Origin of the sequence: Bradyrhizobium sp. sGM-13 (assembly GCF_018398875.1) — a bacterium.
Lineage (GTDB): Bacteria > Pseudomonadota > Alphaproteobacteria > Rhizobiales > Xanthobacteraceae > Bradyrhizobium.
Map to the genome: position 1 here is coordinate 1 of NZ_JAGWDK010000017.1, position 56,064 is coordinate 56,064.

The window sequence follows — 56,064 nt, forward strand, 5'->3', positions numbered from 1 at the left end:
CAGGCGCGCCATGGCCGTCCAGCAGATACACACGCGTGTTGGCAATCGGACGGCCAATGGGGATAGTAGCCCCATCAAAATCAGCCGGGCAACTCCAGGCTGTAACGTCGATAGCAGCTTCCGTGGGGCCATATAGATTGTGCAGACCAGTCCAAGGCAATACGCGCCGAACCTTGTGCACAAGGGAGGCAGGAAGCGCCTCGCCACTGCACAGGAGACGCTGCAGCGAGCTGCAGCGATCAACACCCCTCGTGTCCATAAAGCTTACCAGCATGGATGGTACAAAGTGTGCAGTGGTAATGCGCTGGCTGATTATAAGGTTTACAAGCGCATCGGGGTCTTTGTGTGCAGACGGAGGTGCCAGCACCAGGGTCGCCCCTTCAAGCAACGTCCAGAAGAATTCCCAAGCCGAGACATCGAAGCCAAATGGCGTCTTCTGCAAGACGACATCAGTCGCATTGAGAGCGTAGGCTTTCTGCATCCAGACCAGGCGATTGATAATACCCCGATGCTCATTCTTTGCCCCTTTGGGGGTTCCGGTTGAGCCGGAGGTGTAGATCACATAGGCGAGATGGCGCGAGGTGAGGCCGAGGGCGCGCGGCTCGGGATCAGAGGCGGGCAGCTCGGCCCAGGCCGGGGTGTCTGTCGTAAGATCGACCACGCTCACATCGGCGAGCGCCTCGGTGCCGAGCGCGGCGCGGCCGGCCGCATCGCAAAGCAGCAGCTGCGGCGCGGCATCGCCCAGCACCTGGCGCAGCCGCTGAGACGGATAGGCCGGATCCAGCGGCAGATAGGCGCCGCCCGCCTTCAGGATCGCCAAGAGCCCCACCACCATCGCCGGGCTGCGCTCCAGGCAGATCGCCACCGGCTGATCCGGCCTGACCCCGAGCGCGATCAGATGATGCGCCAGCCGGTTGGCCCGCGCATTGAGCTCGCCATAGCTCAGGCGCTCGTCCTCATGGACGAGGGCGACCGCTTCGGGTGCGCGCCAGACCTGTTGCTCGAACAGTTCATGGATGCACCGCTCCGACGGATAGGCCGTCGCCGTCCGGTTCAACTCCTCCAGCAGATAGCTGCGTTCGTCGGCCGGCAGGATGTTGATGCGGCCGACCGGCTGCCCGGCATCGGCCATCACACCATACAACAAAGTTTGCAAATGCTGCGTCATACGGTCGATCTGCTTCGGCTCTAGCCGACTTGCATCAAAATGCCATCGAAGGCTCCCATCCAGAGCGGAAACCTCAAACGTCAGCAAATCGCCGCATAGGGCTGCCCCAGCACTTTGGCTCGTCGTCAGATCGCCAGCGCCGCTGTCTGTGGTGATTGTGATGCCAATCGGCCAGGGCTGGTGCGACTGTAGCGCCTCCACACCCCGCAATGCCGGGCAGCGCGCGATAAGATCCCGGGCAAAGCTACCGTGTTCCCTCAGCTGAGCGCATTCGGCCGCGACCGCTTTGCGCACTTCTTCAAAATCATGTGCAAGGTCGACGGTAATTTCCATCGGCACGACAGAGGCAATAAGCACCTCCACCGCTTTAGAGCCAGCTAGCGGTCCATCCGATACAGGCGTCCAGCCCAATTGAAGCTCTGTTTCTCCTGTGATGCGGGCGAGATAGATCAGACATGCCGTTACCAAATATTCCGTGCGATCATGTGGCGACAACTTAGCCAAAGCTCTTGCAATGAACCACGAACTCGACTGCCATCTGGGCGGCGCCTCAGCCACGGACAACGACAAAGGAAGCTGCAATATTCTAAGCTGCTCTAGCCGCTGTACCCAAAACTCCTCTGAAGGCGCCAGCAATTCATGGCTCGCAGTTATGCTCCGCGCCTCATCTTCGCTCAAAATAGGAAGGCGACCACCTTCATCCAGATTGGAGTGCCTGGCGAGGGCTTGCGCGTCCAGCACCTGACCATCGGAGCTGCCAAAGCAAACATCGACATCCTCTGTACCCGTCGCCACCCGCCAGTGGCTGGAGTGGACCTCAAGCAGGGAACCTGCTGGGAGGCCCGAGCGTTGAGGCAGCACCTCCAAGCGGCTGACTGTGACAACTTCATCGCCTACGAAAGCCTTGGACAGCCCCAATGGATTGGGATGATATGGCCCAAAGTTTAAGGCACGCGTCATCGCTGACAGATCTTGCGCGGGCCGATCCCATCGCAGACAGCCTGCCGCATCTGGGCGTCGACGTCTCGGAAAGTAGCTCCGGCTCACCAGTGCCTGCGGATAGGCAGTAAGCTCTCCCTTCGCTAAGCCAGTTAAAAGCTCACGGAAGCCCTCTATCGCGACTTCATAGCATTTGAGGTTCAGGGTCAGTGCCGTATCGGTGGGCGCAATCAGCACTTGGCGCTGAACCACGACGTCTCCTGTATCAACGCCATCATCGATCCGATGCCATGTGATGGCGTATTCGGTCTCCTGCGCCAGCAGCGCCCAGGACGTCGCGCGCGTTCCCGCATATCGTGGCAATGGACCGTCGTGGTAATTAAAAGCACCTCGACGAACCCGCCCCAATACATCCGCTGGCAATATGAACGGATTGGCAACGGAGAAAACCAAATCTACCGGCGCGGCCTTCAAAAAAGAAGAGAGCTCTTCAACGCTTGCTACAGACGGGATGTTCGAGCGAACAGCCCAATCGCGGAATACGCCGTCGGCACACAACGCTGCACCAATGACGTGGCCCATCTCAATTGCCAGCTGCGCGCATCTGATAGCGAGCGTACCACTGCCGACAACGACGGTAGAGGAGATCGATCGCGCTTCAGGTAGCCTGTCCTGATCGCCTGGTTGGCAGGCGCTCCCGCGCGCCGGAGATGCCCGATATGTCATCTTCACCGCTCCTGCAGTCCATCCATCAAGCTGGGCAGTTCCCACCACGTGCGTCGCGCCACGTAGCGACTCAAATCAGCCACACTGGTTCGAATTTGCTCGGGATAACCGCGCCCACAGTCGCTTGCGCAATATGGGTGTATTGACGGTGCCGAAACTCTTGCGCGCAGCCCAGATCTTCCCAATGTCGCCGGCAGGCCCCCACGCCTCCAGATATCGTCTCCGGCAGAATCGCAGCTGCCGCCTTAGCCTGATCTGAGTTTCCGGTGAGCGTGATCATCGGACGACTTCTCCTCAGTCAATGCGCCTTTATAGAGGAGACTACGCATGTATCGTGCCAAAGGAGAAATCGTTCTCTGTCAGTATGCTAACCCTAACACTGCTATGTCACTCATCCGACATTGTCGGACATCTAACGTACTTGCGTTATCCACTCCGATCCGATTCGCCAGCTCCGCTCGCAGCCACAAATGGCATCTGGACGAAGTCGTTATCTCGATTCCCGGCGAACAACATTGGTTCTGGCGCGCTGTCGACCAGAATGGCCTCGTTCTCGACGTCTTGATCAAGCGCCGACGAGATTCGCGCGCTGCGCAGCGGCTCATGAAGAAGCTCTTGAAATCCACCGACACGTCGCCGCGCGTGATGATGATCAGCGACAAGCTCCGTTCGGTGCTGCAGGGGCGAAGATGGCCTTTCACGTCCGCAGCACAAATCTCTCAACAATCGGGTCCGAGAATTCTCATCAGCCGGCCTGGCGACGCGATCGGATCATGACGCGTTCAAATCGTCCCGTCAGCCTCAACGGTTCCGTCAGTTCACGATCGGGTCGCGAACTTTCCCACATCCCCTATCCCGGATCCGTCACTGTCGACTTCCGTCGAGCTTCGCGCGAGCCAGCCTTTGCGACTTGCCGTGAGACTCCACGACAAACGCTATCGCCGAATCAATCGTCGATTTGAAGAGAATGCGCGGCAGCAAGGCTGCAGGCAAAAAAGAAGCCCTCTGTCTCCGATCGCGATCGAGGTGGTGCGTCGGACCGGTGCGGCGCGCTGGCGGGTTTACGGTTGGCGATGACGCTTGGGACAGAGAGGCGCATTGCTGCCGTGCGAAGCCTCGCAGTCGACATCCTTGCCGCTGGTTGTGGAAGGCCGTCGGAGGAGCGTCACGATCCGGCGATCAAGGTCGAGATTGCGATCGGCGACGTCGTCGTACGGATGGGGAACAGCTATCTCGAGTGATCCGCCGCGGTGCGGGCATCACGATGATTGCAGCGGGCGCCAAACTGAAGATTTAGTCGTCCGTTAACAAGCGGGGTTGAGAGCGAACCGAGATTGCGAAGGCGCGCAAAAGGACGATCAGGATGAAGTGCAAGAGCTTACTGAGCCAGGCGAGGATGCGACGGAATATACTATGGGGTGACCGGCAGAGGCGTGAGAGTATTGATGCTGGTCATGAGCAATGGAGCACCCCATGCAAAAGGCAAACGATCTCGGCCGGTCTTCCACGGTCCTTGAACAGAATAGTACGCTGATCGCGGTCATGAGCCTCTCAAGCTGGCTGGTCGCTGAAATCGTCCTCGGGCTGGATCGTCATCTGTTGAAGAAGCTTGGCGCCGACGAAGAAGACGCGCTGCTCCGGTTGCTACACCGCTGGCGCGAGGAGGCGGCAAACTTTGGGCACGCGATTACACGCATAGCGGTCGCCTTTGAAGGCAGTCGCGATGGTTTTGGCCGGCGAGCGTGATTCATTGGCTCCGACGAGATTCGGAGACGGTGCGTGCGCGTTGCCTCGACAATCGAACGGGCGAGTTGTTCAGCTACGTCGACCTGGAGTCGCGGGTGCGGCGCGATCATCCGCTGCGAGCGATCCGGAGGATGGTGAACGAGCCGCTGTCAGAGCTGGAGCGCGAGTTTGCCGCGCTCTATTCGCCGATTGGGCGGCCGTCGATCCCGCCGAAGAAGCTGCTGCGGGCGATGCTGTTGCAGGCGTTTTATTCGATCCGCTCGGAGCGGCTCCTGATGGAGCGGCTGGAATACGACCTGCTGTTCCGCTGGTTCGTCGGCATCGGCGTCGACGACGCAGCCTGGGACCGTTCGGTGTTCTCGAAGAACCGCGACCGGCTGCTGGAAGGCGACATCGCGGCGAAGTTCTTGGCGGCGGTGCTGGCGCAGCCTATGGTGAAGAGGTTCTATCGAGTGATGACTTCTCGGTCGATGGTACGCTGATCGAGGCCTGGGCCTCGATGAAGAGTATCAAGCCGAAGGACGGCTCCGGCGAACCGCCGGCGCAAGGCGGCGGCCGCAATGCCGATGCGGACTTTCCACGGCCAGAAACGCTCGAACGACACCCATGCTTCGACTACCGATCCAGACGCCAGGCTGTATCGCAAGGGCAAAGGCAAGGAGACGAAGCTGTGCTTCATTGGGCACGGGCGATGGAGAACCGCCACGGTCTGCTGGTCGACGCCTGCCTGACGCAGGCCGACGGGCATGCCGAGCGGGTGGCCGCGCTGCACATGATCGAGCCTCGTGCTGACCGACCGACAGCGATCACGCTTGGCGCCGACAAAGCCTACGACGTGGAAGACTTCGTCAACGAGCTGCGCTCGATGAACGTGACGCCGCATGTGGCACAGAACACCAGCGGCCGCCGCTCTACGATTGACGGGCGAACGACCCGGCACGGCGGCTATGCTGTCAGCCAGCGCATCCGAAGCGGATCGAGGAGGCATTCGGCTGGATCAAGACGATCCCGGGGCAACAGAAGACCCGGTTCCGTGGCCGTGACCGCGTCGCATGGGCCTTTACCTTCGCTGCCACCGACTACAATCTGGTGCGGTTGCCCAAGCGGATCGCGGAGACCGGCTGATGGCCAAGGTGCCCGGCTTCGCCAAGGCCTTTGCAGGCCGCTGGCGCATCGTCGAGATGGACGTCTGGACAACGAGTACCTCGATCTTCTCGAGGAAGCGCATCTCACCTTCCAGGGCAAGTCCAATGGCGAAATCGCGTTTGGGGCTCTCAAGAGCTTCTTGGACGTGCGCTACGGCACCCGCGACGGATCGGCGTGCGCGGAGTTCTCATGGGAAGGGCACGACGAGAACGATCCGTCCTGCGGTCGCGGATGGCTATGATCGCCACTGCAGACAGGCTCCTCGGCCACTTCTACATCCACAATGGCGACGATTCTGCCTTCATTCTTGGCGGAATAGAACCCGGCGTCTGCTGCGACCAGGCGCGGCGTGCGGCCGAGCTTGGCTTGGTGGATTTCGATGGCCGGAACCAACAGGTCCGAATCACTCGGCCGCCGATCGTAGACTTCGTAGTCGATCACGATTTGGCTTTCGGCCTCCTGCAGCTTGACCATCTTGCCGAACTCGTTGGGCTTGCCGGCCTTACCCTTTCGAATGATCTCCGTCGAGGGCTCGAACACGCTGAAGAGCTTGTCCTCTGCCCGTGTGTTGCCGCGGAAGATGCCCTTGGCCGATTCCATCGTCATGGTAGGACCCGTCGAGCACGACAGTGCGCACGTTCGGATTTTGGCACCCGGTACGTAATATATGCTGCAAGAAATCGACGAGTTCTTTGGAATAGGAATGCCCGCCATCGGTGATGACCCGCAATCTTTCGGTCATCACCCCGCGGTCATGCGTGCGAGGTTCCTCACGGTGATAAATGCCGGCGTCGGTCGTGCTGCGCCGTGATAGCCCCGCAAGATCACGGGTTCGACAGCCTCAGTAAGCTTCTCGATGTACTACTCGATGCGGGCGGTGGGCCCCCTTTTTGAGCACGCGTAATCGATCGGCATCATCACAGCACACATCGTGGAAAGTACCAGGCTTTTTCGCATACCGGGCTTGAGGCGTTTGAGCGTCGGGACAGTTACGATGCAGCTATCGAGTTCAATGGCGGCCGGTGCCGATAGGACGATTTTGGAGCTCCTGTTGCCGCTGAGTGAAAAGGGCGGCACAACCGATCGATTTCGGAAGCGACCCGAGTGGCCGGCTCTAGCAAACCGCCGCCGCTCGGCGGCGTTCAGACACTTTACGGCCGCCCGGTAGTCCGCAGACGCTTAGCGCTTGCATTGTCTATCTCTCACCCTCCCCTGAAACAAAATAGCCGATGGTGTTCCAGCACGAGCTGTCTAAAAGATGAAATCCGAAGAGAACGTTGTGCGTGATATTCAATGTGCTCCCTTCAAGGTCTGTCTGGTTATGGCCGCCATCTATCAAGCCGCTCGCAACCAGCGAACTTTCTGCCGCATATCGCCGCGGCACCTTACTGGACCGCGCAGGAAAGTATGGGAGCTGTTACGCATTCTCGCCTTTCGGCGGATAGCCCCTTGCATTTTCTTCGCCGCTTCACCACGCTGGCAGGTGAAGTGCAGCGATGCCAAGTCTCGCGGCAGCCCAAGAGCTTGACTCTGATGTGCCGAAGCCGCGCGCTCCACTGTGCTTCGCCGAGATTGCTGACTGTAGCGATTCAACCGGGAGGCCGACGGGGGGGTAGATTTCGCCCGGAGTCATCAGCCGCCAAGCGAGATCCGACATCTCGTTGCGGGCCTTACGCGGCTCCGTCGTGAGTTGAGGCAGATTGTCCGCAGGCAGCCCCTGCCCCACGGCAATGGGAGCTTGCTATGCTTTATCGTAAAACCGCTTCAGCAGGACCACGCCTACACCTTTTTGAAGTTCCCCTATCTGCCGTAACGCTGCATCGCTTTCTGGGCCGCGCGGAAGCCGCCTTGCTGACGCTAGGATGCTGATTAGCAGTTGGAGCAGTTCCTCAATGGTGGCCGCCTCATCGCCCTTTTGAAGCCCGTCACTCATGCGAGCAGTCTCCTCCATCGCCTTCCAATCTTCTGGAAGCGGGACTTCTCGACAAAAAAACATCGGTCGAGGGTTTAAAGCTGCCGGTACAGTGAGGCCGCAGACCGAAGAGTTGGAACAGGCGATGAACGGTGCTTTTGGCAATTTCCGTCTCTTTAGATGGGCGCACGCTCCAATGGATTGCGGCTTTGGGCTTGCGAGCAAGTGTCTTGCTGATCAGCTCGGCCACAGCCTCATCCTCAACCGTGCGGGGGTCCGCCGGTACGCATCTCATCGTAGATGATCCTCAATGCGATTTGCGATAAAGCGATTGGGCCGTTTGCCGATCGTATGGGGCCGACCACCAAGCCGCGTCGCCAAGACGACGTGCTCGGCTCGCGTTGGCAGGCCAGCACGATCTCTGTTCGCAGCGTCAGCGCCGCGGCAGCGAGCGCGACCGTGTTATGGCCGTGAGCTGCGTGTCTTCGTCGCTGGAAATCGTCAGCATCGCCTTCGCCTGTCCGGTGCGCATCGATATCTCCTTCATCGGATACGCGGAACCCATGCAATAACCATGCTACGAACTTGCGGGACAGAACGCTAGCAGCGAGGCGGGTCACGGTTCTCTTCATCCATTGGCCGGGGAATGACCTGGGCAAACATCAACCGCGATGTTCTCGTGACGGGAACTTCGATCACTCGCGGAGAGCTGCAAACGATGCGCCGGCGGTATTGTCGACCAGCCCCCCGTAACTCGATCTGAATCTACGTGCATCGGGCGGTCGGCTATCGCCGGAGCAGCTCGGGAATGAAAGGTGCCACCACATCGAGATCGGGGGTGCCGCGATGGTGCCGGATTTGGTGTGTGCCTTGCTTCACGAGAGAAAACACACGCGTAGCCGCCAGCATGCCTTTGGATCGACGCTGCAGGTTGTCAGATCTCCGACATCTCCGTCTTGAACCTGACGTGCCTGATGTTGAAAGATGGAAGGTCATCTGATGACTATCGCCTCTCGTGCTGAGCCGAACGGACGCCTGACGATCATACGCCACTGTGCCGTTGGCCCCGAGCTAGGCGCTCGACCTCAGGTATCGTTAGGCGCTGCTTCTTCGCGCGCGCTGGCCATCGGGGCTAGCCAGCTATCTGGTCGAATTATCGGCCCAATTTGGTGACCGTCGCGCCGGGTTTTCCCGATCCCTTTGGCGCTCTTGCCGCCAGGTAGTCGTTCGCGGCTCGTTTTCGCGGCTGGCACGGTGCTTGCTGGAGATCACTTGCTAAATGCGAGGTTTGCCTATGAAACCCGGTGACGTCACCTGCGCACCCAAGCGCTTCGTATCTTCTTGGAAGGACGAGATCGTATCCGCGATAGTAGAGAAGTTTCACCAAACCAATGATCGAAGGCAGTCTCGATGAGACTCTTCGAAGTTGAACCTGCCGGATCGTCGATCCTCAATCAAGCTAATGCTGCACCGAGGCAAGGGGCACCGGCGAGTTTCAGGCGTATCCCATCGAAAATGGTACGGATCAGCCGCGATCCGTGCGTGGCCGCTTTTGCCTCGCACGAACAGCGCACCAACGGGCCGATTGCCGCGGATTTTGATGATTAGCAATCTAGCGTTCACCCATTCCGGCTCGCAGCTGAATGTGTTTGTTTGGTGAAGAAACCGCAAAGGCTGGAACATCCATGAGCGAAACGACCTTGATCGATAATGTCATTCCGCGTACCGATATCGTCAAACGCGCAGCGCGCATCGGCGCCGAAATCAGAAATATCAAGCTCTCGAGCGATTTGCCGGACCAGACGATCGCTGCACTCAACAGCTTGCTGCTCGACCACAAGGTGATCTTCTTCCGCGACCAAGGTCATCTCGATGACGCCGAGCAGGAGCGATTTGCTGCCCGTTTCGGGAAGCTGGTGCCGCATCCGATGCTCGGCGTTGCCAAGGGAACGGCATCGCTCCTCGAGCTTGACTCCGCGCGCGGCGGTGGCCGGGCCGATGTGTGGCACGCCGATGGGACCTTCGCCGATTCCTATCCCAAGATTTTGGTGCTGCGGGCCGTTGTGATCCCACTATTCGGCGGCGATACGGTCTGGTCGAACGCCGCGGCCGCCTATCTCGACCTGCCGCCACCGCTGCAACGGCTTGCAGACGAGCTCTGGGCCGTTCACAGCAACGTCTTCGACTATGCCGGAATGGCCCGAGTCCGCGAGGTCGATAAGAAGCATTTTGACGAGGTCTTCACCAGAACCAACTTCGAGACTGAGCATCCCGTGGTGCGTGTCCACCCCGAGACCGGAGAGCGGACGCTAGTGCTCGGCGCTTTGGTACAGCGTTTTCTTGGCATCCCCAAATATGACGGCCAAAAGCTGTTGGATATATTCCAGTCTCATATCACCGCGCCTGAAAACACCGTGCGCTGGAACTGGAGGGAGGGCGATGTCGCGATCTGGGATAACCGCGCCACACACCATTACGCGGTCAATGATTACGGCGACCAGCATCGCGTCGTTCGTCGCGCCACCATCGAGGGTGACGTGCCCGTCAGCATTGATGGCAGGTGCAGTGTAACGCGCGTAAGGTCACCAAGCAGCGGCCCAATGAAGACCGCCTAACGCGTTCGCAAATTCACGGAGATCCTACCGTTATAGACTATGCTCCCGCGTTCGTTGCTTGTGCAAGTTGAGGTCAAACGGCCAGCGCGGGGCTGACGAAGATCTGGTTTTCGCGAGCCTCATCGAAAGCGGGGTCGGCGCTGCAGTAGACGTACAGCCCTTCGCCGCCACGGCCTGTAGGCCACGAGGTGTGCGCGACGGCCGAGGTAATCAACGTCGAGGGAAAACGAGTTGACTTCAAGGTGCCGGCAAGCGACGGGATAGAGGAGATCGGCAGCGGCACCTATCAACGGGTGGTGATCGATCTTCGTTCGTCCAACGAGTGCCTTAAAAATGAGGAGCTCCTAACGCAACGGTCGGCCTGACATTGCGGCCAGCTTGTGATACAATGCATGCCGGATCTGCTCGTGAGGAAGCAGTAGCGCCTTGCGATGGGAAAAGGAGAATAATCGGGTGCGACCAGAAGGCGAGCATAGCGTGGCTTCTCACTGGCAGTATCAGGTTAGGTTCGATGTGAATGATTCCGCCACGGCGGAATCGGTAGGCCGAAAACTTCGTGTTCCGGCACTGGCACCGCTGTTCGATATCCTCGCCAAGCATCGCGCTGCGCCGAAATGCCAGTTCGATGCCTTTGCGGAGTATGTCGCCGCAGCAGAAGAGCACGGCGTCGAAAACTATCCGCTCTACAGTGGACAAAGGCGACGATTGAGAATCCAGCGAAGAAGGAAAAGTATTTGAAATCCTTTGCACTCTACGTAGACGACCGGGAGATCTATGCCAAGGAGATTGCCGACGCGCTGGAGGCGGACTTGCAACCGCTCACCACTAGCGGGCTCATCACGCGAATATCGAAGTACGATACCAACCCCGCCAACAATCCTCAGCCGCGGCAGGGCCCCCGCGATTAGGGCTGGGAGCGAGCTGAACGCCGGCTATTGGCCCCAAGCCGAAGACCATCCTAAGGACGCGCGGTCCACTTTCTGAGGGATTGTGTTGCACAAGTCGATTTTCGCCGATGACCAAAATTCTGCGGGCCGTGGGCGCGACTTTCGTATACAAAATGTGAGGGACCTCACGGCCTCACGCAAAATTCACAGGCAACTTCGATACCACGATTGAGGTCATACGAATCAGCGATCGCTCGCTGCTTAGTGCTTTCGCGAAAAATCTTGAGCCCTGCAACTTTCGACTTTTGCAACACTATCTGGGGTGAATCGGACAGGGTTGGCGCTGGCCTTCGACCGATGCTTATGGGCCCAACTCGAACGTGTCAGCCTCGCGGGGCGGATCCGACGATTGTGATCAGAAGAGCGCTGGGGTCGAACCTCAATCAGCCGCATAGAACGCTTCCCGAATGGGATTCGAGATCGCGCCGGAGCCAATAATCGCCGTCTTGGTCATGAACCGCTCGGTGACAAACGATTCCAGGCTGTTTCCCGTCACTTTCTCGATCACGGCCCTCAGCACGTCCGTCGTAAGCGAGTATTCCCAGCCTGTACCAGGCTGATAACAAGCGGAACGGAGGCGAGACGCTGCATTGCTTCGACGCAACGAAGGGGGCGCCCAAAATGCCAGAATTGACAAATGGAGGCTCTGTCCAAACTTTCGACCGCTCCGTCGCACAGAGAGGTCATTGCCGGCTACTACAATGTCGGCAATTTCGGCAGCGCCGATCGGATGGACTACAGTAATCTTATCCACCAAGGTTCCGCCGCGTCGTGCTCGCGTTTGGCAGCTTGGCGATGAAGTGTTCGGCGTCATGCAGCGTTTGGGACTGCTCCTTAGCTGGAGGGTTAGCGGTTGCGCAGTACGACATCGCTCTCCCCCACTCGTCAGCGCAGAGGTTTACCTACTAGACTAGCAGGCTGCGGAAAAAGTATCGCGGATCGGCTGCGATTGTGATTCCTTTGTCCTGTTGAATCGGGGCAGAGGACAGCCGATGCGCGGAGAAGATGAGGCGTCAGAGGGCCTTTTTTCGTACGTGAGCTGCTCGGCGCGGGTTCCCAAAGATCACCCGCTGCGGGCCATTAGGCGGCTTGTCGATGGGGCACGTGAGGCGCTCTCAGGCGATTTCGCGAAGCTTGGCCAGCCTTCGATTCCGCCAGAGAAGCTGTTGCGGGCGCTGCTTTTACAAGCGTTCTACTCGGTGCGCTCAGAGCGCCAGTTGATGGAGCAACTCGATTACAATCTGTTGTTTCGCTGGTTCGTCGGGCTGTCGATGGACGCGCCGATCTGGGACGTGACGGTATTCACCAAGAACCGGAAGCGGCTTCTGGAAGGGGATGTCGCGGCGAAGTTCTTCGGCGCGGTGTTGGACCAGGCTGAGGTGAAGCAGCTCCTGTCGAACGATCACTTCTCGGTCGATGGCACGCTTATCGAGGCGTGGGCATCAATGAAGAGCTTCCGACGCAAGGACGGCAAGGACAAGCCGCCGGATCCAGGCCGCAATGGCGAGCGCGGCTTCCACAAGGAGAAGCGCTCCAACGAGACGCATGGATCAACCACCGATCCGGACGCCAGGCTCTATCGCAAAGGTGATGGCCAAGGCGCCAAGCTCTCCTTCATGGGGCATTGGCCAGCCGTCCGCACATCGCAGGATCGCGCGGCACCGCTCAGATAGCGACCGCGCAACACGGTGACGACGGACTTGTCTCTCCAAGTACGTCCGCTCCTGCGCACTCAGCACCAACGGCTCGATCGGCCGGCCTCTCACAGCTGCATTCGCCACAAGCGCTCTCGTCTACAGAGAGATTCGAGCTATCATTATAATGTGACGAACTTGCGTTCCAGATGACTAGAAGGGTTGCAGTACCACCGCTCGAAGCAGCTTCTCTGGTGCGATCGATGGCCGCCCGAAGTCCACGTAAAGCGCCGTGAAAGCCTTCGACACTCAACGCCGCGTTTGCTATTACCCGGATCGTTCGCAGCGGATGATCACCGCGGAGGCGGGCTTCCAAATCCACATAGCTGAATAGCAATCCATACTGCTCGTCAGAGCGGCGCATCTCCATTTCCCGATTCAATCACTCCAGAGAATTATGCCAAACGCCTGCCCGCTAGTGACTTCTTCAACAACCTGTTAGAGCTATCGCGACGTTCGAGAAACGGCCCGCTCGCAAGCCTTCCTGTCCGGACGCCCTGGGAGACTGGCCAGCGTTCGGCGAAAATGCTCTGGCCAAGGCCGTGCAACGGCAACTTGAGGCGTGGGCCGATCTCTGCAAAACCGGCCTTCAAGTAGAAGGCCAAGCTGCGGTTGCGGCTCCACGTCGGCTGCCTCGGCGCCCCCAGTTCAAGCTGACCCCAGCCTTTTACCGTCCCCAGGCTCACGGCAGCCTCAATGAGGCGCATCGCGATCCCAGACGATCGCTGGTCCGGCACCACGTAGAGTTCGGTAATGATGCCGTAGGTTCCGCGCGCAAAAAGGGCCGCGCTTTCCGACAACATGATGATGCCCACAGGACGAGCCTCCGCGAAAGCAAGAAACCCATAGACGCGCTCTTTTATGAGGAGGTCGACAGCAAGCTGGGTATCTAGTCCGGCCTGCACTTGGCCGCCCTCAAGTTCGGCAAGTAGGGCAGCAACCATGTGGGTTACCGTTGTGACGTCATCGACAGACACTTCGCGCGTGGTCACCATGTCACGTCCTCGTCCAAGCTCAAGCAACATGCCAGCTAGTTCAGTAGCGGCGCCGGAGGCTGCTGCAGCACCCAGCCCGAGGCTGATACACCCTCTGGTTGAAATTAATATGACGCCTTAGTTCACAATGAGGTGATAAGATGTTCGTGTCGCTCCTGGCCAAAAATATCACAGAAAATCGAAAGATAACCTGTCGACCACATCGTCATGGTCGTCTGGAGCGCTCTCTTCTTTGGACCTGCGTGCCGCCCCCACATCGGGGCCCTCGTGTTCGTGCTAGGACGTCGCAGGAGCGCGGCTGACCGTTTGCGAGCAGCCCCGCGCATGTCGATCTATTCTCCCCCTTCGTGAACAGCTCGAGCGGCTGGCCGACCAGCGGCATCTGGGCAGCGTCAACAAAAGGACGCACACAAGTCATTAACAAGCTCTGCGCGTAATGGAATCACGATGTCGAAGATGTTGTTGCGCATCATGAGCTCCCTGACCGGCATCATTGCTTGATAATCAATCCTCTCAAAGAATTCTCGAATGCGCGAGTCTAAGATGAACCATTTTTCGTTGAGAGGAGATACTCAATTTTTCTTAATTTCGCAGCAGACGCATTGTTTGTTGCCGTGCGGTGACGAACAGCGTGCACGAACTCGTTACCTAACGAATTCGTACAATTCTGCTCCCTGCGTGCGCGATTGCAAGCGAGCGGCTCTCCTGTTCCTCTAACGACAATTGTCTCCATTCTGTCGAAGCGATTTGCGGCCACCTATCGCATGGTCGCTGAAAGCTCTCTCAAATTGTCGCCAGTCCGCGCTTCGCGGCATCATCTATCGTCCACTTGAATCACTTGCGTTTGCGACTTCGTCCGTTTGTTGAAATATTCTTCTAACGCCCGCCGACATCCACAACACGCGCGTCCTGTTGTGCTCAGTCGCCTCGCGAATAATAGAGACATCGCGTTCCGAAATATTATGAATAGACGGCATCGAACAAAAAATATCTCGGTTCGCGCGGGAGCAAGGTCTTCGGCCGTCCTCTGGCGGCCAAATGGTGCAGAAATTCAGCGATTTCCGCCCCTATTGCGCAGGATCAATTAGCCGTAGCCCGAGCGATGCCAATTGATCGGGACGGACTGATACAGCAGGTTTGCGGAAATGCTTGCAGACGGGGAGCCCGCATCTGTTCATCATCTCATGCTCGATACTGTGGTCGTCGGGCGGTCAGCCTGGCCCTTTTCCAGACCTCACGCGATGTCCGGGCTGGAGCCCGGAATGCGTATGATTGTGTTGAAAAAGTCCTTGTTCGCTGATGACTGAAAATTCTCAGGACCGCTGGTGCGTCTATCTCGCTGTGAGATGAGGGACCACATCAATTACCCAAAAACGATCGCTGGCGCTCGTATTGATTCTGCAAAGCCTTGCAGCGGCTGAAATTGCCAATGCGCGACACTTGCGAGATTTTCGGAGCCCCGCGATTTTCGAGTTTTTCAACACAATCCGTATCAAAGCGGAAGTCTGCGGACCACTCCGGATTTATAGGTTCACGTCCCTGATCCTGCTTGGTCGTTGGGATCTACGGATCGAGAACGTTTGCCATTTCTTCGATATGGGCATCGATCCGGCTGAGGACCTGGGCAGGCACAACATCGCGTTCTGGAAGAACCGACCACTTGTCGCGCACGGTCGCCGCCGTCTCGGCTACGGCTGTCACCACTGCCCCTTCCGGAAGACGACTTCGATTTGCGAAGTTGCGCCAGCGCTTTGGAGTAAGCGCCTTGAACGACTTTTCGCCGGCAAGGCTCAGCGCCATACCGTCCTTTGGGATGTAAGGAACTGTTGAAAGCACGTCGTAGACAGGCGACAGCGTTGGTGTCCGTCCGTCTCCGGGATACAGCAGCGACCAATTCTTGAGATGCATATCACCGTTCCCGGTGACCGCGGTGAGTGCAAGGCGCCGAACAAATTCGATGGCTGAATCAAAGGAGACGCCGCTGTTCAGCGCTGCTGCGATATTATGATAGGCTGCGCCAATGTATTTCTCCGACGGATAGCGGCCAAAGACCTGTGCGAAGTCTTCCATATGGACGCGCGCTCCGTCCGCGCCGCGGTCGAAGCGACGGACAAGCAGCACCTTGCCCGTGGACATGGTGTTGAACTCTTCCGGAATGCCGGCGAACTCCTTCTTGTCGACGAGTTCGCGTGCCGGCACTTCCATCCCCAGCGCTTCCGCCAAGGCGAGAACTGCGAATTCGTTTTCCGAAAGCCCGATGTGAGTGAGCGAGGGAAATTTCGCGATATATTGCCCTTGCTCGCCGTCTACGGCGAGTGTGATCCCACCTTCCTTTCCTGTGTTCTTCATGACGGAAAGCTTCATCTGCACACCGGCAAGCGAAAATCGCGCCTTTTTATTGCCCTCCGCTTCTGGACCAGTTGGAATGGGGATACCATCACTCGGCAAAGCGCATACCGCTCCTGGCAGGTTGATCCCCAGCGCAGCCAAGAGATCGAAGTCGTTTCCTGGTCTTACTGACGCCGCGTGGTGCTTTTCCATCGCCTCGCGCAGTTTCTCTTCGGGCAGCAGGTTCGCAAAGAACGGTGGCAGCGCGCCGCGTATGGGTTTTGGATCCCGGCGGAGGCTGCCGTCCGCTGAGCGAAGCGACAGGCTGAAGATTGGCGGGTTGTTTAAGTTCCGGTAAGCGGGCAAAAGGTTGAACGCATTGTAGTCGCCCGGCGTCCGCACGAGCGTGCCGACTGGAAGATCGTTCAACGAGATATCGAGCGACTGGATGCGCTCTGCCGCGAGAACGGTCGGACTCATGCGCCTTCCTCCTCTTCAACGTCTGACGTGAATGCGGGGCGATCATCATCGTCGGCGGCGGGCTGCAGCATCGACTGAATAGCGGGCACCATCGCCTGCGGGATCAACATCATTTCCATGCCAAGGGCGCGGGCGACGTTGACGAGCGTCGTTGCACGGGCGGCAGCGGCACCGGTTTCAATGTCCCGATAGCGTGGTCTGCTGATGTTCGCCCGAAGGGCGATTTGCTCCTGGGACAAGCCAGCGGCCATGCGCGCCTTTCTAAAGTGCATGCCAAGATCCTTGAGCAAGGGGTCTGGGGCGGAGGTCATGATATGTTCCCGGATCATTTGCCAGTGGGTGATACGTAAACAGATCATTTCGATCGGTCAAGATGAAACGTAAACGAATCTTTCGGGTTGGAAATGATCCGTAAACGTATCTATCGAACAGTTTGGCTTGGGACGGTCAGTTCCCGCAGGTGCTGGCGCTCGGAAGGCGGGTGAAACGAGCCGGCCTCGGTCAATGGCCCGATCTGCCATACTCGCCGCATGCTGCTGCCGCTGATGATCCGGCCCAGCAGGACTAGCGACCCTCAGGGAACACCGTCGTGCGGTCATGGAATTCCGGTGCCCTGAGGTGGCGCTGTCGTCGCTTGACCCGGGCCTCCGCGGGAAGGACCTGAGGTGCCACTACCACTTCGGCTCATCGCACAGGTCACTTGCCCCGCGCCCGGTCGATCTGCTGTTGCACCCAGCCATCAAATTCAGAAAGCGCTTCGGTGATAGCGTCATCCAAATAATCCATCTGCCGGTTGAGATCATCATGCGCCGCGGCTGCGCGCAGCCAATTCGTCTCCGTTCCGATGAGATTCGCCTTCTGCCGCCACTTAACAATGGGCACAGTCGAGTACCGTCGCTTCCACGTCGCCATGAGACGCGTTTTATGGCCCTGCATGAACGGCGCGTCCCATGGAATCCAAATGTTCTCGCCACCCTTCTTCCGAAGCGCGGAATTATGATCGTATGCAAATTGGAGATTTTCCAGCATCGCAGCCGGCGGTGTCTCCCATCAAGATCACGACTGATGTAATTGAAGTGCTTTTCGATGCGTCCGATCCGCTGCATCAGTTCGGTCTTGAGCGACATTCCCAACGTGGCGCAATCCGACGTGATACAGTTCATTACGATAGGCATGCGCTATCGCAATGAAGCGTCTTTCATCCTCCGTGATTGCATCGACATGCCTCATTACGGCCAGCTTCGGCTCGAAGTAATTACCCGTCGCCTCGCGACGCATCTTGGGACTAAGCGGAGTCTTATCTTTTCCGGCGCCGTGGGCAGCGTATTGCACGATCGGTGAATGAGCAATTCCGTGGCGTTATCGATCAGGATCAGCGCGAAGCGGCTGTGGATCGGCTGATCGACGGCAATCTCCGCAACCGCCATGTCCAACTGTTCGATGATAGTCGAAAAGAATTTCACAGGCTCTCGACCCTCGTATCCGTTGGCGCTGTGCGATAGGCGACACTACCGCTTTCCAAAACGACGCCTCAAAAGTACGAGACATTGCTGCATCGTTTGCTCCTCCTTGATGTAGACGCTTGGCGAGGCCAGTCCCGGCAGGTCCGGATCGCTGACTGTCATATAGAGACAAAGCTTGTCGGGGCGTGGAAACAGCTGGGACGCTTCCCGCTCCAACTCATCGACCCATTTCGCCGTCTTCGCAAACTCCGCCGCGAAATTGTGCAGCAGGCGTGTCGCGTTTTCGAGAAGTCCGGCGGATTGTGCTGCGGCTTCGCGCGGTGTCATCCCGTTGAGGCTTGAGTGCGGCGTCTCTATCCAATTCGAATGTGCTCGCCGATCGGTGCGTTTGACAGGGGCATGATCGTGTTCAACCGCTCCAAACGCTTCAGCCGTTCGGCTTCTTCTGCTTCAACATTGCGCTGCGCGGCTCGTGCTTCGTGAGTGGCACGCATTGCCTGAATCGCACCGCGGACCGGCAAGCCAAGATCTTCGGCTTCCTCCTCGCGTTGATCTTTGAGAACCGCACGCGTGGTCGCGAGGGCTTTTTTCAACGTTCGCCGCCCGGCAGCCCCTCTATGGCGATTTGCTTCAAGGATCGCTCGCCATCCGAACTGTGCTCCGACCGACAAGACGTCGAAGCCCTGTCATGGATCAATCAGGTCGAGCGCTGGTTCGCTGAACTCACCAGAAAGCAGATCCAGCGAGGTGTCCACACCTCCGTCAGGCAGCTCGAGGCCGACAGCCGTACCTTCATCGACCAGCACAACAAATATCAGAAGCCCTTCAAATGGACCAAGTCGGCGTACCAGATTTTGGCTTCCGTCAAACGCTTCTGCCACAAAGCCCAGGAGACTTTATGTGGCGAACTTTAGAGTCACGTGACTAGCCTTGAGGACTTAGAAGAATATCGAGGTAGACACCAACAAATTCAGAGCATGTCCCGTTTGGCGCGTGTGTGTAATGCTCGTCGGGTTGTTGATGTATGCCAGTCCTACACTTGCATATATCCCGGGTGCCAGATGCGCGGTATAGGTGCCCAAGATCGCTGTGCTGTCGCGATGCACGAGATTCCCTTTAGCCAAGGCAGCGTCCACTGCAAAGTTGCTCCAGACGGTGTTAGTGGCAACAATAGCAATCTGATCACTGGGCCGGCTGTCAAACAGTCCCTTCGCATAGAGACGAAGCTCGTAATATTGGCTGACTTTATTTAGGTCAGGTGGAGCGTACATTCGTACATTACAGAGAAACCACCATAGATACCACGATATGCCGAGCCCTGGACATCAGACTGCCAGAGTTGCCTGTCCGCTGCGACGTAGTAGACGCTGTTCGCGTCGGCTCTCGATTGCTGCGGATACTGCAAGTTCTTGTAGGTGCTGTTATTGAAACCGGCGCCCGCCCGCAACCAGGTCTCGGGTAAGCCCGGAGCAGCTTTGTTCTTGTAGCCAATTTCATCAAGCAAAAGAATGCCCGCGTTGGCCGTGCTCCAGCTTAAGCCGGTGGGATTTTCGGTGATCTGCGCATACTGACCGTCTGGACTGATTGAGCGCTGGATTGAGACCTTGTCATATAGGTGATCATCAAAATTGTACTTCACGTTGAGAGCTGGCGTAGGCGCGGCATTGTTGCTCATGCCAGCTTGATACAAAATATTCGACGAGGGGGCCAAAACGCTTGCTCCTGCGTTCCCTCCGACCAATGTGCCTGCGAACTCATTTACATTTCTGAGGTAACCCATTTTAAGTTCGAGTTTCCTGTCGAAAAACGTCTGGTAATAGGCCAATGTATTGAGACCCACTCTATCTGGCCCTCCGGGTTTCCATGTCCAGTACTGCTGCTCGGCTCCCACGACGATCTGACCATCGGGAATTCCAAAGCGGCTGAGATCGTAGGTCACAATCATGAAATTTACGGTACTAAATGTCGAATTCTGGCCCATATATAGCTGATTGGCGGTGGTGGCACTGGCTGCATTTGGCAGTTGATTGTCTACGAGACTGATTACTGTCCCGCCAACGTAGCCGATCCCGACCTCTGCCAGCGCGGATCTAACGCCGCCTTTATCGTGATCTATCGTATCGGCAGGACCAGGGATATTGAGCCACATACCTTTTTCGCGGAGGTTCTCGAACTTTGCGAATGGGTCGATCTCCTTTTGAGTTCTGTTTTTAGCAATTTCATCCGCACTGTCTCGCTTTGCGGAAGGCAAACTGGCAGTTTGTGCTAGCGCCGGAGTTACCGACCGGAAGCGTTGCTCGTTTGAGCCGGCGGCCTCGGAATTTTGTGACCGAATCGGACTCCCTCTCAATTCTTCTTTTAGCAACCTCATCTGGAATGTCGCGTTTTGGCTTAGGCCCATGGCAGTCTGTGCCAGCGCCGAACTGCCGACGAGGCTCGCTGCCAGGGAGAGTGCGATAACAAGCCCTCTTTGCTTCGTACTTGATCGAAAGCTGAAAACGCGTGCCGCAGCCGTCGCCAGGACAAAGTAACCATGCATAGTGAACTCCGCGTCCGTATTGCTAGTCTTGAATGGATTGCGCTCCGGCCTGATTGGCTCGGAGCTGACCCCCAACCTTCTAATGTCTGAAGGCTCCGGGGCTGATGCTTGGCTGCAATCGGCCCGTCTATCTCAGCGATACCCGCTGAGCCTTCCCGACCTCGTCACCGGCCGGCACGCTATTGGCTTGATCGGAACGCCACGTGTCGAGCACGCCATACCGCGGCCAAGCTAATCGACTGTTCCAACGCAGTTCTGTTGCGCTGCCTCGGTGTCGACGGCGGCCGGCTTTATTCGGTGCCTTCGCTCGGCGAGATAGTGGCGACGGGCGGACGGCGCCTCGGTGTCCTCGCCACCAATACACTGCGAACGATCCGCCTCTTCCACCAGAAGCATGAGGATTTCGGCCGTGCAGCATTCTGATCGGAGAAGACGTCTTCTTCGAGAAGATAGTAGTCATCAGAAAGCAGGGCTCGCGCGCCAAGGACGACGCGTTGGCTCCATGATGCTTCACTGGCATCGCGGTAGCCGAGAGACGAGGGCAACTGACAGGCCCGAAGCCGAGAGACCGTTGAAACCTGTGCGCTCGGCGATCGCGCCAGAAGGTCCATCATGGGCTTGCATAAGAAAGGAGAAATCGCGGTTGGAGCCGATTTGATGGCCGCAGATGCGTTGGCACATCCATCAGGGCCGTTGGAGCGGCCAGTTCTATATTGCATCCCAGTTCCTTGACGTGTGACCCGCGCGACCTTCATTAACCGCCGATTGCCACGTGTCCGTCATCTCCTCCAACTGCTAACGTTAGTAGTTGACTGGATCGCAAGCCGTTGCCTGTCGATGCAGGGATCGTGGCTGTTTCGCTGCTCGGGGTGAGGCCCCTCGGCGACTAGACGAACTCTGGCGACGCTGGCATCGGTCCAGTGGAAATCGGGCGTCGGTCACTCGTGAGCGCTGCAGCCGCTCAGTTCTTTACGCGCCCATCTCTCGGCGGAAACGCAGTTAAACCGCGATTTGTTGATCTGCATCATTAGCGTCGTTCTCAAGCGACGGCTTTTAGGGATTGCCCGGATCGGCCCAGGGAAGAAGTTGGCCGAGTTCATCGTTCGGGTGACCATTGACCATCATCCTCAGGATGTCGGTGACGTAGGCGAGAGGACCGACGTCATTGATCTTGCAGATTTATGCCGACCGCCGGACTCGCCGAACGGTTTGTTTTCCCCAAGATTTTTATGTGCAATTGGGCTCGACATAGTTGGCGTTGTGCTCCGTATTCGACTGCGCAGGCCAGGATAGCTTGAAGAGTAATTGGGCATGAGCCGACTATTCCGGCGCGTGAAGAGTGGACCCACGGGCAGCTCGTAGAGCTCTAAGTGACGCGTCTCGTCAAGGGATGGACTTGCGGGCCACGGCAAGTGGCGATGACTAGCTCGATACGAGCCTGAAAGATAATTCAGGAAATAACGACTGGCTCGCATTCGGTGCCGGCAAATGGAAGATTGCTCGCAGGCTTTTTCTGAATGCGAGGAAATGCTGCGCCATGGCCGATGAAGACGAGAACTATTGCTTTGCGGTGGCGCTATGATGTAGGAGCCGGCCATGCGCAAAAAGTGTTACATCGAACCGATCATAGGACTGGATGACCAATCGATGAGGGCAACGTTGCGGATAACGATTTGTCGATGGTCGCGGCTCGCTGCAGCTCTTGACCATCGTGTCATAGCGCGTCAACGAGAAAAGCCAACACAGACCCGGACATCGAGCGAGGGATGATGGAGATGATGGATCAAACGGCCGGTTCGGACTTGCCGCCGGTATTGCACACGTCGTCGAGACGCGTTTCGTGGCTTTTACTACTCGTGGTTGTCCTCGTTGGCCTGTGCGCTGCAGGAGCCTATTTTTGGACCAACGTCGGACAATTTGTCGAGACGGTGGCGGCCGCCCGTGAAGTCGCCACAATGCCAGGCTTGTCACCGGAGGACCGGGCGGCCCTGTCGGAGATTCAGTCGGGACAACAGAAGGCTAGCGACGAGCTCGCCGAACTCAACCGCAGCATCAGTGCCCAGCTGGCCGATTTAACACGAATCTCAGATCAAATCGCAGCGCTGACTTTACGAATCGACTCATTGCAGAATCCGGCACCCACGGCTTCTCCTCCTCATGTTCCTCGTCCGACGCCTGGCCATGCCGTGTCAGAGCCGGCCAAGACACTCGTGCGCTCGCCGAAACCACAAGGGCCGGTTTCCGTCGGGGGCGCGCCACTGGTCTCGGGACCGAAGCCGGACGAGCCTTGATGACATCCCAGAGTGCTACAGGCTAGTCCAGCCCGCCAGCTGCTCGACGCGGTTGATCGTTTCTTGCAAAGCTGGGCCTGCCGGGCGATTACGGTGCCCAAAGCATACGGCAGTGCCGGGGTCTCCAACGTGACGCTCGCCGAGCGGCGTCGCCATCGTTGCCGCAGCCGACAGCAGTCTGGATCAGATTCCACAGAACTATTTCTACATGGTCGAGGCGCCGTCCTGTTAGCGACGAGCGGTGATGCTTTTGGATCCGCTCACGCTGCTTGTTGTGCTAATAGGGTGAACGGTTGAGATAAGCGTCGAATGCGGCAGCAACAGCGCGAATCACAAAGCGGTGCTCCTGCCTCACGCGGATGAAACCCTTTTCGATGTCGACTACCCCGTCCTCGGCGAGCATCGACAAGCGTTCAGCTGAATCGAGAAAAGGGATCGCATAAACTCCGTGGGCGGCACAGATTGCCGGCACGTCGGCCTCCAGATCGCACATCAGCCGCTCGATGATCGCGGCTCGGACGCGGTCTTTATCGGTGAGACGGTAGCCTTTTGACGTCGCCAGACGGCCAGCTCTGATGTGCCGGCTGTAGGAGCCTGTTGCAACATCGTTCTGGACGTAACCGTCGCCGAGACGGCCGATGGCCGACGTGCCGAAGCCGATCAGGGTTTTGCAGGTGTCGGCCGAATAACCGAAGGAGTTACGCCGCAGGCGACCGGCTTTCTGCGCCATTGCGAGCTCATCGTCCGGCAAGGCGAAATGGTCGAGCCCGATTTGGTGATAGCCGGCGGCGACAAGCGTATCGGCCACGGCCGCGGCCTGTTCGGCGCGGGCAGCGTTGTCCGGCAGCGCTGCCTCATCGATCAGGCGCTGACGTTTCATATACGAAGGAACGTGCGCGTAGCCGAAAACCGCAAGCCGGTCCGGGCGCATGGCCACCGCCGTCGTCGCGCTCTCGACGCAGTACTGCACCGTCTGATTTGGGAGACCGAAAATGAGGTCGAAGTTGATGCGGCTTATTCCGTGCTGGCGCAGATTTTCGACGGCAGCGGCCGTCTGCGCCTTACTCTGGACCCGGTTGATCGCTTTTTGAACAATGGGATCGAAGCTCTGCACGCCGAGGCTCGCGCGGTTCACGCCGGCTGCTCCTAAGGCTTCGGCCGTCTCGACCGTGAACGTGCGCGGTCGATCTCGACGGCGATCGCAGCCGTTTTCCTGAACGCGAAGCGGCGGCGCAGGAGTTCCATCAGGGCCAGGAACTCCGCTGGCTCGATGACGGTCGGCGTTCCGCCGCCGAAGTGCACGTCGCTCACGGGCAGCGCTTGCGGCGCTTGCTCCGCGACCAACCGGATCTCCTCGCGCAGCACCGACAAATAATTGAGGATCGGCGCAACCCGGCGAGTGATGGCCGTAGGGAAGCCGCAATACCAACAGATCGACCGGCAGAACGGAATGTGGAGATAGAGCGACACGGAGTCGTCAGCCGGCAGGCGCCTCAGCCATTTCTCACAATCCTGTGCGCCGACAGCCGGGGAGAACTCCGGTACAGTTGGATAGATGGTGTACCAAGGCAGGCGGGCATCGCAATACTTTTTCAGGATTGAGGCCTGCAACGGTTACTATCCCACGCTTATGTCAGCATCACCCTAACCGCTGCGCTCCCCTGTGTCTTTGCGCCATATCAATCGGTCCGCTTTAGCCGCGAAATCTGCGTTCCGTCGATGTCCATGCTAAGGAGACCGGTTAGCATGATAGCGGGAGCGATAGCCACTCCCTGACACTCATTTAATGTTTGTGAGAAGAAGGAATTTATCACACAACTGATGTTGAGAGCAGGGCTTGATGTCGAGGATCGACGTGCGCGCCGTTCCGCTTCGAGTCCCATCCCGCATGTTCGGTTTGATTGATGCGCTCGAGGCGAACGAGTGCTTCATGAGGATCGCAGGGCGATCTCGTCAAAGCAACAACGAAATGGCATAAGTGCGATTGCGCTCAACAGATCCGGGGCAATTGTTCGCCCGACAGCCAATCGACAATTCGCCCGCCACCAAAGCTGGTTGACATCTGCACAAACTGATGATTGTCGGCTACGGCCTCGCCGATATCAGCCGCATCGCACCCGAGCGGATGCGCCTTCATGGCTGCAAGCACGGCATCGGCCATGTCAGGCGCCACGATGGCAACGAGCTTGCCCTCGTTGGCGACATGTAGCGGATCAAGCCCAAGGAGTTCGCAGGCGGCGGCAACCGCCGGCTTCACCGGAATGGCCTCTTCCTGCAGATGGAACCCGAGGCCCGACTGATGCGCAATCTCGTTGAGCATCGCCGCAAGACCGCCGCGCGTGGGGTCGCGCATCACCCGGATGCTGCTGCCACCGGCCGCAACCATTAGGGCTACGAGATCATGCAGCGCTGCGGAATCCGAGACGATCTCGGTCTCGAAAGCGAGATTCTGGCGCCTCGACATGATCGCCGTACCATGGTCGCCGAGACTGCCGGAGACCAGCACGCGGTCGCCGACCCTTGCCTTCTCGGCGGAGAGATCGAGCCCATCGGCTAAAACCCCGACCCCCGTCGTCGAGATGAACAGGCCGTCCGCCTTCCCGCGCTCGACGACCTTGGTGTCGCCCGTGATGATGTAAACGCCGGCGGCGCGCGCGGCCTCGCCCATCGAATCCGCAATCGTCTTCAAATCCGAAAAGCGGAAGCCCTCCTCGATGATGAAACTTGCCGACAGATAGAGCGGACGCGCGCCGCCCATCGCGACATCATTGATCGTGCCGTGCACCGCGAGCGATCCGATATTGCCGCCGGGAAAGAACAGCGGCGAAATCACATAGCCATCGGTCGTCATCACCATCCTGCCGGCGCCAACATCGAAGGCCGCCTGATCGTTGCCGCGGGCGAGCCATTCATTGCCGAAGGCTTCGTGAAACAGGCCGGAGATCAGCTGCGCCATGGCGCGTCCCCCGGCGCCATGGGACAGGTCGACCCGTCCGTTCTTGATGTCGAGCTTGCGTTGATAGGCTCTCATCACGCCCGCCTCAACCGATAATCGCGAAACCGTCCATACGTCCATTGCGCGGCACAGGCGCCTTCCGATGAGACCATGCAGGATCCTATCGGGATTTCCGGCGTGCAGACGGTTCCGAACAGCTTGCAGTCAACCGGCCTCTTCACGCCGCGCAGGATGGCCCCGCACTCGCACGCCGGATTATCGGCGACGCGCACTTCGTGCATCGTGAAACGCATCTCGGCGTCGAACTGAGCGTAAGCCTGCTTTAGCTTTAGTCCGCTATGGGGTACGAGCCCGAGCCCGCGCCATTCGAACTGGTCACGCAATTCGAAGATATCCGACACCTCTTCCTGGGCGCGCCGATTGCCTTTCCGCGTCACCGCACGGCTGTATTGGTTCTCCACCTCATGTCGGCCTTCGTTCACCTGCCGCACCAGCATCAGGATCGCCTGCATCATGTCGAGCGGTTCAAATCCCGCGATCACGATCGGCTTGCCGAATTGTTCTGCGAGGACCTCGTAAGGTTCCGTGCCGATGATGGTGCTGACATGCGCAGGCCCGACGAAGCCATCGATTTCGACCCGCCCGATATTGCGGATATCGGGACTCTCGAGAATGCTGTGCATCGCCGAGGGAGTCAGCACGTGGTTGCAGAACACGCTGAAACTCTTCAGCCATTTCTTCTCGGCAAGCCGGATCATCACCGCCGTCGGCGGCGTCGTGGTCTCAAATCCAATGGCAAAAAAGACCACCTCTCGATTCGGCGCCTGTTCGGCGATCCGGATCGCATCGAGCGTCGAGTAGACCATCCGAATGTCGGCGCCGAACGCCTTGGCGCTCAGCAGGGATTTTCCCTGCGAGCCGGGCACGCGCATCAGGTCGCCATAGACACAGAGAGTGACCTCCGGCTGCTCGGCGAGCCTGATCGCCATGTCGATCCGGCTGGCGGGGAGAACACAGACGGGACAACCCGGCCCGTGGATCATGCGAACATTCGCAGGCAGCATATCCTCCAGGCCATAGCGGGAAATTGCATGCGTGTGTCCGCCGCAGAATTCCATGAACCGATATTTCCTTTGCGAATCGGCTTCGGCGCCAATCACACGCGCTAGCCCCCGCGCGATGGTCTTGTCGCGAAATTCGTCGGCATATTTCATGACTGGAGGTCCTGCCCCACGCTGCCCAGCTCCTGTAGGAGCTGCAGCGTGCGCTTGGCTTCCGCCGGGTCAATTCTAGCCAGGGCATAACCGACATGGACAAGGACGTAGTCCCCCACCGCGAGATCGTCGATGAACGCGATCGATATCTCCTTGCTGATGCCGTCGATGGACACGATGGCCATGTCATCAGCAAGAATTTTCGCGACCTCAGCTGGTACTGAGAGACACATATTAGGCTGTTCCTTCCAGGGCTGACGGCCGTTCTGCAATCTGCAGAGCGGCTATCCAGGCTTGTCCGAGGCTCAATCCACCGTCATTGGGCGGAACCTGCCGTGGCAGCAGCGGAGTGAGGCCGGCCGCAATGCAGCCGCGCTCGATTTCATCCGCGAGTACCGCGTTCAGGAAGCAGCCGCCGCTCAGAACGACGGCGGTAACGCCAGTTGTCCGCGCCGCGCGCGCGACCCAGTCAACGCAGGCAGCGGCAAACGTACCATGAAACAGCCCCGCTCCCTCCGTGGCGCCGACGTTGTCTGCAATCAAACGCGCAAACAGCGGGCGAAAGGACAGCACGTCGCCATCGATTATCCAGCCCGCTTCAAGCACCGCAGTCCGCCGCACACGCGCCTCGAGCTTCATCGCGGCTTCGCCCTCATAGCTCTGCAAAGTCGCGATCCCCAGCAGCGCCGCCGCTGCGTCGAACAGTCGGCCCGCGCTGGTCGTGGTCGCCACGCCGGGCTGATCGAGCATTGACGGCAGACGCTCGGCCTGAGGCTGTGCTGCAAAGCGCGGCCTGATTTCGTTTTCCCGTCCCAGCAAGTGAAATATTGCGCTCGCCATGCGCCAAGGCTCGCGGGCTGCGCGATCTCCGCCAGGCATTTGCAACGGCGCGAAATGCCCGATCCGTCGAAACCCGGCGCCTTCGCACAACAAGAGTTCGCCACCCCAGTTGCCGCCGTCGGAGCCATAACCATAGCCGTCGAGGAGAAGGGCGAGCGTAGGCCCCGCAAGGCCATGCTCCGCGATGACGGCCGCAGCGTGCGCGTGGTGATGCTGAACAGCGACCAGCGCGCGGCCGCTTGCTTCCGCAAAGCGGGTGGCCGCCATGTTGGGATGCAGATCATGGGCAATGACGACAGGATCGATGTCGAGGGTCGATGTGAGGTGCCGGATCGTCTCCTCGAAGAAGCGGATGCCTTCAGCCGTATCGAGATCGCCGATGTGCTGGGAGACGAAGGCCTCACTGCCCCGTGTGACCGTGATGGTCGATTTCAACGCGCCGCCGACGGCGAGGACGGGCGGCACAGACCTCGCAAGCCGGATCGGTTCGGGAACATAGCCGCGGGCGCGACGAATGAATTGGCGCCGCCCCGCCACCACCGCCACTACCGAATCATCGGCGCGCGTCAGAATATCGCGATCATGGGTCACAATAAGATCGGCGATGCCCGCGAGCCGCCGCAGCGCCTCCGCGTTGTCGATCGGGAGCGGTTCGCCGCCGGGATTAGCACTGGTGCTGACAATGACCGGACCTTCAGCCCCATGCCATGCACCTGTCGAACGAAGCGCATGGAAGATAAGGTGATGCAACGGGGCCGCCGGCAGCATCACGCCGACCCGCGACAGGCCAGGGGCTATCGCCGGCGCTAGATTGTTGCGCGACGGCAGGAGGACGATCGGACGGGCGACAGATTCGAGCAGTGGGAGCTCGGCGGCATTCGCCTCCGCAATCTCGCTGACCTGCTCTACGGAACCAACCATGACCGCGAACGGCTTCTGGTCGCGCTGCTTCCTCCTGCGCAAACGCTGCACGGCGTCATGGTTGCGAGCGTCGCAAAGCAGCTGGTACCCGCCAACCCCCTTTATTGCGACGATTTGGCCGCCATCGATCCCCGCGGCAATGTCGTTGATCCCATGACTGAGCCGAGGACCGCATGTCGGACATGCAATCGCTTCCGCATGAAACCGGCGGCTCGCCGGATCGGCATATTCGCCCGCGCAGGCGGCACACATCGCAAACTCCCCCATCGCCGTGTTGCGGCGATCGTAGGGAAGGCGTTCGGCGATGGTATAGCGCGGGCCGCAATGAGAGCAGTTGATGAAGGGATAGAGGTAATGGCGGCTGTTCGGGTCGAACAACTCATCGAGACATTGCTGGCATGTCGCGGCATCGGCGACGATCCGCGTCGAGCCCCTCCCGTGTTCGCTGGCGCGGATTGAGAAGTCTTTCGCCGCAAGCGCATCAATCTCCTGAACGGAGATGTGGTCGATCCGCGCCAATGGAGGGCTTTCGAGTGGCAAAGCGGCCACAAACTCGCACGTAAGGTCGCCCTCAACCTCGATGATCACGCCATCAGGATCGTTGGCGACGAACCCGGCCAACCTATAACGGGTAGCGAGACCATAAATATACGGACGAAAGCCGACACCCTGCACGGCGCCACTGACGCGCACCCGCAGCCGCGTTCCGCCGCGGATGATGGCGTCGCCGCTCGCGCTCATGGCAATGCGTCACCGACGGGACGCCTCTGATTCGCAGCCTGCTTCCGGATCCAGGCGTAGAGCGCGGCAAAGCCCTCGCCCGTACGCGCCGAAACCGTCAGCACCTCAATGTTCGGATTGACGCGTCTCGCATATTCGATGGTCTTGGCTGAATCGAAGTCGACCACCGGCGCCAGATCAATCTTGTTGATCAGCATCAGCCACGATGCGGCGAACATATCCGGATATTTGAGCGGCTTGTCTTCACCATCGGCGGTCGAGAACACCACGATCTTACAGGCCTCGCCGAGATCGAACGCCGCGGGACAAACTAGATTCCCGACATTCTCGATGAAGAGAATACCGCCCTTGAGCGGCGGCAAGCGGCGATAAGCCTCACCGACCATCGCAGCATCGAGATGGCAGCCCTTGCCCGTATTGATCTGAATTGCGGGCACGCCGGTGGCGCGAATGCGATCGGCATCGTTCGAGGTCTGCTGGTCTCCCTCGATGACACCAACCGGGCGGCTATCCTTCAGTTCGGAGACGGCGCGGACGAGCAGCGAGGTTTTGCCGGCGCCCGGACTGGAAACAAGATTGAACACGAGCAGGTCATCGGTCAGGAAGCGCGCGCGGTTGTCGGCGGCGATCCTATTGTTCTTGCCAAGGATGTCGCGCTCGATCCGAATGGTTCGCTCGCTGCTCATACCCGCGATCTTCAAGCCGGCCGGATCGGCACCGCAATCCACAAGCGCCCCTCCGCCCTGAGCATGTTGATGGCTATGATCATGATGGTGATAATGGCCGTGGTGATGGTTGTGAGAATCATGCACGTTCTGACCGCTATGCACATGATCACGGTGGTGACCGTAGTGATCATGCGCATGATCATGGTGATGGCCCTGGGTTTGCGCACCTTGCGCGTCGGCGCGTTCGATGGAGGGCGTTCTTTCGCTACAGCCACATACGGTACACATCAATCGACCTCCAGCTCTTTCACCTGCATCTCTTCGCCCCCGGTCATCTGCAGCTGATAGCTGCCGCAGCAGGGACACGGCTCATCGCGCTGCGCAATCTCAACACTCCTCGAACAGGCCATGCACCAGGCGACGCCAGGCAATTCGATGACCTCAATAACCGCGCCATCGGCGATGGTCCGCGCGGCAACGGCCGCAAAGCAGAACTTCATCGCTTCGGGAGCGACATGGCTGAGCGCCCCGATCTCCAGACACACGGTCTTCACCCTGGAAAACGATCGCCGGCGCGCCTCCTCCTCGATGATCTCGACGATGCCCTCACAAAGCGCCATTTCATGCATCGCCAATTTCGCGAAAATTGAGAGTGAACCCGACGCAAGGGTCGAACGATGCGACCATCGAGCGAACCGCACCCAGTCCCCGCGGTTTCGCGGCCAGCACCGCGCCTTGCAGGCTGCGGACAAGCGGTCCGCGCGCGTGGAAATTCCACTCGGTTGGGGCAAGAAATTCCAAGCGCAACATCTGCCCCTGACGATCAAGCTCAACCGCGTGATAGAGTCGTCCCCTTGCGCATTCGACCGCGGCCGCACCACGGCCCGGCCCCAGCCTGTAGCTTTCGACGATCCCATCCTCCGCTGTTTCAACATAAGCACTGGAGCGGAGCCAAGCGTGCAGTCGCACGATTTCCGCGATCCTCGCCTTCAGCCGCTCGGCCGGCCCGGACCGGCCTAGCGTGAGCTGATCACGCATCATTTGGCGCGCCCACGCACCTGTCTCGGGAATGCGGCCCTCCAGGTCGGGGCAACGGCAAAATCCTGCATCATCCGCGAGCAGCCGTTCAATGACGCCGCGGTCGTCGGCAACGGACAAAAACGAGTGCTGCGTCGGCATTGGGTTCAACGCGTCTTCCTCGAGAGCCGCGATGCGAAGCGCGAGTGGGTTACCGAGTGTCGGCGCGCCGTCTTCGTTCGTTATGCCAAGCGCTGCCAGCGCAATCGGAACCCGCGCTGTTGCCTCGCGTCGAACCTGGCCGCAGCCGGGCTCTGAGCTGTTGAGAAGTGCCGATACCCCCTCCATCAGGGCGCGGATCGCTGCGGCGCTGGTGGTATCCAGCGCGAAATGCCCGACAAACAGGCCCCGCAGCAATTCCGCTAGCCGCTCGGCAACGACCATGGCGATACGATGCTGCCGCGTCGCAAGGCTGATGTTTTCGCCGCGCGCCGCCTCGATCGCGGACAGGAATGCCACCTGGTGCGCGGCGGCACACAACGAGAAGATTCGCGGCAGCACGTTGAGCAACGAAGCGGCCGGCTTGCCGGCGAATAGCCGCGCCAGTGGCGGCCGGGCGCACGGCGGAATCTCGACCGCGGCAATTGCGTCGCCAGCAAGCGATACGGTAACATCGATCTGGTTGCGGACGGCGAGGCTCATGCGCGCCGCTCCGTCAGTACACCGTGCAAGAAATGCCGGCGGTCGAACGAACTGATATGTGGCGCATCTGTCCCATGTGACGCCGCGCGATTGGCCGGCGACATCAGCGCCGCGAGCGCTGCTTCGGCGGTGGCGCGCGCGGACGCCATATCCTCGAACTCAAACATCGGCGAGAACAGTGAGTAGCTCGCGATCGAGCCCACGGGCACCAGGTCGCTGACGGTGAATTCGATCTCGCCGGCCGGAAATCGCAAGCGCAGGTTCGATCCCGGGCCCGGAGACGATTGCGAAATGCCGTCACGCATGGGTGTGACCACGTTCATGAACCAGGGCGTGACCATCATGCCGACGATCCTGCCCTCGCGCGCGCGAAAGGCGATGGCTTCGACGCTCAAGGCCTCGTTGAAGATCGGCAGGTCGCGCATGGTGCGATCCGCGATATCCCGATAGGCTGCCGAGAGCATCTCGCCCCACGCCGACGCATCGGCGTGCATGCTCGTGCGGGAATGCTGTTCGCGGTCAGACGTCATCTTCAATCGCCATGAACTTCGATTTGGGCGCATCGCAATTTGGACAACGCCACTTTTCGGGCAACCCGGCAAAAGGCGTTCCCGCTGCAATCTGCGTCGCCTCATCCCCCTCAGCTGGGTCATAGACGATCCAACAGATGCCGCACTCCATGCGCGAGCCGTCTGCGATATCCTTCCGGACGCCACAATTCTCGAAGCTCGTCATTCGAAGTAAGCTTTGATGATTTCTTGCAGGCGTTCGGCGGAATCCCAGAAATCTTCCTCGGCGGCCAACGCAGCCGTTGGCACGCCGCCGACCTCCAGCGTATCCAGAATGATGGTGTCCATGGCATTGAAGAACTGCACCGACCAGACGTTCCGGATGCCCGTCGCAAGCACTCGGCAAGTCCCGTAGCCGCGCGAGCTGAGCTGGATCGGCCCGTTGCCGACGCTTTGCTGCAGAAACGCCTGGTCGACCGGGCTCATCGGCAGCAGGGTGAAGTTGATGATCTGCGAGCGCATGTCCGGCCGCCAGGCCAATGCCCGCTCGCGGATTTCCGCGAGCACCGGCAGCACGTTCATCGCGCCGTCCGGTGCCGCGCCGATCATGAGATCGCTCGACGTCAGGTCGGTTGCGGCGCGCCGCACGATCTCCGGGATCGCACCGACCTCGACATATTCGTGTGCGGCGTCGGTCTCGATGCGCACGCGCCAGATTCCCGCAAGTACCGATTCCTGGATTTGCGCCACGCGGCCAGCCGGCAGCGCCACGACGCCGGCGAGCTCGCCCTCCCCAAGCACGTCCGCAATCAGCTTGCGCTCGAGATCGCTGAGATTCCCGAGCCTGAACAGCTGCGTCGGTACGTCGCTCTTCTGGCCGGCAGCGGCAGCCGCGACGGAAGACAACAGCGCGATGGCACTCGGACAGTTCCTTGCCAGCTCGATGCCATTGACCGAAGCGGGCCTCGCGAGCGCACCCGCAGCCGTCAGCCCGCTATGGGCTGAGTCGAGACTTTCCGCGGCGATAGGAAACACGCTCATCGGCTGCTCGCATTTTCTCGGCGCTATGGGGCGCGACCCGGAAACCTGTTTCATGATACGACGTTCCGTTGGTGTGCTGAGGGACGATGCTCAGACGCGCCATTGGCGCGCGGGCGATCAATGAGCTTCGCAATGCGATCGATAGAGATCTCCCGGATCTTGGCGATCATGACGAGTGTCTTTCGCTTGTGCGACGCTTGCGGTCCCCACCTCGGACAGATGGAGCCGCGTCAGATCATGTTTCCCGGGCTGAAAGTCCATCAGCCGCCTCTCTGATAATCCATGGTTCTGCTGGATGAGGTGTAGCAAGGCGCGTGCCAACCATTGCTCTTTCGCGATTGCGTTCCCGCTCGGATCAGCACCTGCTCGACATATTCCACGTGAAGCTCGTTTCGGCTGCAAGTTTGGCTTCTGATTGGCAAAGATGGGCAGGCAGTGTCCGGGAGGCGGCGCCAGGCTAGCGCAGGTGCTCGGGCAGTTGCGGCTCTTGACCGATCAAGTCCGCAAAGAAACGATCACAATTGTCGTCATTGAGGGCCGCATCACGGCCCTCAAGCGCGTCCGCGATAAGCCGCGCTTCGTCGTCATCCAAGAGCCGCACCGCGGTATCGATATGGACAAGCACTTTGGCACCGACCGGCGGCTCGGAGAGCAGCATGACTGAGACGCGCCGCTGTTCATTGGCATATTCGCAAAGCGCCGACATGCCGTCGGTCTCAATAATCGTCATTGGCAAGCCAAGGCACATGGTAATCGGCGAGCCGCTAGATCGGCCGCGCCCTCCTCTCATACTTTGCATGGTCGATGTCGTTCGCGAGCAGACGCTCCGACTCCGGTAGCGGCGCGGTCCGCAGTTTTGCCGGAGAACCCCACTGCGCCAGCAGTTCGCAAGCCAGTTCGATCGCAGGCGCAATCTGAGTGCGCACCGGAGCGGTCAGCGGCCCGCCCCAATCCTCCAGATCAAGTGGCTGACAGCCGATTAGAGCGAGCTCTCGCGGGCAGCGGCCAAGCAAGTCGGCCGCACTTAAGACCTCCTGGAAACCGGTCTGATGCAGGCTCACCTTCTTGGCGCCGGTGAATTTCGGCACCTCCTCGTCTCGCACGAGTTTCAAGTGCCCGGGCGCGAGTCCATAATCGATGGCATCGAACGCGATCAGGCAATCGGCCTCCTCGAGAAAATTGACGAGGTAGAGCCCCTGCGTGCCGCCATCGAGCATGGTGACATTGTCAGGGACGTCGTAGCGGCGGTGGAACTGCTCCACCACCCGCACGCCGAACCCCTCATCGGCCCACAGGATATTGCCGATGCCGAGCACCAGGATCCGTTTCGTATTCTCCGGAGTTGGCATCTGCATCGTCCATCAATCGCGGAATTCGCGCTCGCCAGAAATGATCGAGGAGACGATGCTCTGGCGCGACACGATGTCTTCCCGAACCGCCGTATAGATGTGGATGAGCGCAAACGTCACGATCATCCACAGGCCGAGATGATGCCAGGTGTGGACGTCCTGGCTGTTCGGCCAAATCGAAAACACCCAGCCGAACAGCTTGTACTGCCAGCTGTCGTTGCCGGTGCCCTGCGCGTACAGCGCAAAGCCGCTGACGATCATGAACGCGATCGCCAGCGTAAACATGAAGAACATAGCGAGCTGGGCCAGCGGATTGTGCGCGACATATTTCTTCGGCTCGGCCGCAACGAAAGCGTACCAGCGAATCTCGTGCCACACCTCGCGCCAATAGCTCTTGCGCCAGAGCGGCACATAGAAAATCTGCTTAGCATGGGGGTTGCCCATGAACGCCCAGTAAATGCGGAAGAGGAAGCCGAGCGTGAGCACATAGCCTGCGGAAAAATGCGCAAAGCGGATATAGCCGAACAGGAAATTGTCGCTTGTCTCTCCCGGCATGGTCGGTATCGCACTGCCGATGAAATAACCGGTGAGGCCCAACACCAGGATTGCCGCAGCGTTGATCCAATGCCACAGCCGCACCGGCGCCTCGTAGACGTAGACGACGCCACGCTCGGCGCTGAGGCCGGAGCGTACCGCGTCGGCCGCGACAGCGGCGGTTAGCGCTTGCGGAGATTTGTCCAGCAATGCCGCCTCCCCTAGCGGACCTTGACCGTTGCCATTTCCTGGCCATCCGGCCCCATCACATGGGTCGAGCAGGCCAGGCATGGATCAAAGGAATGGATCGTGCGCAGGATTTCCAGCGGCTTCTCCGGATCAGCGATCGGCGTATCCATCAACGAGGCCTCAAATGCACCGATATTGCCGTTTGGATCACGCGGCGAGCCGTTCCATGTCGTCGGCACGACGCACTGGTAGTTGTCGATCTTGGTCTCCTTGATCTTGATCCAGTGCCCCAGCGCACCACGCGGCGCCTCAGTGAAACCGTAGCCCTTGGCTTCCTTCGGCCAGCTCTCCGGCTTCCATTTATCGACGTTGGCGGTAGCGGTGTCACCCGTTTTGATATGCGCCATAAGCTTGTCCTGGAAATAGCGCATCTGGTGCGCGGCCCATTGGCATTCGAGCGCACGCGCCGCAGTGCGGCCGAGCGTCGAGAAGAGTGCAGCGAAGGGCAGATCGAGCGTCTTCAGCAGCTTCTCGGTCGGTTCCTTGAACTCCGCTTTGCCTTGCACGTAACCTATGATGTATCGCGCCAGCGGTCCCACCTCGACGGAGTTGCCGCGCCAGCGCGGCGCCTTGATCCAGGAATATTTGCCGCCTTCGTCGAGCTCCTTGATGTCGGTCCTGGTGCCCTTGACGTTGGGCCCGAGCTGGAAATTCGGCTCGGTGATACCATCCCAGGGATGCAGCCCCCTGGTTTCATCAGGATATTTGTACCAGGAATGAGCGACGAACTCCTGGATCTGCTCGGGATCGCCGTGATCGATTGGCAGGACTTCGCTGAAATTGCCATTGAGGATCACGCCGCGCGGCTGCTTGAGGTTTTTCGCGGAATAATCATTGGCGTTCTCGGGAATGTCGCCATAGGACATTATGCTCTTAGCCGAGAGACCGCCGCCATAGAGCCAGTCTTTGTAGAAGGAGCCAATCACGGCAACGTCGGGCAGATAAACCTGCTCGACGAATTCGATCGAACGGCAAATGATCGAGGATACGAGGTTCAGCCGCTCCATATTGATGGCGCCCACTGCACCGGTACCATCGACATTGATGGCACAGGCCACGCCACCGACCAGCCAATTCGGATGCGGGTTCTTGCCGCCATAGATGGCGTGGATCTTGACGACGTCCTTCTGGAAGTCGAGCGCTTCCAGATAATGCGCCAAGGCCATCAGGTTCGCTTCCGGCGGAAGCTTATAGGCCGGATGCCCCCAATAGGCATTCTTAAAAGGGCCGAGCTGTCCTGATTCAACGAACTTGGTGAGCCTGATCTGCAGATGCTTGAAATAGCCTGGCGATGATAGAGGCCAGGACGAGACCGATTGCGCCAACGCAGAGGTCGCCTTGGGATCGGCCTTGAGGGCGGAAATCACGTCGACCCAATCCAACGCGTGCAGGTGATAGAAGTGCACAAGATGATCATGCACCTGCAGGCAGAGCTGCATGATATTGCGGATCGAATTAGCATTCTCTGGAATGGTGATGCCCAGCGCGTTCTCCACCGCGCGCACCGAGGTGAGCGCATGTGTGCCGGTGCAGACGCCGCAAATCCGCTCGGTGAACGCCCAGGCATCGCGAGGATCGCGTCCACGCAGGATCGTCTCGATGCCGCGCCACATAGTTCCGGATGAGACCGCGTTGCGGATCACATTGTCGGAATCGAGATTGACCTCCACGCGGAGGTGGCCTTCGACCCGGGTCAGCGGATCGATGACGATGCGTTTGCCGGAATGGTCGAGTTTGAACCCATTGGGTGTCTGGGCGCCCATCGTTGTCCTTCTGAATTCGATTATTGTTCCTGAGCTACGCGGCCCGGTTTACGGGTCAGCCGCTTCGCGGCCGTGACCGCCGCGTGCGCGGCAACGGCTAGGCCGACCGCGCCGGCAGCGGCCATGCCGATCTGATCGGCGTTGGCCTCGATGCCGAATTGCCTGATGGTCGTCAGTCGATCGTAAAATGAGCCCTTGTCCCAGAAGCCGTCTTCGGAGCAGCCGAAACAGCCGTGGCCGGATTGGATCGGGAAGGAAACGCCGCCGTTCCACCGAACGGTCGAGCAGGCGTTGTAGGTGGTCGGCCCCTTGCAGCCCATTTTGTAGAGGCAATAGCCCTTGCGCGCGGACTCGTCGTCCCACCCCTCGACAAACTGGCCGGCGTCGAAATGGGGACGCCTGTAGCACTTGTCGTGGATGCGCTGGGAATAGAACATCTTTGGACGTCCTTGGCGGTCGAGCTCGGGAAGCTTTCCGAACGTCGTGATGAAGGTCACCAAGGCGGTCATGACCTCTGCGATGGGCGGGCAGCCGGGCACCTTGATGATCGGTTTGTTCGTGATCACTTTATCGATCGGCGTCGCCCCAGTCGGGTTGGGCTTGGCCGCCTGCACGCAACCCCAGGACGCACAAGTTCCCCAAGCGATGATCGCCATGGAATCTTCCGCCATCGCCCTGAGCTTTTCGACGAACGGCTTGCCGCCATCAATGCAGAACATGCCGCCTTCGTTCAGCGGCGAATTGCCTTCAACGGCAAGCACATACTCGCCCTTGTACTTGGCGCGGATCTCCTCGAGGATGGCTTCGGCCTGGTGTCCTGCCGCCGCCATGATCAGGGCGTCATAATCCAGCGAGATCATCGACAGCACCACGTCTTTGACCAGCGGATGGGCCGAGCGGATAAAGCTTTCCGAACAGCAGGTGCATTCGAGCCCGTGCATCCAGATCACGGGCACACGCGGCTTTGTCTCCAGCGCGTTGGCAATCTGGCTTGCCGCGAGCGGACCGAGCCCGAGGCTCGTTGCCGTCAAACTGCAGAATTTGTGGAAACTGCGACGCGTGATACCCTGACGTCTGATGACGCCGTAAAACGTTTCCGCTGCCCCGCCCATAAATTCTTCCCGAGATCTGTTATCGACGACTTGCCGACGATCGGGTAGCAAGAAGCAGGCCAAGCCGCGATGACAGCTGCGGCCGCGTCACATCAATTTCTTCTTTGGCTCGTTACTGAAGCAGCGCATTTCGATCAGCTATCTCATTCGCCTCCCACCACTCGACCCAGATCAGATCGCACGTCGCGATGCGTCCGGCGAGACGCGCGGGATGACTACAGATTGTCGAGAACAGTCAGATGTCGCACCTCCTGCGCCAATGGCTGGGAGAGCGGCATGGTCGTGCGGATCTTTTACCGTGTCCCAGCAATCGACGTGCCACCAAGCACGTTGTACGAGCGTTGCTTTAAGAGTGAAAACCATGTGCTTCGCGCCGCGGCGACGGAATACTTGCGCCTCGGCGTCGGTTTCTGGACATACGCGTATTCAACCGGACACGCCGAACACGCCACCACGGAGCATCGAATGACGATGGTCGTCTCTCGACGAGCTCAGTTGCCCCTTTCGGCGGCCGAGCGGGAAGTCAGCGTGGGAGGAGCGACGCTGCTACACATCGCACCAGCTTATAGTTATTCTCGCTGTTGGCCTGATCATGTCAGCCAGTGGTATCGCAATAGGTCGCCGCCGATTGAGCCGTAAGCCTGCAAAGCAGGTCTCTGCGCCGGACAGCTTGGCGCGCCCGCGACGACGCGCAGGATCCCCCGGCGATCGTTCGAGACATTCGGGAGCTCAGTTAGCTCGATGCCGACGCATTCGCGAGCCGGGCGATGTCGATTCCAGAACAGGGGCCGATGGCAACCAAGAATCCGAAGCTTAGAACTACTCCCAGGATGCGATCATGAGCTGTCCTCCTCCGCGGACAGCGTAGCTTCCGCGTTCTCCTGAACATGGCGTAGGGATCGGGGCACCAGCGGCGTCGGCATGGTCGAGTGGACGACCGCCACGCTCGCAACGAGTTGCTACTTCAGCGCGGGCGCCCATCGCCGTCGCATTAACGAGAGAGGGCACGAGCGCTGTCATGAGAAACTAGCGTGACGCGAGGCTACAACGCGCCTTCCTTGCACGGCGGCGGCGCCGGGAGGTGTTGAGATAGGCATTTTGCTCCGGCTGTGATATTAATCCTTGGTCGCGGTAAAGCGTCCGCGGGCGAATATTCAAGATGTTTCTCGCATTGATAAGCATCTCGGAGATATGGGATGGAAGGGGAAGCCTTTCTTTGGTTGGTCCGGCATGCGGTCGTCGATTCTATCGAAGGAACGATCTCCCCTTCGGGCGCTCCGGCCGATCTCAGCGATCGGGCGCATTTGGAAGCCGTGCGAAGGCGCTTGCCGCGGGACGCCGCAAGCTATGCGAGTCCGTCTCAACGAACTCTCGATACCGCGCGCGCATTTGAGCTTGATCCAATCCCGGTGCCTGAGTTTCGGGAGCAGGACTTCGGGGATTGGACCGGCCGACGTCACGACGATCTCGCCGCTTTCGGAGAAGAAGGGTACGCCGAGTTCTGGAAGGATCCCGCTCGTTCAAGCCCACCCGGCGGCGAGAGCTTCGAAGATCAAATTGCGAGGGTTCGGGATGGACTACGTAAAATAGCTGCTGGTCCAGCAACGCTCGTCGTGCATTCCGGCACTATTCGCGCCGCGCTCTGCGTAGCCCTCGACATCGCACCGCAAGCAGCGTTGCGCTTTGTTATCGATCCGCTGTCGATCACCCGAATTGATCGGCTACGGAACGATTGGCGGATTGTGTCGGTCAATCAGAATGTCGCGTTATGAGCGATTCGGAACGCTGGCTTGCGCGAAGGTCGCCATGCCATTGTGCAGAGCGCATGCAAGCCGCAGGATCGGCAATGCGAGCGCGGCGCCCGATCCCTCCCCTAACCTGAGGTCCAGATTGAACAACGGCTGCACATTCAGGGCCTCAAGAACCAGGCGGTGCCCCTGCTCGGCCGATTGATGCGAGGATAAGAGAAAGGGCCGACACGACGGATTAAGATGCACCGCCGTCAATGCCGCGACGGACACGATGAAACCGTCGATCAGGATCGGGAGGCGACGCTGTGCGGCGGCGATGATCGCGCCCGTAATCGCAGCAGTTTCGAGACCGCCGACCGCACATAGGATGTGTTCGGGAGAAGCAGGTGGTCTCGTGATACCATGACAATCCAGCGCTGCGTCAATCAAGTGCGCCTTCCGCGCACGACCGGCTGCATCGATGCCGGTCCCGCTGCCGGTCATCTGTGCGGCGCTCACGCCAAGCAAGGCCGCGGCGATGGCCGCCGAAGTCGTGGTATTGCCGATGCCCATGTCGCCAACGATCAGAAGATCAGGCTCTGTTGCGGCGGCGCGTGCGACCGCGCGCTTGCCGCAGTCGACGGCGAAGGCGACCTCCACCAACTCAAGCGCCGCTTCCTTGCTGAAGTCCCTGGTGCCCCGGCGCGGCTTGTCAGTCACGACGCCCGGGATCGGTTGTTCGGCGAGCGTTCCAGCATCGACGATCTCGAGACTTGAGCCCAGCTCGCCCGCAAGGACGGAGATCGCTGCGCCGCCCGACGCGAAATTCGACATCATCGCGATCGTTACTTCCTGAGGATAGGCCGATACCCCCTGGGCGACGATACCGTGGTCGCCTGCAAAGACGATGATCGGCACGCGCTCGGCCTGAGGCCGCTCCGTTTGTTGCAGGCCGGCGAGTTCGGTCGCCACTTGCTCGAGCCGGCCGAGCGCGCCGGCCGGCTTGGTGAGTTGAGCCTGACGGGCCAGCGCCGCATCGCGATGGGCGGTCGAGATGCCCGGGCACTCTTGATAGACCCACTCGGGTAGCATGCTGTTCTGCCTCTGATGCTGGCGTTAACGATACGGACGGGCTCTCGCCCGAGCGCGCTATGACCGGCGCTTGAGGATGTAACTGTCCATGATCCAGCCATGCCTTTCGCGCGCCTGCCGCCGCGCGGCGACGATGCGTGGGCCCTCCTCGGCCAGCTCACCTGACATGGTGATCTGGTCGGGCATGCCGAGATAGGCGCCCCACCAGATGTGCAGTCCTCCCGGGTCGAGCGACTGGAACGCCGCGCCGCCATCGAGCATGACGACCACGGTGTCCGTGCCGTGCGGCCAGCCGCCTTCGCGCAGCCGCCGCCCTGTTGTCACCAGAAAAGGTTCGCCGATGTCGTTCAGCGGCAACGAGTGCGCAGCGCAAAGCGCCTGGATTGACGTGATGCCTGGCACCACCTCGATCGTCGGCAACGGATCGAGCCTGCGAGCGATCCGCAGGCTGGAGTCGTATAGCGAAGGATCGCCCCAGATCAGCAGAGCAACGCGCCCGTCACTACCGAGATGGTCCGCAATTTCGCGCGACCAGCTTGCGGCGACGGCGTCGTGCCATTCGTCCACGCCCTTGTGGTAGTCCTCCTGCCCGGCGTCACGCACGGGCAGATCGAACTCGGCGACGCGCGTGCGACCGTTGGTGAGAACTCGCTCGCAAATGGTTCGGCGCAGGTCGGCGAGATCGGATTTCGCCGTGCCTTTGCGCGGAATCAGGACGAGGTCAGCTGCGTTGATCGCACGGATCGCGGCAAGCGTAAGCTGCTCGGGATCGCCGCAACCAATGCCTATCAGGAAGAGCGTTTGCATCTTGTCGCGCGCAAGGGGTGGCCGCGACTTGCGACCGCCCCCCACGTCATCTCTAGGCCGCGTTGTGCAGGCGATAGGTAACAAGACCGTCTGCGGTGATGCCCCGCATCGACTTCGCCAGCGCCAGCACGGCCAAATCGGCCAGCGGCTCGATCACGATGACGAGCGCATAGGACGCGGCAAAGGACGCGATGGCGGTAAGGTTCTCGGCCGCAAAACCAGCGCCGTAGACAGCCCAGAAGGCGACCCATGCCACAATGCCGGATTGATAGGCGGTCGAAAGCGCGAATGCCTGGCGATACTGCAGGTCAACATAGGCGGTGTTGCGGGGAATGATGCGCTCGGCAAGCGCTCGGATCGCAAATAGCGGCACCAACAGCGTGGTCACGTTCATGCCGTATTGCGGCAGATCCGTTGGCACAAAGAACAGCCCCTGAAACAAGAGACCGAGCGCCAGCCCGAACGCGGCCGGCGCCGCGCCGAAAAGCAGGAACAGCGTCGAGCCGAGAATGAAATGCACCTCCGAGACCCCGACCCGGAAATGCGGCAGCAACTCGAAAAACGAGAAGACCAGGACCGTTGTTGCGACGGTGCGCACCGCCAATGAAACGATCCCCTGCTCGCGCACTGTTTCGGCCGCGAGCTTGAGGGCGCAGCCGGCGGCGGCTGCCCCGGTCGCGTAACTCAGCACGAGCTTGGCGCCTGTAACGATTTCCGGTTCGATATGCATGATTTACATCCCTCCTGCCGTCACACCCGCCGGCGTTGGCGTCAAAAACTGCAGGGCCGGTCTCCTGGCTCGCGGTTCGAAACGGACCTCCAGCCTTCCCGGGCTTGACGGCCCAGTGGCGGATCGGAGTCCCTCACCGCTTACAGTCGCGGGGGCGGCCGGGGCTTCAGGCGCCGCAATTGGGTCCGCCCTACCCCATTCCCGATTATGCTCCGGCGCTTTGCGCCGGTTCGAGCACCATGCCTGTTCTGTGTGCCCCTTCCGATGAGGCGGCGTCAAGTGGCTCGCGAGGGCGGACGACGGCATCACGGATACTCTCCCGCCAGCGCGCCGAAAAGAATGACGGCCGCCGTCGTTGCAGGGCCGGCTTGCGCGAGCTGCTCGGCGAGCTTCGCGATCGTCGTGCGGACAAGCCGTTGTTCGGCATGGCCGAGAGACTCGGCAAACAGCGCCGCTGTGTCGGGGGCCATGCCGTGCTCAATCAGCTTCGCCGCGAGGGCCGGGAATGTGCGCTTGCCCATATAGACCACGGTCGTCGATTCCGGATCGGTGAGCGCCGCCCAATTGAGATTTGCAGGCAACTGTCCGGCGACATCAGCTCCGGTCACGAACTGGACGCGGCGCGAGGTGTGCCGTCGGGTAAGCGGAATGCCGGCGTGCGCTGCCGCAACGCAGGCCGAGGTGACACCGGGAATGATCTCGTAGCCGATGCCCGCTGCGCGCAGCGCCTCGATCTCCTCTTCAAGTCGCCCGAAGATGCCGGCGTCTCCCGATTTCAAGCGGACCACGCGGGCACCCGCGGCCGCGTAGTCGATCAGCAGCCGGTTGACATGCTCCTGTTTGGCCGAAGGCCGGCCCGCCCGCTTGCCAACCGCCACCAGATTGGCCCCGGGGCGGGCGTGATCGAGGATCGCGCCCGAGGCAAGGTCGTCATACAACACGACGTCGGCGGCGCGCAGACACGCGGCCGCCTTGAGCGTTAGGAGCTCAGGATCGCCGGGACCGGCCGAGACAAAGGAAACAAGGCTGCTCACGTATCCTCCGCAATAAGGTGGAAGAACGTACCGGTGACGAAACCGCGCCGCGAGCCGGTTTCCGCAACGACCGCGCCGGTCGCGTCGCGCACGACGGCCAAGGGTGTATCGGGCTGCGAGACAATCGTGGAGTAGTGAAATTCGTGGCCGCGAAGCCGTGCGCCCCGCCCATGCCCGGGCATCGGCTCAGTGAGCTCCGCGAGCCGGTAGCCCAGATGCATGCGGCGCTGGGCAAAACTGGTCTCCAGTCCGAGCAATCCCGTCATCTCGTGGCGTGCGTCGTTGGCGTCGGTCAAGGCGGTGCCCAGCACCATATAGCCGCCGCACTCGCCATGCACCGGCCGCGTCTCGGCAAAGGACTTTAGCGCGCGGCGAAATCGCGTGTTGGCCGCCAGCCGGCCGGCATGCAATTCCGGATAGCCGCCCGGCAGCCAGCAAACGTCGGCCCCGACGTCGGGACCTTCGTCGCCGAGCGGCGAGAAGGTTGAGATCTCGGCACCGGCGGCGCGCCAGGCCTCGAGCATGTGTGGATAGACGAACGAAAATGCGGCGTCGCGCGCCAGCGCGATGCGCTGGCCGGGTGGCTTGACGTTTTCACTGCGCGCGGCGAGCTGCGGTGACCAGGCGCATGCCGATTGTAGCACTGCGTCGAGATCGACATGCTCGGTGACGAAGCGCGCGGCTTCGGCGATCAGGCCGCCTACCTCTGCCTGCTCCTCGGCCTGCACCAGGCCAAGGTGCCGCTTCGGCAAGGCGATCGCGGCGTGGCGCGGTAATGCGCCGAACACAGCAATGCCTGTGGCCGCCAGTGCGCGACGCACAAGGTCTTCGTGCCGGGCGCTGGCGACACGGTTGAGAACGACGCCCGCAAGACGCACACCGGCACGGAAATCGCGCAGTCCCGCAACCACAGCCGCGGCGGTTTGCGCCTGTCCGGAAGGATCGATCATGAGCAGGACCGGCCAGCCCATCATCTCGGCAATATCGGCGGTGGCACCGATGCCCGAGACGCCCCGCGCGGCAACGCCATCGAACAGGCCCATCGAACCTTCAGCCAGAACGATGTCCGCATCCGCCGCGCGCGAGGCGAGCGCTTCGATCGCCTCGCGACGCATGGCCCAGCTGTCGATATTGACCGAGGCGCGCCCCGTGGCGGCCGCATGAAAGGCGGGATCGATGTAGTCCGGTCCGCTCTTGAAGCACTGGACCTTCTGCCCGCGATCGCGATAGGCGCGCGCCAGCGCCAGCGTCAGCGTCGTCTTGCCAACACCGGATGCCGGCGCGGAGATGACGAGGCTCGCCGCCATCACGATGCCTGCGGAAAGCGCGGCGTCGGCCCGAGGGGCCGATAGCGGCGGTCATAGTCGGCGGCATAGAGACGACTCTCGCTAAACTCCTCCGTACCTAACGTCCGGCCAACCAGGATGAGCGCGGTGCGCTCGAGCTCGGTGCCAACCGCCGCATTGAGGGTACCCAGCGTTGCGCGAATAATGCGCTGGTCCGGCCAGCTCGCGCGCCAGACGATCGCTACCGGGCAGTCCGGTCCGTAATGCGGCGTGAGCTCATCAATCACCCTGGGAAGCAGATGGATCGAGAGATGGATGGCGAGCACCGCACCCGTGGCGGCAAAGGCGGCTAGTTCTTCGCCTTCAGGCATCGCGCTCGCCCTGCCTGGCGTTCGCGTCAGTACGACGGATTGCGCAAGACCCGGCAGGGTGAGCTCGGCCTCGAGCGCCGCCGCAGCAGCAGAAAAGGCTGGCACGCCCGGCGTGATTGAAAAGGGAATTTGCAGCGCGCGCAGGCGGCGCAATTGCTCGCCCATCGCCGACCAGATCGAGAGATCTCCGGAATGCAGCCTTGCGATGTCCTCGCCCTCACGATGCGCGGTGACGATCTCCGACATGATGTCGTCGAGCGACAGCGGAGCGGTATTCACGATCCGCGCTCCTTCTGGGCAGTACGCAAGAACGCCCTCGGGTACAAGCGAGCCGGCATAGAGGCAGACAGGACAGGCGGCGATAAGATCGCGTCCGCGCAAAGTCAGCAGATCGGCAGCGCCCGGTCCTGCACCAATGAAGTGCACCGTCATTCGCCGTCTCCTTCCGCGATCGCTGCGGTGGCCGTCCGATCCTGCGAAACCGTCCGCATCGAAACAAGGCGCGCTCCGCGGCCGGCCGCCGCAAGGGCAGCGGCTTCGGCCAGAGAACCCGTGCCGAACTTCGCCTTGATGAATTCGGAATGTGTGGACGTGGCGATGCCGGCCAGCACATCGGCCGAAACGGGCCTGATAGGAATGTTGAGTTCACCCGCCAGCGATTTGAGGGCTGCGGTTTCGGCCTTGTCGCTGACTGTTGCGACCGCCGCGAGACCGTCAGGACCTCCCGCCGCATCGAGTGCTTCGCGCAGCGAAGCAAGCGTGACATCCCGTTTGAATCCCAAACCTGCGACCTTCACCTCACCACACTCCATTGCACGACCGGCCGCGCCGCTTCCCAGGAACGATAACGGCCGAGGCCACCCGCATGCGCAATCTCGACCCGCATCAGTTCGCCGCCGTGGCGTTGGTGCAGGTCCGTTAGGAGCGCCTCGGTCTCCAGCGTAACGGCATGCGCAATCATCCGCGTTCCCGGTTCAATGCGCGACCAGACGGCATCGAACATCGCGGCGTCGAGTCCTCCACCCATGAAGACGGCTTGCGGCTTCTCAAGGCCTGAAAGGATATCAGGCGCTGTCCCCTCGACGACCCCGATCCGATGCGTCAGACCGAAGGCCGCCGTATTGCTGCGGATATTTGCTGCGCGATCGGCCCGCGCTTCTACTGCAATCGCCGTCCCCCCACATAAGGCCCATTCCACCGAAATTGAGCCTGAACCGGCGCCGATGTCCCACAGCCTCTCGCTTGGCTTCGGCCCGAGCGCGGACAGTGCGAGCGCGCGCAACGGCCGCTTGGTGATCTGGCCGTCATGCACAAAGAGCGCGTCCGGAACGCCCGAGCTGCGCGAGATTCCGTCCGATCCGTCAGCCTCCAGCGCGATCGCCACCAGATCGGCATCCGGATCGGCCACGTAACTGTCTGCGCGATGTCGCGTGACGCATTCGCGTCGACCGCCGAGCGCGGTCAGGGTCCACAGCCGTGATGCGCCCCAGCCGCGCGCGGCGAGCCAAGCTGCAAGATCGCGGCCTGCCCCACCGTCACGTGCTAGACAAATAATGCGCGCGCCGCGCGCCAGATGTGGTACCAGGCGTTCGAACGGCGCGGCGTGAAGCCCGACACAGATCACGGTCTCGAGTCGCCATCCCAACCGCGCCGCGGCAAGCGAAAATGTCGAGGGCGCGGGATGCGCGATCCATTCGCCATCATTCAGCCGCTCCGCGAGACTGCCGCCGACCCCGTGCCAGAACGGATCGCCCGAGGCGAGCACTGCCGTCGGACGGCCGCGACAAGCCAGCACGCACTCCGCATCGAACGGTACTGGCCAGGGACGGCCGCGGTCGGTAACGCCTGCCAGCGCGAGATGCCGTTCGCCGCCAAAGACCGTCTCGGCGTCGGCAAGCGCCTTTCGGCTTGCTTCGGAGAGGCCGGCAAGGCCATCTTCGCCAATGCCAATAATGGTCAGCCAGGGATTACCCATGACACGCGCCCTCATTCTGGGCGGAACGAGCGATGCCAATCTGCTCGCGGACGCTGCGGCGCGTGCGGGGCTCGACGCGATCTATTCCTACGGGGGGCGCACCCGCGCCCCTGCGCACCAGCCGCTGCCGACCCGCATCGGCGGCTTCGGCGGCGCGAACGGCCTTGCCGAATACATTTGTCGAGAAGGAATCACGCATGTCGTCGACGCGACCCATCCCTTCGCGGCCGAGATGAGCCGCAACGCGGTTGCGGCGTGCGAGGCAACCGGAACGCCGCTTATCGCGCTCGAGCGCGCGGCCTGGGTAAAAGCGGCCGGCGACAATTGGATCGAGGTCGCGGGTATCACCTCCGCTGTCGCGGCGTTGCCAGAGAATCGCGCGCGGGTGTTTCTTGCGATCGGCCGGCAGCACATCGCAGCCTTCGGCACCAAGCTGCAGCACGTCTACACTTTGAGGTTTGTCGATCCTCCCGATGGGCCGCTGCCGTTTCCGGATGCCGATGTCATCGTATCGCGTGGACCATTCACGCTTGCCGGTGAATTGGAGATGATGCGCTCGCGCAACATCGAATGGGTCGTTGCCCGCAATTCCGGGGGAACGGGCGCGCGTTCCAAGATCGACGCCGCGCGCGAACTCGGCCTTCCCGTTGTCGTGCTCACGCGGCCCGAGTTGCCCGACAGGCCGCGGGCGGAAAGCGTGGCCGAGGTTATGCAATGGCTCGGTCATCGGGCATGCCTCGGCGCGTAGACCCAGGGACCGACGCGGCGCGTCGCCGAATTGCCGACGATGACAAGCGTTCTCATGTCGGCCATCTCCGGCCGCGCCTCGTGCAGCATCAGCGTTTCAATTCGCTCCTCCGGCGTGCTGACAGCATGCGCGAAGATCACGAGGCGATCGCCGCAACCTGCCTCCTGCAGAACCGAGAGTGCGCGTCCAAAACCCCCGGGCCGACTCTCCGAGCGCGGATTGTACATCGCGATCGCGAAGTCGGCTTCGGCGGCAAGCCGCAGGCGTTTCTCGATCATCGGCCACGGCTTCAGATTGTCGGAGAGATTGATCGCGCAAAAGTCGTGGCCGAGCGGCGCGCCGGCGCGCGCCGCCGCTGCCAGCATCGCGGTCACGCCGGGCAGAACGCGGATTGGAAGCCCCTGCCATTGCGGCGAGGCTTCGAGTGCTTCGAACACGGCGGAAGCCATCGCGAACACGCCGGGATCGCCGGAGGAAACCATGACGACGTGGCGTCCTTCCGATGCCAGCAGCAAGGCATCGCCTGCGCGCTGCAGCTCCATGCGATTGTCCGACGGATGCAGCGTAAGCCCCTCGCGAGGGGCTACACGCGCAACATAGGGCGCATAGCCGAGTATGTCGGTCGCCACAGCGAGCGCGGCGGAGACTTCCGGCGTGACCAGCGCCTCGTCGCCCGGCCCAAGTCCCGCGATGGTCAATGTGCCGGTCATTCCGCTGCCTCCATCCGTCGCCCCTGCCCATGCACGAGCACGATCGCGAAATAAGGACACTCGGTCTCGTCCACCTCCTTCAGCCGCGTGACGCGCTCGCCCGGCATGGTGCCGCGTTCGATCAGCCATGCCTCGCCAAGGCGGCCGGCGGCCGCTAGCGCGCGGCGCACCTTCTTCAGGTTGCGCCCGGTCTTCATGATGACGAGCGCGTCGGAATTGCGCACGCGCCGTTCGAGTTCGTCTTCCGGCAGCGTGCCCATCAGCACCGTCATCACATCGTCGCCAAGGGCGATCGGCAGACCGACCGAATTCCAGCAGCCGGCCATGCCGGGAATGCCTGCGATCACCTCGATCTCAACTCGTCCCTGCAGGCGCGCGTGCAGGTGCATGAAGGAACCATAGAAGTAAGGATCGCCCTCGCAGAGCACGATGATGTCCACTGCGCGGGCGAGCCGCGCAAGACGCTCCGCCCACTCGTCGTAAAAGCCGGCAAGGAGGCGAACATATTCCGGATTGTCGAACGCGATCTCCGTGGTGACCGGATATTCCATTGGATATTCGCAGACATCCTTTGCCAGCATGCCCTCGACGATACGCCGGGCCTGGCCAGGGCGTCCCTTCTTCCGGAAATAGGCAACATGCTGGGCCGCACGGATCTCGCGATCGGCACGCACGCTCATCAAGTCCGGATTGCCCGGCCCGAGGCCGCAGCAGATGATACGCCCCATGGCTATTCGCTCCGGCTTGCCAGCGCATTCACGGCGGCGACCGTAATCGCCGAGCCGCCAAGGCGTCCCTCGACCGTCAGCGCCGGCGCGGGCGGATCTATCATCAATGCGGCCTTGGCTTCAGCCGCGCCGACAAAGCCGACCGGACAGCCAATGATCGCCGCCGGCCTTGGGCAGTTGCGATCCTCCAGCAGGTTGAGCAGGTGAAACAACGCGGTCGGGGCATTGCCGATGGCGACGATCGCACCATCCAGATGCGGCCGCCACAGTTCCAGCGCTGCGGCTGAGCGAGTATTGCGCATGGACTGCGCGAGCGAGGGAACCGCGGGATCGTCGAGCGTGCAGATGATGGCGTTGCCGGCCGGCAGGCGCGCGCGCGTAATTCCCTCCGACACCATGCGCGCGTCGCAGAGGATAGGTGCGCCGTTCTGTAACGCGGTCCGCGCGATACGCGCCATGCCGGGCGTAAAGCGGATGTAGGATTCGAGGCCCACCATGCCCGCCGCATGGATCATGCGGACGACCACCGGCTCCTCGTCGGCCGAAAAGCGCTCAAGGTCCGCCTCGGCACGGATGGTGGCGAAGGATTGACGGTAGATCGCCGCACCATCGGTCTCATAGATGTGCGGCATCAGCGCGCTACCGTTAGAACGGAAGGATCGGCGATCACGCGGGCGGCGCTCAGTCCACGCAGGGCGGGCGCATCCCGCGTCGAGCCGCCCCGGACGAGGTCAAATCCCTCGCGGGTCGCAACCAGGGTGAGAGCGGCAGGCCCCGAATGGGCACAGCCCTTGGCACAGCCGGAGACATGAAGCCTGCTATCCGCGGCAACATGCGGCGCAAGCGCCGCCGCAAGTGCACGTGTCTCGGCATGCGCTTCACGGCAGGCGGGTGCACCGCTGCAGGCGACGACGCGCAGGATCGGATCATCGGCCTGCGTGATGAGGCTCTCGCAGCGGGGCATCTCGTGCAACCCCTCCACCAATACCATCCGCCACGGCGTCATCCGCAACCCGTGCGCGCATCCGGCGAGGTGGGTGAGCGCGGCATGTGTTACCTGCCCGAAAGCCGCGCCGACCATCGCGCCTTGAGGATAAAGTTCCGGACGCGGCACCGCGATCATGCGAGCCGGCTCGACGTGGCCACGAAGCGTTTCGGGCAGTTTTGCGCCAGCGCCGATATGCGCGGCCATCCGCCCTCGCCCGCCCCTGGCTCCGCCCGAGGTGACGAACCATTCGGCAAGCGTGAGCGCGACCTTGACGGCTTCTCTCCGCGAGACAGGACGGCCATGCTCCGCGCCGTCAGCACGCACGATCAATTCTCCCGCGATGCTGCGCTCGATGCGGATATCGGCGGAGGCACTGGCCAGTACGCGCTCTGCCCCGCAATCGACGGCGAAGCCGAATTTGGTCGGCAGGTCGGGCGGTCCCATCGCAAGCCCCCGTTCAAGCTCTGCGGCGAGCGAACAGGTATCATCACTTGCGCTCCAGAACGGAGTAACCAGGATGTTGCGCCGTGCTTCCGATTCCGGATCTTTGTCGATCGGGTGCAGCCGCGAGAGTTCCTCGATCAGGGGCCGATGGCCGTCATCGCTGACACCCCTGATTTGAAGGTTGGCCCGGCTGGTCAGATCGATCAGGCCGTTGCCGTAGCGCTCGGCCAGCGCCGCAATCCCTGCCGCCTCTTTCGCATCGACCCGGCCACCATGCGGCCGGATTCGAACCACGAGCCCATCGCCTGACCGCATCGGCCGCAAGGCGCCGGGGCACCAGCCCTTGATCGCAACGGCGCTCATGAGGCCTCCCGCAGCGCGGCCGCGATCGAATTGCGTCGCGTCCTCCAGAGCGACGCTTCATGCAAACGGTTGAAGCAAGTTTCGATCATCGCGAGCGCCGCCGGATTCTCGCGCGCCATGAACGCGCGAACGTCGTCATTGCCGAGCGTCGCGTCGTAATAGAGATCGAACAGATGCGCCGGCACGGCATCCGCGAGATGAGCGAAAGCGGCCATATGCTCGAGCGTCGCCGCGATCTCGGCGGCGCCCCGAAAGCCGTGGCGCATCATGCCCGCGATCCATATCGGATTGGCGGCGCGCGCACGCACGACGCGCGATATTTCCTCCGTCAACGAGCGTGCATGCGGCTGATCCGGACGCGTGGCGTCGAGGTGATAGAGCGATGGGGCGGCCGCGCCGAGCCGCGTGGCTGCGGCTGCAACGCCCGCCTCATGCAGGGCGTAGTCGGCAGCGAGCAGCAGGTCCGTTTCCGGGAGGTCCTGCACGTGCACGAAGGCATCGGCAGCGACGAGCCTCGCCTCGATACCTGCGCGGTCAGGCCGCATCGTGCCGTCAGACGCGAACGCCCAGGACGAAGCCGAAAGCCAGGCCTCACCGGCCGCCTCGCGCGACTCCTCCGTGAAGACATCCGGCATCGATGCCATACCGACGCCATACTGCCCGGGCCGCGGTCCGAACACGCGCGCCGCGCGATGACGGTAAGGATTGTCCTCGCCCTCCTCGTCCCGTTCGGAGAGGGCTTCGGTTGCCGCCTCAAACAATTGTGCAAGACCTGAAAAGACGTCGCGAAACAGCCCTGACACGCGAAGCGTCACGTCGATGCGCGGGCGGCCGAGCGCCGCCGGCACGATGATGTCGTAACCCGTCACCCGCCCCGAAGCATGATCCCAGCGCGGCGCGATGCCTGCAAGATGCAGGGCCATCGCAAAATCCTCGCCTGCGGTGCGCATGGTCGATGATCCCCAGAGGTCAACCACGAGCCCCTTCGGCCAGTCGCCGTGATCCTGCAGGTGACGGCGCAGCAATTCCTCGGCAAGCTTGATCCCCTGCGCATGCGCCGACGGCGTCGGCACCGCGCGGGGATCGACAGCGAACAGATTGCGCCCGGTCGGCAGCACATCGCGACGCCCGCGATACGGCGAACCGGCAGGCCCCGGCGCCACGCGCCTGCCTGTGAGCGCATCGAGCAGCGCGCCCTTCTCCGCCTTGCCGCAAGCCCCGCGACCGAACACATGCAGGCCTTCGCCGAACTGGCTTTCCTTCAGATCGCAGACGAAGCGATCGATCCGAGGAATAGCCTCGGCCGGCGCAGCCGACGCGCCAAGGCCGAGATCATCTTCCAGGCCCGCGGCACGCGCTTCATCGCGGATTGCTGCGATCAGTCGCTGGCGACGCGCGGGATCGAGACCATCGGCGGTCGAATATTCATCGAGCAGTTGCTCGAGCCGGCGCAGGCCTTCGGGCAAGGCGGCCCGCGCCAGCGGCGGCGGCAAATGGCCGATCGTGACCGCACCGATGCGGCGCTTGGCCTGTGCCGCTTCGCCGGGGTCGTTGACGATGAAGGGATAGATCACTGGCATGTCGCCAATCAGCGCTTCCGGCCAGCAGGCAGCCGACAGCGCGACGGACTTGCCGGGCAGCCATTCCAACGTTCCGTGAGCCCCCATATGGATGATGGCATCAATGCCCTCGCGCCTGAGCCAGAGATAAAACGCAACGTAGGCGTGGCGCGGCGTGCGCGAGAGATCGTGATACTCGGCATCGCGATTGCCGATATCGCCGCGTTCCGGCTGGACGGCGATAGTCATCTTGCGGCGCCGGATCGCGGCGAAACGAAATTCGCCGCCGCGACAGGCCGGATCGTCTTCCGGCGCGCCCCAGGCACTCGCGAGATCGTCCTGCAGCCGGCGCGGAAGCCTGGCCAGCTCCGTGCGGTAATCGGCAACGCTCCAGGTCAATGCCTCCCGTAGGAGAGTTTCACCGAGCGCTTCTGCCGCTTTCACGTCGAAACCGGCAGCGCCGAGATCGGACAGCAGCGTTTCGACCGAAGCGAGTGCGTCGAGCCCGACCGCATGCGCGATCTGGTGCGGGCGGCCAGGATAATTCGAGAGCACCATCGCCAGCCGCTTCTCGCCTGCCGGGCGGTTGGCAAGCCTATGCCAGGCCGCCACCCGCTCGACGACAGCGCACACGCGTTCGTCGTCGGCCCTGTGCGCCACGTGCGCGAATTGCAGATCGGGATCGCTCTCCTCCGGCGACTTGAAGCTGACGACGCCCGCAAACAGCCGGCCGTCAACCTCCGGCAACACCACATGCATTGCCAGATCAACCGGCGAGAGCCCACGAAGCGATTCCGCCCAGTCATCGCGCCGGGCTGTCGACAACGCGACCTGGAATATCGGACAGGATGCGGCATCGAAAGGCGTCGTGCCGTCGTCAGCAACCGCAGAGAAGGCGGTCGCATTGACGATCACCGCCGGAGCGCATTGCGCGAAATGCCCCCTCATCCAATCCGCCACACCAGCAGCCTTCAGCGAGGTGATGAATACGCCATAGGCATCAAAACCCTTTTGCCGCAATGCTGTAATCAGCGCGTCGACCGGGGCAGTATCTGCCGCGGTGAGATAGGAACGATAGAAGGTCACCAACGCGCGCGGCCGCCGATCAGGATTTGGCAGCGCCGCGATTGCACCGCGACCCGGATCGTAGAAACCGATCTCGGGAGTTTCGATTTCACCGACGACCGGCCCCGCATAGAGGCCCGACGCCAGCGCGAGTTGGGCGATTGCAGCCTGTGCCGCTATTGTTCCGCCCTTGTCGCACAACGCCTTCAGCCGTCCGAGCGTCGAGCCGGGCAATGTCGAGAGCGCATCCAGGCGCGGGTCGTCGCGACCATCGGCCGGAAGCACCGCAAGCGCGATGTCGCGCTGTTTGGCCAATTGATGCAAGGCGGCCAGTCCATATGGCCAGTAGGATTCGCCGCCGATCAGGCGCACCAGCACGCCGCGCGCCTGCGACAGCGTGCGCTCGATATAGGTGTCGACCGATAGCGGATGACGCAGCTCTGCCAAGTTCGCGAGCCTGAGCGACGGCAGACTGGCGCGGCCCCGCCGCCAGCCCGAAGCGAACGTGGCGAGATCGCTGTCCGAAAACGAGAGCACCACAAGGTCGGCCGGATCCTGGCCGAGATCCTTAGGGATCGCGGTCTCCTCAAGACCGCGGCTCTCGCGAAAGACGACGTGCATCAGACACCAAGTCCCGCCCTAATGGCAACCTCATCGATATCGTCGCGTTCACCGATCAGAACCAGCTTCGACCGCCTTGGCCGCGTGCCCCAGGGCATATCGAACTGATGCCGTACTCGCTCCCCGACCGATTGCAGCAGCAATCGCATCGGCTTGCCCGCGACCGCGATATACCCCTTGGCGCGCAGCACGTTCTGTTCGCGCGCAAGCCGCTGGATCGATGCGACAAGTGCATCGATATTCACAACTTCCGGGAGCTCGACGACAACGGAGGCAAAATCGTTGTGTTCGTGCTCGTCCTCGCCGTCGTGGTGCGAGGGGCGCGCAGCGAGATCGTCTTCTGCCGCCGCTTCGAGACCAAGGACCACACGCGCATCGACTGCGCCGTCGACGACCGGCAGCACCGGCACACGACGCGGCATCTCAGCGGCGATCGCCGCCTTGGCCGCTTCAAGTCCTTCCGCGCCGGCAAGGTCCGCCTTGGTGAGCAGCACGATATCCGCGCAAGCGATCTGATCCTCGAATACTTCCGAAAGCGGCGTTTCATGGTCGAGGTTTTCATCGGCCGCACGCTGGGCTTCGACCGCGACAGGATCGGGTGCGAAGCGGCCAGCCGCGACGGCCTCCGCATCCGCGAGCGCGATCACGCCGTCGACCGTGATCCGCGAGCGGATCTCGGGCCAGTCGAACGCCTTGAGCAGTGGCTTCGGCAGGGCGAGGCCCGACGTCTCGATCAGGATATGGTCGGGCTTCACGCGGCGCGAGATCAGCTGCTCGATGGCAGGAATGAAATCGTCGGCGACCGTGCAGCAGATGCAGCCATTGGCGAGCTCTACGATGTTCTCGGCAGGACAGTTGGCGTCCGCGCAGGATTTCAGGATCTCTCCATCCACGCCTTCGCTGCCGAACTCGTTGACGAGCACCGCAAGCTTCCTGCCGTTCGCGTTGGTAATCAGGTGCTGGATCAGCGTCGTCTTGCCCGATCCGAGAAAGCCGGTGATGACGGTCACCGGGATCTTGGCAAGCGTGTTCATTCTGCGGCCTCCGGCACGACGGCGATGGGTGGAATGCGCGCAAGCGACTGCTTGCGGAAGATCTCCGGCCGGCTGCGCCATGGCACGATGCCGTCGGGCGCCGCCGCATAGGCCGCGGCGCCAGCAACAACGTCCGGCGCGCTTGCGTCTGACAAGCGGCCGTACACATAGGAC

Annotated in this window: 52 protein-coding genes, 12 pseudogenes and 1 riboswitch (1 of these 65 only partly in view); of the genes and pseudogenes, 15 read left to right on the plus strand and 49 right to left on the minus strand. The window is 61.1% G+C overall.

Translation table 11 applies throughout. From position 1 onward, the window contains the following. Positions 1-2,689: AMP-binding protein (locus KJQ96_RS24140; RefSeq protein WP_213289011.1), on the minus strand; the 2,689-nt coding region annotated here is incomplete at its 3' end. Positions 2,690-2,903: 214 nt separating this feature from the next. After that, positions 2,904-3,113, minus strand: a complete 210-nt coding sequence (locus KJQ96_RS24145) for a hypothetical protein (protein WP_213253870.1) — start codon at positions 3,111-3,113, stop codon at positions 2,904-2,906. A 149-nt stretch (positions 3,114-3,262) separates the two neighbouring features. On the opposite strand from KJQ96_RS24145, the pseudogene KJQ96_RS24150 reads away from it, so the two are divergent. The 5 genes and pseudogenes from KJQ96_RS24150 to KJQ96_RS41780 form a co-directional block, all read left to right on the plus strand. Continuing rightward, a pseudogene (locus KJQ96_RS24150) lies at positions 3,263-3,782 on the plus strand (DDE-type integrase/transposase/recombinase); the annotation flags it as partial. 157 nt (positions 3,783-3,939) lie between these two features. After that, positions 3,940-4,074 (plus strand): hypothetical protein, encoded by a 135-nt coding sequence (locus KJQ96_RS41420; protein ID WP_256441657.1) that lies wholly within the window; start codon positions 3,940-3,942, stop codon positions 4,072-4,074. A gap of 220 nt (positions 4,075-4,294) precedes the next feature. Then, positions 4,295-4,579, plus strand: coding sequence for a hypothetical protein (locus KJQ96_RS24155; RefSeq protein ID WP_213289012.1), 285 nt, complete (start codon positions 4,295-4,297; stop codon positions 4,577-4,579). Positions 4,580-4,608: 29 nt separating this feature from the next. Then, positions 4,609-5,704, plus strand: a pseudogene (locus tag KJQ96_RS24160) (IS5 family transposase). Then, positions 5,704-6,031, plus strand: a pseudogene (locus tag KJQ96_RS41780) (hypothetical protein); the annotation flags it as partial. The pseudogenes KJQ96_RS24160 and KJQ96_RS41780, both read left to right, overlap by 1 nt. Here the strand turns inward: KJQ96_RS41780 and KJQ96_RS24170 are convergent. The 3 genes and pseudogenes from KJQ96_RS24170 to KJQ96_RS24180 all read right to left on the minus strand — a co-directional run. Next, a pseudogene (locus KJQ96_RS24170) lies at positions 6,026-6,310 on the minus strand (ISNCY family transposase); the annotation flags it as partial. The pseudogenes KJQ96_RS41780 and KJQ96_RS24170 overlap by 6 nt on opposite strands. 1,156 nt (positions 6,311-7,466) lie before the next feature. After that, positions 7,467-7,658, minus strand: a complete 192-nt coding sequence (locus KJQ96_RS24175) for a hypothetical protein (protein ID WP_213253872.1) — start codon at positions 7,656-7,658, stop codon at positions 7,467-7,469. Next, positions 7,651-7,887, minus strand: a complete 237-nt coding sequence (locus KJQ96_RS24180; protein WP_213253873.1) for a hypothetical protein — start codon at positions 7,885-7,887, stop codon at positions 7,651-7,653. Before KJQ96_RS24180 ends, KJQ96_RS24175 begins: the two co-directional genes overlap by 8 nt. A 1,160-nt stretch (positions 7,888-9,047) precedes the next feature. Between KJQ96_RS24180 and KJQ96_RS24185 the strand changes: the two genes are divergently transcribed. Then, positions 9,048-9,245: a hypothetical protein gene (locus tag KJQ96_RS24185; RefSeq protein WP_213253874.1), complete on the plus strand. Its 198-nt coding sequence runs from the start codon at positions 9,048-9,050 to the stop codon at positions 9,243-9,245. 77 nt (positions 9,246-9,322) lie between these two features. Next, a complete protein-coding gene (locus tag KJQ96_RS24190) occupies positions 9,323-10,252 on the plus strand; it encodes a TauD/TfdA family dioxygenase (RefSeq protein WP_108521678.1) in 930 nt (309 codons plus the stop codon). 73 nt (positions 10,253-10,325) lie between these two features. On the opposite strand, the gene KJQ96_RS24195 is transcribed toward KJQ96_RS24190, so the two are convergent. Then, a complete protein-coding gene (locus tag KJQ96_RS24195; RefSeq protein ID WP_213253875.1) occupies positions 10,326-10,535 on the minus strand; it encodes a hypothetical protein in 210 nt (69 codons plus the stop codon). On the opposite strand from KJQ96_RS24195, the gene KJQ96_RS42090 reads away from it, so the two are divergent. Together KJQ96_RS42090 and KJQ96_RS24200 are read left to right on the plus strand one after the other, a co-directional pair. After that, positions 10,462-10,617, plus strand: a complete 156-nt coding sequence (locus KJQ96_RS42090; RefSeq protein ID WP_375293203.1) for a hypothetical protein — start codon at positions 10,462-10,464, stop codon at positions 10,615-10,617. The two genes, KJQ96_RS24195 and KJQ96_RS42090, sit on opposite strands and share 74 nt — an antisense overlap. Positions 10,618-10,729: 112 nt before the next feature. Beyond that, a pseudogene (locus tag KJQ96_RS24200) lies at positions 10,730-11,160 on the plus strand (hypothetical protein). A 418-nt stretch (positions 11,161-11,578) separates the two neighbouring features. On the opposite strand, the gene KJQ96_RS24205 reads toward KJQ96_RS24200, so the two are convergent. Next, positions 11,579-11,953 (minus strand): serine hydrolase, encoded by a 375-nt coding sequence (locus KJQ96_RS24205; RefSeq protein ID WP_213253876.1) that lies wholly within the window; start codon positions 11,951-11,953, stop codon positions 11,579-11,581. Between the two features lie 238 nt (positions 11,954-12,191). Between KJQ96_RS24205 and KJQ96_RS24210 the strand changes: the two are divergent. Then, positions 12,192-12,824: pseudogene (locus KJQ96_RS24210) on the plus strand (IS5 family transposase); the annotation flags it as partial. Here the strand turns inward: KJQ96_RS24210 and KJQ96_RS24215 are convergent. From KJQ96_RS24215 to KJQ96_RS24245, 7 genes and pseudogenes are all read right to left on the minus strand, one after another. Further along, a pseudogene (locus KJQ96_RS24215) lies at positions 12,825-12,980 on the minus strand (IS630 family transposase); the annotation flags it as partial. A gap of 69 nt (positions 12,981-13,049) precedes the next feature. After that, positions 13,050-13,257: pseudogene (locus KJQ96_RS24220) on the minus strand (IS5/IS1182 family transposase); the annotation flags it as partial. A gap of 31 nt (positions 13,258-13,288) precedes the next feature. Beyond that, complete coding sequence (locus tag KJQ96_RS24225; protein ID WP_082646336.1) at positions 13,289-13,888, minus strand: GNAT family N-acetyltransferase; 600 nt, start codon at positions 13,886-13,888, stop codon at positions 13,289-13,291. 1,563 nt (positions 13,889-15,451) lie between these two features. Next, positions 15,452-16,696, minus strand: coding sequence for a type II toxin-antitoxin system HipA family toxin (locus KJQ96_RS24230; protein WP_213253877.1), 1,245 nt, complete (start codon positions 16,694-16,696; stop codon positions 15,452-15,454). Continuing rightward, entirely contained in the window at positions 16,693-17,007 is a 315-nt protein-coding gene (locus tag KJQ96_RS24235; RefSeq protein ID WP_057854146.1) for a helix-turn-helix domain-containing protein, read from the minus strand. The genes KJQ96_RS24230 and KJQ96_RS24235 overlap by 4 nt, the downstream gene beginning before the upstream one ends. Positions 17,008-17,392: 385 nt before the next feature. Then, positions 17,393-17,725: a hypothetical protein gene (locus KJQ96_RS24240; protein ID WP_057854102.1), complete on the minus strand. Its 333-nt coding sequence runs from the start codon at positions 17,723-17,725 to the stop codon at positions 17,393-17,395. Positions 17,726-18,204: 479 nt separating this feature from the next. Then, positions 18,205-18,486, minus strand: coding sequence for a hypothetical protein (locus tag KJQ96_RS24245; RefSeq protein ID WP_213289013.1), 282 nt, complete (start codon positions 18,484-18,486; stop codon positions 18,205-18,207). Between the two features lie 359 nt (positions 18,487-18,845). Here KJQ96_RS24245 and KJQ96_RS24250 point away from each other — a divergent pair. Continuing rightward, a pseudogene (locus KJQ96_RS24250) lies at positions 18,846-19,073 on the plus strand (IS630 family transposase); the annotation flags it as partial. 24 nt (positions 19,074-19,097) lie between these two features. Here the strand turns inward: KJQ96_RS24250 and KJQ96_RS40365 are convergent. The 4 genes and pseudogenes from KJQ96_RS40365 to KJQ96_RS41785 all read right to left on the minus strand — a co-directional run bounded on the left by KJQ96_RS40365 (position 19,098) and on the right by KJQ96_RS41785 (position 21,877). Then, complete coding sequence (locus tag KJQ96_RS40365) at positions 19,098-19,430, minus strand: carbohydrate porin (protein ID WP_249734460.1); 333 nt, start codon at positions 19,428-19,430, stop codon at positions 19,098-19,100. After that, positions 19,409-20,698, minus strand: coding sequence for a carbohydrate porin (locus KJQ96_RS24255; protein ID WP_249734462.1), 1,290 nt, complete (start codon positions 20,696-20,698; stop codon positions 19,409-19,411). The genes KJQ96_RS40365 and KJQ96_RS24255 overlap by 22 nt, the downstream gene beginning before the upstream one ends. A gap of 488 nt (positions 20,699-21,186) precedes the next feature. Continuing rightward, positions 21,187-21,379: pseudogene (locus KJQ96_RS42095) on the minus strand (isocitrate lyase/phosphoenolpyruvate mutase family protein); the annotation flags it as partial. 372 nt (positions 21,380-21,751) lie between these two features. Continuing rightward, on the minus strand, positions 21,752-21,877 hold the full coding sequence (locus tag KJQ96_RS41785) for a transposase domain-containing protein (RefSeq protein ID WP_082646342.1): 126 nt from the start codon (positions 21,875-21,877) through the stop codon (positions 21,752-21,754). Between the two features lie 587 nt (positions 21,878-22,464). Between KJQ96_RS41785 and KJQ96_RS24265 the strand changes: the two genes are divergently transcribed. Both KJQ96_RS24265 and KJQ96_RS41790 read left to right on the plus strand, forming a co-directional pair. Further along, positions 22,465-22,989, plus strand: coding sequence for a hypothetical protein (locus KJQ96_RS24265; RefSeq protein ID WP_249734464.1), 525 nt, complete (start codon positions 22,465-22,467; stop codon positions 22,987-22,989). A 42-nt stretch (positions 22,990-23,031) separates the two neighbouring features. Next, positions 23,032-23,209, plus strand: a pseudogene (locus tag KJQ96_RS41790) (SfnB family sulfur acquisition oxidoreductase); the annotation flags it as partial. A gap of 57 nt (positions 23,210-23,266) precedes the next feature. On the opposite strand, the pseudogene hemN reads toward KJQ96_RS41790, so the two are convergent. The 16 genes and pseudogenes from hemN to KJQ96_RS24345 all read right to left on the minus strand — a co-directional run bounded on the left by hemN (position 23,267) and on the right by KJQ96_RS24345 (position 38,605). Further along, positions 23,267-24,600, minus strand: a pseudogene (gene hemN, locus KJQ96_RS24270) (oxygen-independent coproporphyrinogen III oxidase). Between the two features lie 379 nt (positions 24,601-24,979). Continuing rightward, complete coding sequence (gene hypE / locus KJQ96_RS24275) at positions 24,980-26,020, minus strand: hydrogenase expression/formation protein HypE (RefSeq protein WP_057902171.1); 1,041 nt, start codon at positions 26,018-26,020, stop codon at positions 24,980-24,982. Beyond that, the gene (hypD, locus tag KJQ96_RS24280) at positions 26,020-27,159 is read right to left on the minus strand and encodes a hydrogenase formation protein HypD (protein WP_213289014.1); all 1,140 of its coding nucleotides are present in this window, start codon (positions 27,157-27,159) and stop codon (positions 26,020-26,022) included. The genes hypE and hypD overlap by 1 nt, the downstream gene beginning before the upstream one ends. Then, the gene (locus tag KJQ96_RS24285; RefSeq protein WP_309142463.1) at positions 27,156-27,344 is read right to left on the minus strand and encodes a HypC/HybG/HupF family hydrogenase formation chaperone; all 189 of its coding nucleotides are present in this window, start codon (positions 27,342-27,344) and stop codon (positions 27,156-27,158) included. The genes hypD and KJQ96_RS24285 overlap by 4 nt, the downstream gene beginning before the upstream one ends. A gap of 49 nt (positions 27,345-27,393) precedes the next feature. Then, positions 27,394-29,661, minus strand: a complete 2,268-nt coding sequence (gene hypF, locus KJQ96_RS24290) for a carbamoyltransferase HypF (RefSeq protein WP_213289015.1) — start codon at positions 29,659-29,661, stop codon at positions 27,394-27,396. Continuing rightward, the gene (gene hypB / locus KJQ96_RS24295) at positions 29,658-30,617 is read right to left on the minus strand and encodes a hydrogenase nickel incorporation protein HypB (RefSeq protein ID WP_213289016.1); all 960 of its coding nucleotides are present in this window, start codon (positions 30,615-30,617) and stop codon (positions 29,658-29,660) included. The genes hypF and hypB overlap by 4 nt, the downstream gene beginning before the upstream one ends. Beyond that, positions 30,617-30,958, minus strand: a complete 342-nt coding sequence (gene hypA / locus KJQ96_RS24300; protein ID WP_057854112.1) for a hydrogenase maturation nickel metallochaperone HypA — start codon at positions 30,956-30,958, stop codon at positions 30,617-30,619. The genes hypB and hypA overlap by 1 nt, the downstream gene beginning before the upstream one ends. After that, entirely contained in the window at positions 30,951-32,048 is a 1,098-nt protein-coding gene (locus KJQ96_RS24305) for a nickel-dependent hydrogenase large subunit (protein ID WP_213253885.1), read from the minus strand. Before KJQ96_RS24305 ends, hypA begins: the two co-directional genes overlap by 8 nt. Next, on the minus strand, positions 32,045-32,611 hold the full coding sequence (gene hybE / locus KJQ96_RS24310) for a [NiFe]-hydrogenase assembly chaperone HybE (protein ID WP_375293202.1): 567 nt from the start codon (positions 32,609-32,611) through the stop codon (positions 32,045-32,047). The genes KJQ96_RS24305 and hybE overlap by 4 nt, the downstream gene beginning before the upstream one ends. Beyond that, positions 32,568-32,783, minus strand: coding sequence for a rubredoxin (locus KJQ96_RS24315; protein ID WP_057902165.1), 216 nt, complete (start codon positions 32,781-32,783; stop codon positions 32,568-32,570). Before KJQ96_RS24315 ends, hybE begins: the two co-directional genes overlap by 44 nt. Then, positions 32,780-33,598 carry a hydrogenase expression/formation protein gene (locus KJQ96_RS24320; protein WP_249734467.1) on the minus strand — a complete coding sequence of 273 codons (819 nt, stop codon included), beginning with the start codon at positions 33,596-33,598 and terminating at the stop codon, positions 32,780-32,782. The genes KJQ96_RS24315 and KJQ96_RS24320 overlap by 4 nt, the downstream gene beginning before the upstream one ends. A gap of 457 nt (positions 33,599-34,055) precedes the next feature. Further along, positions 34,056-34,346 carry a HypC/HybG/HupF family hydrogenase formation chaperone gene (locus tag KJQ96_RS24325; RefSeq protein WP_057854116.1) on the minus strand — a complete coding sequence of 97 codons (291 nt, stop codon included), beginning with the start codon at positions 34,344-34,346 and terminating at the stop codon, positions 34,056-34,058. Between the two features lie 16 nt (positions 34,347-34,362). Beyond that, positions 34,363-34,947 (minus strand): HyaD/HybD family hydrogenase maturation endopeptidase, encoded by a 585-nt coding sequence (locus KJQ96_RS24330; protein WP_057854150.1) that lies wholly within the window; start codon positions 34,945-34,947, stop codon positions 34,363-34,365. A 12-nt stretch (positions 34,948-34,959) separates the two neighbouring features. After that, positions 34,960-35,691: a Ni/Fe-hydrogenase, b-type cytochrome subunit gene (gene cybH, locus KJQ96_RS24335; protein WP_057854117.1), complete on the minus strand. Its 732-nt coding sequence runs from the start codon at positions 35,689-35,691 to the stop codon at positions 34,960-34,962. 11 nt (positions 35,692-35,702) lie between these two features. After that, positions 35,703-37,493 (minus strand): nickel-dependent hydrogenase large subunit, encoded by a 1,791-nt coding sequence (locus tag KJQ96_RS24340; protein WP_057854118.1) that lies wholly within the window; start codon positions 37,491-37,493, stop codon positions 35,703-35,705. Between the two features lie 20 nt (positions 37,494-37,513). After that, a complete protein-coding gene (locus tag KJQ96_RS24345; RefSeq protein WP_213253889.1) occupies positions 37,514-38,605 on the minus strand; it encodes a hydrogenase small subunit in 1,092 nt (363 codons plus the stop codon). A 1,196-nt stretch (positions 38,606-39,801) separates the two neighbouring features. On the opposite strand from KJQ96_RS24345, the gene KJQ96_RS24350 reads away from it, so the two are divergent. Beyond that, positions 39,802-40,377 (plus strand): histidine phosphatase family protein, encoded by a 576-nt coding sequence (locus tag KJQ96_RS24350; protein WP_213253890.1) that lies wholly within the window; start codon positions 39,802-39,804, stop codon positions 40,375-40,377. Here KJQ96_RS24350 and cobT read toward each other — a convergent pair. The 8 genes from cobT to cbiE all read right to left on the minus strand — a co-directional run bounded on the left by cobT (position 40,372) and on the right by cbiE (position 47,630). Beyond that, entirely contained in the window at positions 40,372-41,427 is a 1,056-nt protein-coding gene (gene cobT, locus KJQ96_RS24355; protein ID WP_213289018.1) for a nicotinate-nucleotide--dimethylbenzimidazole phosphoribosyltransferase, read from the minus strand. The genes KJQ96_RS24350 and cobT overlap by 6 nt on opposite strands. Before the next feature lie 57 nt (positions 41,428-41,484). After that, positions 41,485-42,234 (minus strand): precorrin-6A synthase (deacetylating), encoded by a 750-nt coding sequence (gene cobF, locus KJQ96_RS24360; protein WP_213253892.1) that lies wholly within the window; start codon positions 42,232-42,234, stop codon positions 41,485-41,487. Positions 42,235-42,286: 52 nt separating this feature from the next. After that, entirely contained in the window at positions 42,287-42,964 is a 678-nt protein-coding gene (locus KJQ96_RS24365) for an energy-coupling factor ABC transporter permease (protein ID WP_213253893.1), read from the minus strand. Positions 42,965-43,000: 36 nt separating this feature from the next. Next, positions 43,001-43,221, minus strand: a riboswitch (cobalamin riboswitch). A 48-nt stretch (positions 43,222-43,269) separates the two neighbouring features. Further along, a complete protein-coding gene (gene cobA, locus KJQ96_RS24370; RefSeq protein WP_213253894.1) occupies positions 43,270-43,998 on the minus strand; it encodes a uroporphyrinogen-III C-methyltransferase in 729 nt (242 codons plus the stop codon). Continuing rightward, positions 43,995-45,305, minus strand: coding sequence for a cobyrinate a,c-diamide synthase (locus tag KJQ96_RS24375; RefSeq protein ID WP_213253895.1), 1,311 nt, complete (start codon positions 45,303-45,305; stop codon positions 43,995-43,997). The genes cobA and KJQ96_RS24375 overlap by 4 nt, the downstream gene beginning before the upstream one ends. Next, positions 45,305-46,087, minus strand: coding sequence for a precorrin-4 C(11)-methyltransferase (gene cobM, locus KJQ96_RS24380; protein WP_213289019.1), 783 nt, complete (start codon positions 46,085-46,087; stop codon positions 45,305-45,307). The genes KJQ96_RS24375 and cobM overlap by 1 nt, the downstream gene beginning before the upstream one ends. Further along, a complete protein-coding gene (locus KJQ96_RS24385; protein WP_213289020.1) occupies positions 46,084-46,452 on the minus strand; it encodes a cobalamin biosynthesis protein in 369 nt (122 codons plus the stop codon). The genes cobM and KJQ96_RS24385 overlap by 4 nt, the downstream gene beginning before the upstream one ends. Next, positions 46,449-47,630, minus strand: coding sequence for a precorrin-6y C5,15-methyltransferase (decarboxylating) subunit CbiE (cbiE, locus tag KJQ96_RS24390; protein ID WP_213289021.1), 1,182 nt, complete (start codon positions 47,628-47,630; stop codon positions 46,449-46,451). Before cbiE ends, KJQ96_RS24385 begins: the two co-directional genes overlap by 4 nt. On the opposite strand from cbiE, the gene KJQ96_RS24395 reads away from it, so the two are divergent. Further along, complete coding sequence (locus tag KJQ96_RS24395) at positions 47,629-48,378, plus strand: cobalt-precorrin-6A reductase (protein WP_213289022.1); 750 nt, start codon at positions 47,629-47,631, stop codon at positions 48,376-48,378. The genes cbiE and KJQ96_RS24395 overlap by 2 nt on opposite strands. Here KJQ96_RS24395 and cobJ read toward each other — a convergent pair. The 7 genes in view from cobJ to KJQ96_RS24430 are tightly spaced (at most 2 nt apart) and all read right to left on the minus strand, a layout consistent with a single transcriptional unit that may run on beyond the window. Further along, on the minus strand, positions 48,354-49,088 hold the full coding sequence (gene cobJ, locus KJQ96_RS24400) for a precorrin-3B C(17)-methyltransferase (protein WP_213289023.1): 735 nt from the start codon (positions 49,086-49,088) through the stop codon (positions 48,354-48,356). The genes KJQ96_RS24395 and cobJ overlap by 25 nt on opposite strands. Further along, entirely contained in the window at positions 49,085-49,816 is a 732-nt protein-coding gene (locus KJQ96_RS24405; RefSeq protein WP_213289024.1) for a precorrin-2 C(20)-methyltransferase, read from the minus strand. Before KJQ96_RS24405 ends, cobJ begins: the two co-directional genes overlap by 4 nt. Before the next feature lie 2 nt (positions 49,817-49,818). Next, positions 49,819-50,448 (minus strand): precorrin-8X methylmutase, encoded by a 630-nt coding sequence (locus KJQ96_RS24410; protein WP_213289026.1) that lies wholly within the window; start codon positions 50,446-50,448, stop codon positions 49,819-49,821. Further along, complete coding sequence (gene cobG / locus KJQ96_RS24415) at positions 50,448-51,611, minus strand: precorrin-3B synthase (protein ID WP_213289027.1); 1,164 nt, start codon at positions 51,609-51,611, stop codon at positions 50,448-50,450. Before cobG ends, KJQ96_RS24410 begins: the two co-directional genes overlap by 1 nt. Next, a complete protein-coding gene (gene cobN / locus KJQ96_RS24420) occupies positions 51,608-54,856 on the minus strand; it encodes a cobaltochelatase subunit CobN (protein ID WP_213289028.1) in 3,249 nt (1,082 codons plus the stop codon). The genes cobG and cobN overlap by 4 nt, the downstream gene beginning before the upstream one ends. Next, positions 54,856-55,890 (minus strand): cobalamin biosynthesis protein CobW, encoded by a 1,035-nt coding sequence (gene cobW, locus KJQ96_RS24425; RefSeq protein WP_213289030.1) that lies wholly within the window; start codon positions 55,888-55,890, stop codon positions 54,856-54,858. Before cobW ends, cobN begins: the two co-directional genes overlap by 1 nt. Further along, a protein-coding gene (locus tag KJQ96_RS24430; protein ID WP_213253902.1) for a DUF1636 domain-containing protein crosses the window boundary here: on the minus strand, positions 55,887-56,064 show its 3' portion. The gene runs 197 nt beyond the window's last position; only the last 178 of its 375 coding nucleotides appear in the window; its start codon lies beyond the right edge, outside the window — the gene reads right to left on this strand; it ends in the stop codon at positions 55,887-55,889. Before KJQ96_RS24430 ends, cobW begins: the two co-directional genes overlap by 4 nt.

What these genes read in the sequence shown, in the direction of transcription:
- KJQ96_RS24145 (WP_213253870.1), bottom strand. Translation starts at nt 3,113, where the DNA reads ATGATCACGCTCACCGGAAACTCAGATCAGGCTAAGGCGGCAGCTGCG.
- KJQ96_RS24155 (WP_213289012.1), top strand. Translation starts at nt 4,295, where the DNA reads ATGGAGCACCCCATGCAAAAGGCAAACGATCTCGGCCGGTCTTCCACG.
- KJQ96_RS24175 (WP_213253872.1), bottom strand. Translation starts at nt 7,658, where the DNA reads ATGAGTGACGGGCTTCAAAAGGGCGATGAGGCGGCCACCATTGAGGAA.
- KJQ96_RS24185 (WP_213253874.1), top strand. Translation starts at nt 9,048, where the DNA reads ATGAGACTCTTCGAAGTTGAACCTGCCGGATCGTCGATCCTCAATCAA.
- KJQ96_RS24190 (WP_108521678.1), top strand. Translation starts at nt 9,323, where the DNA reads ATGAGCGAAACGACCTTGATCGATAATGTCATTCCGCGTACCGATATC.
- KJQ96_RS24225 (WP_082646336.1), bottom strand. Translation starts at nt 13,888, where the DNA reads ATGGTGACCACGCGCGAAGTGTCTGTCGATGACGTCACAACGGTAACC.
- KJQ96_RS24230 (WP_213253877.1), bottom strand. Translation starts at nt 16,696, where the DNA reads ATGAGTCCGACCGTTCTCGCGGCAGAGCGCATCCAGTCGCTCGATATC.
- KJQ96_RS24235 (WP_057854146.1), bottom strand. Translation starts at nt 17,007, where the DNA reads ATGACCTCCGCCCCAGACCCCTTGCTCAAGGATCTTGGCATGCACTTT.
- KJQ96_RS24240 (WP_057854102.1), bottom strand. Translation starts at nt 17,725, where the DNA reads ATGCTGGAAAATCTCCAATTTGCATACGATCATAATTCCGCGCTTCGG.
- KJQ96_RS24245 (WP_213289013.1), bottom strand. Translation starts at nt 18,486, where the DNA reads ATGACACCGCGCGAAGCCGCAGCACAATCCGCCGGACTTCTCGAAAAC.
- KJQ96_RS40365 (WP_249734460.1), bottom strand. Translation starts at nt 19,430, where the DNA reads ATGTACGCTCCACCTGACCTAAATAAAGTCAGCCAATATTACGAGCTT.
- KJQ96_RS24255 (WP_249734462.1), bottom strand. Translation starts at nt 20,698, where the DNA reads ATGCATGGTTACTTTGTCCTGGCGACGGCTGCGGCACGCGTTTTCAGC.
- KJQ96_RS24265 (WP_249734464.1), top strand. Translation starts at nt 22,465, where the DNA reads ATGATGGAGATGATGGATCAAACGGCCGGTTCGGACTTGCCGCCGGTA.
- hypE (WP_057902171.1), bottom strand. Translation starts at nt 26,020, where the DNA reads ATGAGAGCCTATCAACGCAAGCTCGACATCAAGAACGGACGGGTCGAC.
- hypD (WP_213289014.1), bottom strand. Translation starts at nt 27,159, where the DNA reads ATGAAATATGCCGACGAATTTCGCGACAAGACCATCGCGCGGGGGCTA.
- KJQ96_RS24285 (WP_309142463.1), bottom strand. Translation starts at nt 27,344, where the DNA reads ATGGCCATCGTGTCCATCGACGGCATCAGCAAGGAGATATCGATCGCG.
- hypF (WP_213289015.1), bottom strand. Translation starts at nt 29,661, where the DNA reads ATGAGCGCGAGCGGCGACGCCATCATCCGCGGCGGAACGCGGCTGCGG.
- hypB (WP_213289016.1), bottom strand. Translation starts at nt 30,617, where the DNA reads ATGTGTACCGTATGTGGCTGTAGCGAAAGAACGCCCTCCATCGAACGC.
- hypA (WP_057854112.1), bottom strand. Translation starts at nt 30,958, where the DNA reads ATGCATGAAATGGCGCTTTGTGAGGGCATCGTCGAGATCATCGAGGAG.
- KJQ96_RS24305 (WP_213253885.1), bottom strand. Translation starts at nt 32,048, where the DNA reads ATGAGCCTCGCCGTCCGCAACCAGATCGATGTTACCGTATCGCTTGCT.
- hybE (WP_375293202.1), bottom strand. Translation starts at nt 32,611, where the DNA reads ATGCGCCCAAATCGAAGTTCATGGCGATTGAAGATGACGTCTGACCGC.
- KJQ96_RS24315 (WP_057902165.1), bottom strand. Translation starts at nt 32,783, where the DNA reads ATGACGAGCTTCGAGAATTGTGGCGTCCGGAAGGATATCGCAGACGGC.
- KJQ96_RS24320 (WP_249734467.1), bottom strand. Translation starts at nt 33,598, where the DNA reads ATGAGCGTGTTTCCTATCGCCGCGGAAAGTCTCGACTCAGCCCATAGC.
- KJQ96_RS24325 (WP_057854116.1), bottom strand. Translation starts at nt 34,346, where the DNA reads ATGTGCCTTGGCTTGCCAATGACGATTATTGAGACCGACGGCATGTCG.
- KJQ96_RS24330 (WP_057854150.1), bottom strand. Translation starts at nt 34,947, where the DNA reads ATGCCAACTCCGGAGAATACGAAACGGATCCTGGTGCTCGGCATCGGC.
- KJQ96_RS24340 (WP_057854118.1), bottom strand. Translation starts at nt 37,493, where the DNA reads ATGGGCGCCCAGACACCCAATGGGTTCAAACTCGACCATTCCGGCAAA.
- KJQ96_RS24345 (WP_213253889.1), bottom strand. Translation starts at nt 38,605, where the DNA reads ATGGGCGGGGCAGCGGAAACGTTTTACGGCGTCATCAGACGTCAGGGT.
- KJQ96_RS24350 (WP_213253890.1), top strand. Translation starts at nt 39,802, where the DNA reads ATGGAAGGGGAAGCCTTTCTTTGGTTGGTCCGGCATGCGGTCGTCGAT.
- cobT (WP_213289018.1), bottom strand. Translation starts at nt 41,427, where the DNA reads ATGCTACCCGAGTGGGTCTATCAAGAGTGCCCGGGCATCTCGACCGCC.
- cobF (WP_213253892.1), bottom strand. Translation starts at nt 42,234, where the DNA reads ATGCAAACGCTCTTCCTGATAGGCATTGGTTGCGGCGATCCCGAGCAG.
- KJQ96_RS24365 (WP_213253893.1), bottom strand. Translation starts at nt 42,964, where the DNA reads ATGCATATCGAACCGGAAATCGTTACAGGCGCCAAGCTCGTGCTGAGT.
- KJQ96_RS24375 (WP_213253895.1), bottom strand. Translation starts at nt 45,305, where the DNA reads ATGGCGGCGAGCCTCGTCATCTCCGCGCCGGCATCCGGTGTTGGCAAG.
- cobM (WP_213289019.1), bottom strand. Translation starts at nt 46,087, where the DNA reads ATGACGGTGCACTTCATTGGTGCAGGACCGGGCGCTGCCGATCTGCTG.
- KJQ96_RS24395 (WP_213289022.1), top strand. Translation starts at nt 47,629, where the DNA reads ATGACACGCGCCCTCATTCTGGGCGGAACGAGCGATGCCAATCTGCTC.
- cbiE (WP_213289021.1), bottom strand. Translation starts at nt 47,630, where the DNA reads ATGGGTAATCCCTGGCTGACCATTATTGGCATTGGCGAAGATGGCCTT.
- cobJ (WP_213289023.1), bottom strand. Translation starts at nt 49,088, where the DNA reads ATGACCGGCACATTGACCATCGCGGGACTTGGGCCGGGCGACGAGGCG.
- KJQ96_RS24405 (WP_213289024.1), bottom strand. Translation starts at nt 49,816, where the DNA reads ATGGGGCGTATCATCTGCTGCGGCCTCGGGCCGGGCAATCCGGACTTG.
- KJQ96_RS24410 (WP_213289026.1), bottom strand. Translation starts at nt 50,448, where the DNA reads ATGCCGCACATCTATGAGACCGATGGTGCGGCGATCTACCGTCAATCC.
- cobG (WP_213289027.1), bottom strand. Translation starts at nt 51,611, where the DNA reads ATGAGCGCCGTTGCGATCAAGGGCTGGTGCCCCGGCGCCTTGCGGCCG.
- cobN (WP_213289028.1), bottom strand. Translation starts at nt 54,856, where the DNA reads ATGCACGTCGTCTTTCGCGAGAGCCGCGGTCTTGAGGAGACCGCGATC.
- cobW (WP_213289030.1), bottom strand. Translation starts at nt 55,890, where the DNA reads ATGAACACGCTTGCCAAGATCCCGGTGACCGTCATCACCGGCTTTCTC.